The following is a 50,437-nucleotide window of genomic DNA, read 5'->3' on the forward strand; positions in this document are numbered from 1 at the left end:
GGAGATCATGGACGAAGCGAAGCTGCGCGCGCTGGATCCCTATCATATCTGGACCGAGGATTTCGCTGATGTCCGCCTTCACTGGAAGAAAAAGAAGCCGCTGCACATCTTGTTCGCCTGTGTCTACAAGCTGGAGCAGCCGTTTGAAATTCAGATTGAAGACCAGTATAAAGGCTGCAAATCCTGGCATCACCTGCTGCCGGAAGTGCCGCAAACCGGCTTTGCGCCCGTCTTGTCGGATGCCGACTACGCAGCGAAGCGCGATGAGATCATGGCGATTTTAAAATAAGGGAAAGGGTCCTGTACAGGGCCTTCTTTCGTCTTTCCCCGGCATCAATGCCTATACCGTTTCCCCTTTTCAAGCATACTTAGTAAATATATAAATGTAAAAAATACAGATATAGGAGAAGCGTTGATTTAAAATAATTCTTATTATACAATTGTGATTGAGAATGGATTGAGAATCATGCCCTTATGGTGATACTAGTTCATGGTAAGCGCAGGATTCGCACTACTATATATTGGAGGAATGCTGGATGTCTGGTGTACCACATCTCGAAATAAAAGATTTGCGGGCAAGAATTGAGGAGAAGGAGATTTTGAAAGGCTTGTCCTTGGAAATCAAGGGCGGAGAAGTACACGCCATCATGGGACCGAACGGAACCGGTAAATCTACCCTCGCCTCAACCCTGATGGGTCATCCCAAGTACGAAGTAACCGGCGGTTCGGTAACGCTTAACGGCCAGGACGTGCTGGAAATGGCGGTAGACGAGCGCGCTCGTGCCGGCTTGTTCCTGGCGATGCAGTACCCCTCGGAGATCAGCGGAGTGACAAATGCCGACTTCCTGCGTTCGGCGATCAATGCGCGCCGCGGCGAGGGCAATGAAATCTCCTTGATGAAATTCATCCGGGAAATGGATAAGAAGATGGCGACCTTGGAAATGGACGAATCCTTCCAGCATCGCTACCTGAACGAAGGCTTCTCCGGCGGGGAGAAGAAGCGGAACGAAATCCTGCAAATGATGATGCTGCAGCCGAGCATCTGCATTCTCGACGAGGTTGACTCCGGGCTGGACATCGATGCGCTGAAGATCGTCGCGAAGGGCGTCAACGAAATGCGCTCCGCCGAACGCGGATTCCTGATTATCACGCACTACCAGCGCCTGCTCAACTACATCAAGCCCGATTTCGTCCACGTGATGATGCAAGGGCGGATCGTCAAGTCCGGCGGTCCGGAACTGGCAGAGCGCCTGGAGGCAGAAGGATACGACTGGATAAAAGAAGAGCTCGGAATCGAAGACGAAACCGTCAATGCTGGCGTGTAGGCGAGGGGGTTAGCAGATTATGGGTGTAGATACACAACTCCGCTTTAGTCGAGAAGCGATCACGGATTTCTCGAAAGCCAATCAGGAGCCAGACTGGTTTCTGGAAAAGCGCCTGTCTGCCCTGAATGCCGCCGAGGGCCTGGCATTGCCGGCACTGGAGAAAACGAAGATCGACAAGTGGAATTACGACCAATACGTTCCGTTCCAAACGGCGGGAAGAGTACAATCGCTCGCTGAATTGGACGAGGCGGTCAAGGAACAGGTAGACGAGGCGAACGCAAAAAACCTGCTCGTGCAAAAGAACGCCTCGTCCGTTTACGCTGCGGTGTCTCCTGAACTGAAAGCACAAGGCGTGATCTTTACCGATCTGGCGACCGCGCTGCGGGAACACGGCGAACTGGTTCAGAAACACTTGTTTCAGGCCATTTCCGCCGATGAACACAAGCTGGCGGCACTGCACACCGCACTCGTAAACGGCGGGGTATTCCTTTACGTGCCCAAAAATGTTGAGGTAACGGAACCGCTGCAAGCCGTGTTTGAAGTGGCAGGCGAGGGAGCGCTGATTGCTCCGCACGTGCTGATCGTAGCGGAGGACAACAGCAGGGTAGCATATGTGGATACGTTTGTTTCCTCCACAGGCAAAGGCATGGTGGCAAACAGTGCAGTAGAAGTATATGTCGGGGCCGGCGCCCACGTGCAAGTCGCCTCCGTGCGCACGCTGTCCGAGGAAGTGCACGACTACGCCTTCCGCCGCGCCGTGGTCGATCGCGACGGGAAAATGGAATGGATCCTCGGCGAGATGAACGACGGCAACACAGTGGCCAACAACACGACCATCCTCAAAGGAAAAGGCTCAGTCGGGGATACCAAGTCGATCACAGTCGGAACGGGCCAGCAGCGTCAGAATTTGACCTCGCAAGTCCAGCACATCGGCACTTACTCCGAGTCGATGATGCTCAGCAAAGCGGTTATGACCGATGAAGCAGTGGCGATTTTGAACGGGATTACCAAAATTGAGCATGGCGCGACCAAGGCGAACGGTGAACAAGCGGAAAACATCCTCATGCTGAGCGAAAAAGCGCGAGGAGACGCCAACCCGATCCTGTTGATCGACGAAGACGACGTGAAGGCAGGCCACGCCGCTTCTGTCGGACGGGTTAGCGAAGAGAGCTTGTATTACCTGATGTCCCGCGGCATTCCCCGCAAACAGGCGGAAAAACTGATCATCCTCGGCTTCCTGGATCCGGTTGTAGCGGAAATTCCGTTAGAAGAAGTGAAGGGTCGGCTTCGCCAAGCATTGGAAAGGAAGTTGGAGCGATGAACGCAAAGGAGATCCGCTCGTATTTTCCCATACTTGACCAGCAGGTGAACAACCACCCGCTGGTCTATCTCGATAGTGCGGCCACGTCGCAAAAACCGATACAAGTCATCGAAGCTTTGGAGAAATACTATAAGGGGTACAACTCCAACGTCCATCGCGGCGTTCACACGCTGGGAAACCTGGCGACGGAAGCTTATGAAGGGGCACGGGAAAAGGTGCGCGCCTTCATCAACGCCAGAGAAACGGCCGAAATCATCTATACCCGGGGAACGACCACCGGGCTTAACATGGTAGCCAATGGATTTGCCCGGGCCTTCTTAAAAGAAGGGGATGAGATCGTCACGACAGTCGTAGAGCATCACAGCAATTTTATTCCGTGGCAGCAAGCGGCCAAGGCGACCGGGGCGACGTTTAAGTTTATCCCGCTGGCAGACGACGGCACTGTCACCGTGGAAGCGGTCCGGCAGACGATCACGCCGAATACGAAGCTGGTCGCCATCCACCACGTCTCCAATGTGCTGGGAGATATCGCACCGATCAAAGAAATCGCCGAGATTGCGCACCAGAACGGGGCGATTCTCGTGGTGGACGGCGCTCAGAGCACCCCGCACATGAAGGTGGACGTGCAGGATCTGGATTGCGACTTCTACGTATTCTCCGGACACAAGATGTGCGGGCCGACCGGGATTGGCGTTCTGTACGGCAAGCGCAAATGGCTGGAGATGATGGAGCCGGTCGAGTTTGGCGGGGAAATGATCGATTTTGTCGACTTGTACGATTCGACGTGGAAAGAACTTCCCTGGAAGTTTGAGGGAGGCACTCCCATCATTGCAGGAGCGATCGGGTTGGGAGCTGCCATAGACTTTTTGAGCGAGATCGGACTCGATGAGATTGCCCGGCATGAGAAAAAGGTAATCGGCTACGCGATGGAGCGGCTGCAGCAAATAGAGGACCTCACCATATTTGGCCCGCTAAAGGAGCGCAGCAGCGTCATTACGTTTAACCTGGGGAATGTCCATCCGCACGATGTGGCAACCGTGCTGGACAGCGAAGGGATTGCTGTCAGGGCCGGACACCACTGTGCCCAGCCGCTGATGAAATACTATCAGGTCACGGCGACGGCACGTGCCAGTTTCTATCTGTACAATACGGAAGAGGATGCTGATGCACTGGTCGCCGGGCTCATAAAAGCGAAGGAGTTTTTTGGAAATGTCCTCTCTTGATGATCTCTATCGCCGTGTCATAATGGACCATTACCAAAAGCCGCGCAATCGTGGTAAACTAGAAGAATGGGAAGGACTCGTGATCAATCTGAACAACCCGACATGCGGCGACAGCATCTCTCTTTCGCTCAAGGTGGAAGACGGCCGTGTGGCTGATGCAAAATTTGTCGGCGAGGGCTGTTCGATCAGCATGTCTTCTGCGTCGATGATGACGGAAGCCGTCAAGGGCAAGACCGTAGAAGAGGCGCTGGAGCTGTCTCACCTGTTTTCCGAACTGATGCAAGGAAAAGAGATCGATGAATCCATCGATCTTGGTGACATAGAAGCGCTTAGAGGCGTGGCCAAATTTCCGGCCCGGATCAAATGCGCCACGCTCGCCTGGAAGGCGCTCGAGCAGGGCATTAAGACCGGCCAATCGTAATGCCGCCATTCAACGAAAAGGAGTGAAAGAACATGGCTAAAAAAGCCCCTGAATTACAGGATTACCAGTACGGCTTTCACGATCCGGACGTCTCCGTGTTCCGGACGAAAAAGGGCTTGACTCGCGAGATTGTGGAAGAAATCTCCCGCATCAAAAACGAGCCGCAGTGGATGTTGGACTTCCGCCTGAAGGCGTTGGAGATTTTCCAAAAGATGCCGATGCCGAAGTGGGGCGCTGATCTGGACGGACTCAACTTCGACGAGATTACCTACTACGTTAAGCCGTCGGAGAAGACGGGCCGCAGTTGGGATGAAGTGCCCGACGAAATCAAGGCCACGTTCGACAAGCTGGGCATTCCGGAAGCGGAGCAGAAGTTCCTCGCCGGCGTATCGGCCCAGTACGAATCAGAGGTCGTGTACCACAACATGCAGGAGGACCTGGAAAAACTGGGCGTGCTGTTCTGCGACATGGATACGGCCGTTCGCGAGTATCCGGAGATCGTGAAGGAGTATTTCGCAACGGTGATTCCGCCTGCTGACAACAAGTTTGCCGCCTTGAACTCGGCAGTCTGGTCCGGCGGTTCCTTCATTTACGTGCCAAAAGGCGTAAAAGTGGAAACGCCGCTGCAAGCCTACTTCCGGATCAATTCCGAGAACATGGGGCAGTTTGAGCGCACGCTGATCATCGCCGACGAAGACAGCTTCGTCCACTACGTCGAAGGCTGCACGGCGCCGATCTACAGCACCGACTCGCTGCACTCCGCTGTCGTGGAAATCATCGTCAAGGAACGGGCCCGCTGCCGTTACACGACGATCCAAAACTGGTCCAGCAACGTTTATAACCTGGTCACCAAGCGCGCTGTTGCCTATGCCGACGCCAACATGGAATGGATCGACGGCAACATCGGCTCCAAAGTAACGATGAAGTACCCTGCCGTTATCATGAAAGGGCCTCGCGCCAAAGGGACGGTACTGTCGATTGCCGTCGCCGGCAAAGGGCAGCACCAGGATGCCGGGGCCAAAATGATCCACCTGGCGCCGGATTGCACCTCGACGATCGTCTCCAAGTCGATGTCCCGCCAAGGCGGCAAGGTAACCTACCGCGGCCTGTCCCAATTCGGCCGGAAAGCGGAAGGCTCCAAGTCCAACATCAAGTGCGATACCTTGATTCTGGATAACCAGTCCACATCCGACACGATCCCGTACAACGAGATCATGAACGACAACATCACCCTCGAACACGAAGCGACCGTCTCCAAGGTGTCGGAAGACCAGCTCTTCTACCTGATGAGCCGCGGCCTGACCGAAGAGGAAGCGACCCAAATGATCGTGATGGGCTTCATCGAGCCGTTTACCAAAGAACTGCCGATGGAGTACGCGGTGGAGATGAACCGCCTGATCAAGTTCGAGATGGAAGGCAGTATCGGCTAACCTTTGCCTGCCAAGGGTTTCCGGCTGTCGAAACTGGGTTTGCCCGTCTTTTGCCCGGTTTTTAAATTTGGACGCAACGCTCATAGCGTGCCAGAGCATCGTCTTCAATCTTCCTGGTAACATGTAGATACGTGTCCGCTGTGACTTTCACGCTTGCGTGCCCAAGTCGCTCGGACACGTTTTTATCTCATTTTCGCAGAAGACTCCCACCTCGAAGGCGGTGAGATGATTAATGCAATACCGAAACGCTGAGAATGAAATATGGAGTGGTCTATTTTAGGCTTACGTTAAACTGATTATTAAAATATGTAATTTTTTCCCTTATCGTGCAAAAATCCTCTCTGTCCTTTTTTCGGAAGAGAGGATTTTCTTTTTCAGTCAACCACGATGTAGGCGATCATCGGGCCGTTATGGGCGATGTCGGCATGAGTCGTACAGATCAGGCGGTACACCCCTTCCTTATTGAATTGGAGCGGAACGAGGGTTTCTGATCCTTTTTTGACGACCCCGCTGATATTCGTTCCCTCGATGACAAAAGGATGCTGGGCCCCATTTACACCGTACATGCTCAGTTTGATCTTCTCCCCGGCATGGACAAAGATCGTGCCTGGGTCCCAGCGGTACGCTTCAATCACCTTTCCGTCCGGGAGAGTCGCTTTAAACTCTCCGGTGACCAGGTGGACAACCCGCTCCGGCTTCTCCTGGCTGCCCAGGGCAGGAATGTCGCGGTTTGTGTAAGTGATGACGGTAAAAATGACGAGCATGCCGATGCCAACCAACAGCAGCAGTGAATGGCGCGATAGGAAATAAATTTTCAGTTTCTTCTACCTCCTCTAAATAGCAGACAAGTTTTCTATGTTCACAGGTTATGCGGACGTGCTGGAAAAAATGGCTCTTGGGAGATACTTAGTGATAAGTGCAAAACCAGATCGAAGGAGTGGAGGTCTCGCCATGAAACAAGCTGTGGGGATCGTTAGCAAACGTGTTTTTGTGCTGTTCTTGACTGCTGCATTGGCAATGGGGGCCATAGGGGGCACAGCTTCCGCCCAAAAAGGAGGAGGTACGGCACCGCAAATCAAGCTCAACGGCTACCAGCTGTCGCTTCCTGTCGACCAGCGACCGTTTATTGCCTCCGGGCGGATTCTCATTCCACTGCGAACGATTTTTGAACGTTTTGGCGCGCAGGTGTCTTGGGATGAGAAAACGCGGACCATCTCCAGCCGGATGGGAGATGTAACGATTCGGCTGCAGGTGAATTCCGCTACCGCTTTCGTCAACGATAAGCGAGTGGAACTGGACCAGCCGGCAGCGCTGGTCGGCTCGCGGACATTTGTGCCGCTGCGGTTTATCAGCGAAGCGTTTGGCGCAAAGGTAAGCTGGGAGGAAGCGACCAGGACAGCCAAGATTGATCCGGCAATCACTCGCGTTCCAGCGCCAAAATCCGTCGACCTGCCCCGGGAGCTGCAGAAGCTGCTGCCCAAGCGAAGTTCCTGGTACACGGCCAAGAATACTGCGATCTGGCTGTACGGAGGGGAAGTGGCTGAAGGGCCGTTTATCGCCCCGGAACTGCTCGCCAAGACTGCGGCGCTGCGCCGGGAGCTGGCTGCTTCGCCCGGGCATGTCTACGTCGAGGAATTGGAAAGCTGGGAGGAAAAGGGCGTTTCCATGTTTCGTATGCTGGTAACGGTAGAGGAGAAAAACGGCGCGCTGCGGCGGGCGGGAATGGATCTGATCGAGGTGAGGCAGACGGCACAGGGCGAAGGGAACGTCGTGACGGGATACGCCCATCTGCCTTGGCATTCAGAGCAGCAGCAAAGCCCAGTAAAAATATGGCTGGACGCAGGAGTGGGGCCGCGGGAAATTTCGCTTGCCGCTCCCGCTGTCGAGATTCTCCAAAATGGAAAGCCGACCGGCAAGTACCGCCTACCCTTGGCCGTGCTGCAGTCGCTCGGCGCCGTACACGCCGGCTCCGGCTCCGTTTACGCCGTGGAGCTGGGCAGCGGCAAGCAATCCGAACCGCTGCAGACGGTTACCGTCAACGGGATGCCGTATGTCGATCTGGAAAGTGTCATTCGCGCGCTTGACGGACAAAAAATGGTTACGGAAGGGGAATCTCTCGTCTACCGTATCGATTGGCGCCCGGATATCGGGCAGCTTGTGTTCTACGTAAAGGAATTGGAATAGCAGGGCAGCGTCAAATCCCCGTTTCTTGCGGTTGGCAGAAAACGGGGATTTTTTCTTTGAAATTAATATTGCAATATAAACAATTTGATGAAATAATAATTTCAACAAGACAACTGGAGGTGCGAAAGGTGAACCTTTCCGATTTACAAGCCCATTTTGGCAGCAGCCGTCCGAAATCCGCCGCTTTTTTTGCGCAGGCCGCATCGCTCATCGCCGGCGGGGTCAACGGCAACCTTCGATTTTACCAGCCGTTTCCGATCGTTTTTCAACAGGGCAGAGGCGCAAGGTTGACCGATGCCGACGGAAAAACATACGTAGACTACCTGCTTTCCTATGGTGCCTTGCTGTTGGGGCACGGACATCCCGTGATTCGGCAAGCCGTGGAAACGGTCTGGGAGGAGCAGGGAACCAGCAGCTTTGGCGCAACACATCCGTTGGAGCTGGATATGTGCAAAGAAATCAATCAGCTGTACCCCAGCATGGAATCCATCCGGTTTACGAATTCCGGTTTGGAGGCTACCCTGTTCGCACTCCGTTTGGCGCTCGCCTATACAGGCAAGACCCATATCGCCAAATTTGCCGGACATTATCACGGCAGTCACGACCACGTGCTGATCAGTGTGAATCAGACCAAAGAGAGCGAGAGCGGGCCCGCGATGCCAAAGGCTGTGCCTGACAGTTTGGGGCTGCCGGATTACTTTCTGGAGCATACGGTTGTCCTGCCTTTTGACGATTGGGAGGCTTGCGAAAAAATTCTGACCGAGATGCGTGGGCAGATCGGCGCAGTCATCCTTGAGCCGATGCAGGCCGGGTACATTTCTGCCGATCAACCGTTTATGGAAAATTTGCGCAGTTTGACGGAGCAGCTAGGCATGGTCTTGATCTTTGACGAAGTGAAGACAGGCTTTCGCGTCACCCTGGGAGGGGCGCAGGCGTACTACGGCGTAAAGCCGGATCTGACTGCGCTGGGAAAGGTTGCAGGGGGAGGCTTTCCGATAGGAGTGGTCGGCGGCAAGCGGGCGATCATGGAAATGTGTTCGCCGCTGCGCTCAACAAGCAAATCAGAAATCGTCTTCCACAGCGGAACGTTTAACGGAAATCCGGTTTCGCTTGCAGCCGGACTGGCCGCCATCCGCTACTTGAAGCAGCCGGGACGTTTTGACCGCATCGTTGACAGAACAATAAGCTTGCGCAAAGGCATCGAGAGGCTCGCCGGTGAGTATCGGATTCCGTTTTCGACTGTCGGCGTCGGCACCATTTTTAACCTCGTGCCGACTGAGGAAGCGGACTATGCCGGCACCAATCCGCAAGAGCTGAGGCTCGCCCTTGACTACCTGTTGATGGACGAGGGGGTATATACCAAACCGCTGAACCGCTTTTCCATGTCTGACGCTCACGGAGAGACAGAATTGCAAGCCACTTTGCAGGCGTTTGAAAAGAGCTTTCAAGCGCTTCGGCAAATCGTCGCGGTATAAGCCGAAGTTGTCCGGGAACTGCTTTGGTCGTATACTGTCAGGGAAGAGTAAGGCTCCGAGGTGATACCATTGGAAGCGGATTCTACCGTCTTGCGGCGGATCGCTCAACTGTACTCGCAGATGAGCCCGTCACAGCAAATGATTGCCGATGTCATTCTGAAAGATCCCGAAGCGTCCGCTTTTTACAACGTGGCTGAACTGGCCCGAAAGGCGAAGGTAAGCGATTCGACTGTCACCCGTTTCGCTGCTTTTGTAGGGTGTTCCGGATTCCCGGCGCTTTCCCGCGAACTGCAAGAGCTGGTGAGATCCCGGCTGACGACGAGTGAGCGCTACCAGCTGTCGAGAGCATTGGAAAACGAGGAACAGCGCACGGTCATCCAGTTTTTTGAGGATGATGCCCAAAATATCAAAATGCTCATGGAGCGAGTAGACCTGGAAGGGTTTGAGCGGACAGTGGACCGTTTGCTCAAGGCCAGGCGGATTGGCGTGATCTGCTCGCGAAGTTCGCTGTCGCTCGGCTTGTTCTTCGAGTTTTACCTGCATCTCTTGGATAAGGAAGTCGTTATCTTTAACGGAGAACCGCGAACGAGCGATCTGCTGCAGCGCTTTGGCCCCGAGGATGTGATCGTCGGGATCGGTTTTGCGCGTTATACCCGCTTTACGATCGAGGGCATGAAATACGCGAGAAAAAAAGGCGTCCCGACAATAGCGATCACTGATTATCCGTCCTCGCCGCTGGTCCGCTTCGCCGATGAGGTGCACTGCACGCCGACCGGGATCGCCTCCCATATGGATTCATTCACCGCTCCCTTGTCATTGGTGACAGCCTTGCTGCGAACGATGTTTAACCGAGTGCCTGAGCAGGTATCGAAGACGCTGAATGAGCTGGAAGATATCTGGTCAGATTTTGAGATTTACGGCGAACGGAAATGAGCGAAGCGTTATTCACTTTTCTTTTGACAGAGGACCATCCATTCATCTACTTGAAGCGATTGAACGTGTCTATCGGCAATCTGCACATGAAAATAGGCGTGAATTTCATTGCTGGCCCGCAGAATATGGTTCTCGACCTCTTCTATTTGTCCGGGGCTGTCGGCTGTGCGTTTGACCCACTGGGGAAAGCGATAGGTTTTTTTTCGGCTCTCCGATTTTATTACCGACAGGCCCGCTTGGCAAAATAATTGTCGCCAGGTTTCAATCGACAGGCATTGCACATGGCTTTCGTCTCTCAATTTTTCCATCGTGTTCATAAATTCAGCGAGGTGGCTTTTGTCCGGAACGACATTGTCGATCATCAAAAAAGAGCCATTGGGTTTTAACACCCTTGCCACCTCGCTGATGAATAGTGATGAGGCGCGATGCGGCAGGTCACAATTTCAAAGGTGTGATCGAGAAACGGCAGCGATTCGGCATCGGCGATCACGTACCAAATATTCGGGGAATCTTGATTGAAATGCTTTGCCGTATTGGCGAGCATTTCTTTTGTCAAATCCGTTGAGAAAACATGGCGAACATAAGGCGACAGCGTTTTGGCGACATGGCCGCCACCGGTTGCGACGTCCAGTGCCGTCCATTCAGAACGGGGCTGAAGCCACTCGACCAGTAAAGGAAGATCCTGGCCGTTCGCATGTGATTCACTTGTGAAGTAACTCTCCGCGTTCTTGGAAAATTGCGACTTTACCCGCTGTTTTGCATCATTCGTCATGCCAATACCTCCAATCGAAGTAAATTACCTCCTTGCAAGCAATCCGTAGAGAGACTGAACCAATCATAGTGCAAGCTGCCCGCCCGACCTGCCGGGTGGGCAGCCGAATGTCTTAAAAGTCATAGCGAATCGGCCGATTTCGCAGCGGTTTTACCCGTATTTTTGGGGTGCGCAGGCTTGGGATTCTAAGCGCGATTTTTCCCGATTTGGCATCCAGCATTCGCCCGTTTTCCATCCAACGCTTCTCCACTTCCGCTGAAGCTTCGATCCATTCCACATCCATTTTGTGCCCAATTTCGACCCAGCGGCTATCGGCGTAATTGCTCAGATCCAGCCAGCGATTGTCCATCCAGGAGAGAAGCTGTGACTTTTGCTTTTTTTCCAAAAACTCTTTATCGCGCAGATAGGTGACGGCCGCTTTCAACCGATCGTATTCGGCTGCTACCTTGGCCAGCATCTCTTTTCTGGTCTCGATCAGCTCTTTTTCTTCTTCCTCGTACTGGTTCCATACGTTATCTATCGCTTGCTGCATCCAGCTGCTGTTTTCCTTGTACAAATCGTTCAAGTATTGCTTGAATACATTTTCCAGCGCGGTTTTATCCTTGACCGTGGCGTAGGTACCGCCGCCTGCCTCGGCAACAGCTTTCAACTGGCGCTGGGCTTCATCATTCACGTCAAAACCGATCAGATTGATCACAGCTTTCATCTCGGACTGATGGAGCGCCTTGGCCGCCTCAACCGGATTGCCGCCGCACGTCTCAATTCCATCGGTTACGAGGTAAATGATATTTTCCACGCCTTCGCTGTGGGAGTTTTTCAGATCTTCCCGCGCCGCTTCCAGAGCAGTGGCAATTCCTGTCCAGCCTTTTGGGCCAAATTGCTGAAGCGAACCTTGGAAACGGTTGGGGTCGTAGCTGCTTAAGGGATAGACCAATTCTGTTTGTGCACACGAGAGCGCTTTGTCTTGATCAGATCCTGAGCCCTTATGTCCAAATACTCGAAGTCCTACATGGGAGTGCATGGGGATGCTCTCCAGGAAACCCTGAATCGATTTTTTCGCCAGATCCATCTTGACGCCGCCGTCCACCTTTTCCGCCATGCTTCCGCTCGCATCCAATATCACTTCGATATTTGCCTTAGGCGTTGTCTGCGGCACAGAAGCCGGGTCGGCAGGGTCGATGGAGAGCAGGGCTTGCCTGTAATTTACCTGCTCAAGCCGATCAAATGTATTTTTTTCCTGCTGGTAATTTTCGCCGAACAGATGCAAGAGACGGGCGTAAACCTCCTCGGCGGTCAGATCCTTCGACAGCTTATCCAGCTCGGCTTGCACGGCTGATTCTTCATAACTGCTTCCTGCATAACGCCCGGCTGCTTCTTGGTAAGCAAGGATCTCTTCTAGTGTAGTGGGAGGTTTGGGCAGTGCGGCTGCTGCGCTTTCCGCTGCTGATGATTCAAAGGAGGCTGGTGCTTTTGCTGTATCAGCGGTTGTTTCTTGCTCTGCCTGGCTTGAGGTTGCTTGGTCTTCGTTTGCTCCCGGAACGGCCTCGCTGCAGCCTGATGCCGAGAGAAGAAGCGTTGTGATCAGGAATAGGATGGGCAGCTTCCTTTTTAACATAGATTTCCTCCATTGGCATAATTCATTATAATCTAAATATAGCGATGGACCGGGAAGAAGAGTATAGTAAATTGGGGTTATTTGAAAATGTTGGAATAGGAATAATTACCCATTTTCCGAACGAACGGTCAGCTTTTCCTGGCGGTTCTTTTTTCGTCTTTACATGTAATTTACACCCCTTAACCCCAACTTAATCTCTCCTTCATACCACTGCCTTATAGTGAAGGTGTCAGACGAATCTATCATGTGGAGAGTGGGATGCGAAAATGGCAATGTGGAGAAAGATTGCGCTTACCTCGTGTGTCGGCCTGAGCCTGGTACTTGCGGGCTGCGGCGGCGGGTCTGAGACGAGCTCTTCCGGGGGGACGGCGGCGGCCGTGCCTTCCGAGCCGATTACGATTGAATACTGGCATGTCAATTCGCAAGATTTTGGCGGCGAAGGGGTTAAAGAGCTGGTCAAAAGGTTTAACGAACTCCACACGGACATCCAAGTCTTGGAAAAATACCAACCCGGCAATTACGCCGGACTGCTGCAAAAGGCACAGGCGGCGATCAGCGGCAATCATCCGCCTGATGTGGCGCAGGTCGGGTACAATTTCATCTCCTATGTGACGGAGAATGTGCCCTATACACCGGTAGAAGAAGTGGCCAAACAGGACGCCAAAGAGCCGAACTTTATTCAAGACAACTTCCTTCCCAACATCCTCGAATTGGGACAGACCAAAGACGGGAAAGTAGTCGGGCTGCCCTACTCCGTGAGCAACCCTGTGATGTACTACAATGCCGATCTGTTAAAGCAAGTCGGCTGGGACGCGGATCAACCGCCGAAAACGTGGGAGGAAGTACAGAAGCTGAGCGAGCTGGTCCGGGACAAGACGGGAAACTACGGACTGTACATCCAGGAACCGCCCGACAACTGGGCACAGTACGCCCTGGCCAAGTCAAACGGCGGAGAGTGGCTGACCAGCGAAAACGGAACGCCCAAAGCAGCATTCGACTCCCCCGAGACGGTCGAAACCTTCCAAATGATCGGGGATATGGTCAAAGACAAACGGGCGCTGCACGCGAAATGGGAAGAGGGCCTGCAAGCTTTTTCGAGCGGCAAGGTAGCGATGGTCATCACGACGATCGCCAAGCGGGAGAGCTTGCAGCAGCAGAGCAAATTTGACCTGCGCACCGCTTTGTTCCCGACGTTTGGCGAGAAAAAGCGGAGTGTCCCGGCGGGTGGAAACGCCTTGTTCATTTTCTCCAAAGATCCGAAGAAACAAGCGGCCGCCTGGGAGTTTATCAAATTTATGGAATCACCTGAATCGCTTGCCGTTTGGACAAAGGCGACCGGCTACCTGCCGCCGCGCAAGGGTGTGGCGGAAGACCCCAATGGACTGAAGCCGTTCCTGGAGACAAATCCGCTGATGAAGCCGGCGCTGGAACAGATGGCTGACGTGATTCCCTGGGTCAACTTCCCCGGCCCCAGCGGGCTGCAGGCGGAGCAGGCTCTGATCGACGCCCGCGACGAGATCCTGTCCGGCACTTCGGATGCACAGGCCGCGATCAAAAAGGCGGTAGACAAGGTAAATAAACTGATCCAATAACATGGCGAAAGAGGGGTAATGAAGATGAAGCTGTTTATCAATCTGCTGCCTTACATGCCCAATATTGACGAGGCGAACGAACTGCTGGACCAGTGGCAGGGAGGAATCGAAATCTCGATGGACGGTCCCAACTGGCGGGAGCCTGTGGAGTGGGATCGCGAATACTTCCGCTTTGAACGGCACGCGGGCCCGGTCAGTGTGCACTCGCCGATCTGGGAGTTAAATCTGGCCACCCCCCGGTTTGAAGTCATCCGCACCTATTCCTACGAGGTGTACAAACAATGCCTGGAGTGGTCCGCGCGCATCGGGGCCGAGCAGATGACGATTCATCCCAATTTGTACTGCACCCCCTCGTTCTTGCGGTACGAGTCCCAGCAGTACGCCAAGGAAAACCTGATGAGGCTGGGAGAAAAAGCGCAGAGTCTGGGTGTGGACCTGGCCGTGGAAAACGTCGGCTTCGGCAGCTTCGCCTTGTTTACCCAAGAGGAATTTGTCCAGCTGTTCCAGGAGATTCCGAATATCAAAGCATTGGTCGACGTGGGGCACGCCCACATCAACGGTTGGGATACCCCGGCCGTCATCCGCGAACTAGGCGAGAAGCTCTGTGCGGTCCACCTGCACGACAACGACGGAAAAGGTGACCTGCACCTGCCGGTAGGCAAAGGCGGGATTGACTGGCAGCCGATCTGGGAAGCGCTGCGCAGCCTTGGGCACCCGTACCGGGCCATTCTGGAATACGTGGAGGGGACGGCGACTGACGTCGTGTTGGCAGATGCAGCGGACATCGCCAATGAGCTCAAGGGGCTGCCGGCACAATGAACCGCATGTGGAGGCAGGTGAGGCCGTACGCCTACATTTTGCCGGCATTGCTCCCGCTGCTCGTCTTCGTCTATTATCCGCTGGTACAATCCGTGCAGATCAGCTTTCTGGAGTGGAACATGGTCAGCCCCAACCCAAAATGGGTGGGGTTGGCCAATTATCGCGACCTGCTTGCCAGTGATGAGTTTTGGCTCTCGGTCAAAAATACGGGATTTTACGCGGTCTTTTTTCTGGTCACGCTGTTTGCCGCTCCCTTTCTGGCGGCATTCGGCGTCACGCGGGTCAATTCGCGCTGGTCGGCTTTTTACAAAAGCGCGCTGTTCGCTCCGACCGTCCTGTCGCTTGCGGTTGCCAGCATTCTGTTTCTGTGGCTGTTAAACCCGGTGATAGGCGTTGTCAACCATCTGCTCAGCTTGGCAGGATTGCCTGGCGTCAACTGGCTGAGCGATCCGTTTTGGTCAAAATGGGCAGTGAGCATGGCCGCTTCCTGGAAGCTGTTTGGCTACAATTTCATCGTGCTTTTGGCCGGCTTGCTGGCGATCCCGCAGGAGCTCAGCGAATCGGCCCGGGTGCAGGGGCTCCGCTCCTCCTGGGGACTGATGGGCAGGATTGTCATTCCGCTGATGTCGGGGACGCTGATCTACGTCTTTGTCACGGCGATTGTCGTGGGAATTCAATCCGTATTTGTGCCGGTAGAAATGCTGACCGGCGGCGGGCCCAACCAGGCGACGACCAATCTGGTTTTTCTCGTCTACCAGTACGGGTTTCAGTTCTTTAAAAGCGGTCTGGCGTCGGCGACTGCCATCGTGACTTTCCTGGCGTTTTTGCTGTTGATCGTCGTACAGGCGCTGGTGATGGATCGGAGGGCCTACTATGAAAATTAAAGTCAGCGGCTGGAACCTGCTGCTTTTCATCTGCCTCTTGCTCAGTTTTTTTCCGCTGGTCTGGATGATCAGCACGACGTTTAAACAGGCGGATCAAATCTTCAGCGAATTTCTCAATCCCTTGCCGCGCCCGTTTACCTGGGAGAACATCAGCTACGTGCTGAACGCGGTGCCGATGGTTCGCTATTTTATCAATTCTCTGATCGTCGCTGTTCTGGTCACCGCCTTCCAGCTTGTGACCAGCATCCTTGCTGCCTACTCCTTTACACGCTTTGACTTTAAGGGTAGACAGTTCCTGTTTTACGTCGTCGTAGCCAGCATGCTCATCCCGATTCAGGTGACGATGCTGCCCAATTACCTGCTGATCAGCAAGCTGGATTGGCTCAACACGTATGCCGGTCTGGTCGCTCCCCAGCTGGCTAACGGGATGGGGGTATTTCTCTTGCGGCAGACCTTTCGGACGATCCCGCAAAGCTTGTACGAGTCGGCCCAGGTGGGCGGAGCCGCGGAATGGCAGATTCTCTGGCGCATCGCCTTCCCGGTCGTCAGGCCGACCGTGCTGGCGCTCGGCGTCATGTTCTTCATCAACGTCTGGAACGAGTACTTCTGGCCGCTGCTGGTCATCAACGACAAAGACATGCTGACGATTCCGCTCGCCCTGCAGCTGTTTATCAACTCGGAGGGGGGCAACTCCTGGGGGCCGATGATGGCCGTCGGGACGCTGGCTTCGCTGCCTCCGCTGATCGCTTTTTTTATCGTAAACCGGCAGATCGTGAGCAGCTTCATCAGTACCGGTGTCAAAGGATAGCGTGAAAACAAGGGAGGTAGAAAACGTGCAAGAGCCATGCGATATTCGCTTTTCCGCGGTCCGCAAAACTTTCGGTGCCCAGACGGTCATTCCCTCGCTTGATCTGGAGGTCAGAAGCGGGGAGAGGCTCGTGCTGCTCGGCCCGTCCGGCTGCGGCAAGTCGACGATTATGCGTTTGATCGCCGGATTGGAGCAGCCTGTGTCCGGCACGATTGCCATGGGCGGACAGATCGTCAACGGACTGGATGCCAGCGAACGGAACGTCTCGATGGTGTTCCAAAACTACGCACTGTACCCGCATATGACGGTATTTGACAACATGGCATTTTCGCTCAAGCTGCGCAAGGTGGCCAAGGCGGAGATCACAAGAAGAATCCAGGAGGCAGCAGAGAAGCTGGAGCTGGGCTCCCTGCTGCAGCGAAAACCGCGCGAGCTCTCCGGCGGGCAGCGCCAACGCGTCGCCCTGGGCCGGGCGATCGTGCAGCAGTCGTCCTACTTCTTGCTGGATGAGCCGCTGTCCAACCTGGATGCCCAACTGCGGACCAATGCCCGCAACGATTTGGTGGAACTGCACAAATCCTACCCGCGGACGATGGTGTACGTCACCCACGATCAAGTGGAGGCGATGACCATCGGCCAGCGAATCGCCGTACTGCGCCAGGGCGAGCTGCAGCAGATCGGCTCGCCGGAGGATATCTACATGCGGCCGGCCAACCGCTTCGTCGCTGCCTTCATGGGCAATCCCCCGATGAATATCGTCCCGGTGACCGTCGGGGATCAGCAGGTGATGTTCGCCGACGGGGGAGAGTTGGCCCTGCCCGAATCCGTGCTGTCGTCGCTTAAGCGCTGCGGGGAACAGCATGTGCTGCTGGGCATCCGCCCGGAAGCGCTGGAGCTTTGGGAGGGCGACCGGACAGTCGTCAAGCCGTTTCCCCCCAGTATCGCGATTCGCGGCGAATTCATCCGCAGCGAATACCTGGGCGCGGTGGTGATCCATCACATCGCCGTGGGACAGCATCGCCTGCTGGTTTCTTCCGCTGCTCCGGTTCAGTTCAAGCCGCATTCCAATGTGACGCTGACGGCGTCATGCGAGCATCTGCACTTTTTTGAAGCAGCAGGGGCGGAGCAAAGAATCCCCCTGACGGTGCAGCATCTCAAACCGAAAAATCAACCCGAGCAAGTCCTGGTGATGTCGGGGCGATAACTCTTGAAAAGCCGCGTACTGCTGCGGTCTTTTTTTTTTTTTTGTTAAAAATACATGTCGTGCATACATAACCTTTACGATTCTTTAACAGCAGGTTGATTTGGTTTTCACTTTGTTTCTTTACGATTAGTCATGTAAGGATCTTCAAATCTCACACAAACAAAAATGGTAAAGGGGAATTGTCCATGAAAATGAGCAAGTTCTTGAAACGGTCTGTCGCAGTTGCAGCCTCACTCTTTTTGCTTTCAGGCTGTTCCGAAGGATCCCAGACCAATGCCTCGCTAGATACGGCCAACTTGACTCTCGATCAGATCGTCGAGAGGGCCAAACAGGAAGGCCAGATCAATTCTGTCGGGATGCCAGATACGTGGGCCAACTGGGGAGAAACCTGGAAGAGTATTGAACAAAAATACGCTTTGAAACACTCCGACACCGACATGTCCAGTGCCGAGGAATTGGCCAAGTTTGAAGCAGAAAAGAACGATGCTACGGCTGATATTGGGGATGTGGGGATTGCCTTCGGTCCATTGGCCAAAGACAAAGGGTTGACGCTTCCCTACAAAACGTCTTACTGGAACGACATTCCTGAGTGGGCCAAGGATGATGAAGGTCACTGGGTGCTAGGTTACACAGGCACGCTTGCCTTTCTTACGGATAAGAGCAAAGTGAAAAATCCGCCAAAGTCATGGGCTGACTTGAAGAACGGAACCTACAAGGTATCCATCGGGGACGTCATGAAGGCAAATCAGGCACAGTTTTCCGTGCTTGCGGCGGCATACGCCTTCGGCGGGGACGAAAAAAATATCCAACCCGGCATAGACTTTTATGCAGAGCTGGCCAAAAACAAGCGGCTAAGTACGAGCGAGCCCAGCCTTGCCAACTTGGAAAAAGGCGAGATTGAAGTAGCTGTTTTATGGGATTTCAACGCGCTTGGCTACCGCGATAAAATTGACAAAAACCGCTTTGACGTCGTCATACCCGAAGAGTCCTCCGTCATGAGCGGCTACGCCACTGTCATCAACAAATACGCAAAGCATCCGCACGCTGCAATGCTTGCCCGTGAATACATCTTGTCCGATGAAGGTCAGTCAAATCTGGCCCGTGGATACGCTCGTCCGATTCGTGCCAATGCAAAGCTTGACGACAGCGCCAAGGCCATGCTGCTGCCGGACGAGATGTACAAAAATGCCCGCCCGGTGAATGATCAGAAGGCGTGGGAAGAGACCACAAAAAAACTGCCGCAGATGTGGCAAGAGCAGGTGTTGATCCATGTCAAATAAACTGATTTTTATCATGTTGGACGGCTTGCGTTACGATGCAGCCGTCTCGCAAATGGGGTATATGCATCATCTGGTAGAGTACGGCAAGGCGGCGCGCTTTAAAGTGCGCTCCGAACTGCCCAGCATGTCACGTCCTCTTTACGAAGTGCTGCTGACCGGCACTCCGGCGTGGAAAAACGGCATCACCACAAACGGCACAGTACGCTTGTCACACGAGCAAAGCTTATTTCATCTGACGAAACAAAACGGCCTTACGAATGCAACCGCTTCGTACTACTGGGTAAGTGAATTGTACAACCGTGCACCGTTCAATCCCGACACCGATCGCATCCAACTGCATACCGATCATCCGATTCAAAATGGCATTTTCTATTGGGAAGATCATTACCCTGATTCGCATCTGTTCGCGGATGCAGCCTTTTTACTGCGTGAAGTCAAGCCGGATTTTCTGTATGTTCACTCGATGAACATCGACGACGACGGTCATCGGTTTACCAGTGATTCTGCCCAGTACCGCAATCGGGTCATCGCTGCAGATGTATTGCTTGCCAGCGTGTTGCCCCAGTGGATGGAAGCGGGGTACCAGATTATTGTGACTGCCGACCATGGCATGAACAGTGACGGCATGCACGGCGGGACAACCTCTGCAGACCGTGACGTCCCGCTCTTCGTCTGCAGCAGCCTGGTCGCACCGGGCGTCTATGAAGAGACGGTACCGCAATTGCAGCTGGCGCCGCTGGCCTGCCGCCTGCTCGGCATTGCTCCGTCTGAGGCGATGCAGCCCCTGACGATCATGCCGCCACTGTCTGCCGATTTGTAACAGGACGTTTTCTTCTGGCAGGAAGGAGTGAGTGAATGAAAAAAGGCAATGCCCTGCTGCTGTTGGCTGTTATCCCGTTTGGCACTTTCGTCGTCCTGTTCCTCCTCGTTCCGGTGATTTCAATGATCTGGGGAAGCTTCCAAACCGATGGGGGCGGGGCTTTTACCATCGCTCAATACAAGGAAGTACTCTCGAACCCGTACTATTTCCAGGCGTTTCAAAACAGTGTGCTGATCTCGTTTTTGTCCAGTGCGATCGGCATTATCGCCGCCGTGTTTGCTGCGTATGCCATCACCCGTACTCCAAAGCATGTCCGGGAACGACTGCTTGTGATTACCAACCTGACGTCCAATTTCGCCGGTATCCCGCTCGCTTTTGCGTTTATCGTGCTGCTCGGCAACAGCGGGGTATTTACCCTGTTATGCAAACAACTCGGGATTGACCTGGGTTCGTTTCAGTTGTATTCGTGGACGGGCCTTACTCTTATTTACGTCTATTTCCAATTACCGCTTGCAGTGATGCTGCTGTACCCGATCTATTACGGGATTCAGGAACAGTGGAAGGAAGCGGCGGAGCTCTTGGGAGCCACATCCACAATATTTTGGCTGCGCATCGGACTGCCTGTGCTCTTGCCGGGGATCGCCGGCACGTTCAGCATCTTGTTTGCCAATGCGATGGGCGCGTACGCTTCTGCCTATGCGCTGACCGGCAGTACCTACAACCTCGTGCCGATCCGGATCGGTGCGCTGGTATCAGGGGATATATTTGCCCGTCCGGAGCTGGGCAGCGCACTTGCCGTTCTGCTGGGAATGACGTTGGTTGCCGCTTTGCTGCTGAATGAATGGCTGACGCGCAAGATACGGAGGAATCTGTCATGAGACGCATGAATCCGTCCCATATTTCATTTGTCCTCGTGTTGACGTATCTGTTTCTGCCTGTTGCGGCGACATTGATTTATTCGCTTGCGACAGAGTGGAACAAGACAGTCCTGCCGGAGGGACTGACGCTGAAATGGTTTGCGGAACTATTTCGTGATTTCCCGTTTTTGCAGGCATTGGGAAGGTCCTTTCTGCTGAGCGGGCTGACCACGGTCGCTGCCTTGATCGTGATGGTGCCGGCCATTTTCGTCATTGTGGTCTACGCTCCGAGGCTGGAGCGATGGGTGCAGACTCTCGTGATGATGACATACGCCGTGCCGGGTGTCATCATGGCTGTCGGGTTACTCCGCACGTACTCCGGCACAGGTATTCCGATGATTCTCGTTACGGCAGGCGCCTATGTAGTCGGGCTGCTGCCTTTCATCTATCAGGGGACAAGAAACAGCCTGAGAACGATCCACGCCGCGTCTTTGATGGAAGCAGCCGAACTGTTGGGGGCAAGCAGGGGGCGGGCGTTTGTGAAAATCATTGTCCCGAATATAATGCCCGGCATCCTGGTAGCGGGACTGCTGTCGTTCTCCATCCTGTTCGGCGAATTCGTACTCGTGAATATGCTCGTCGGCGGACGTTTTGAAACGCTGCAAATTTACTTGTATGCCAAGCTGTCCAAGAGCGGTCATATCGCCAGCGCGATTACGGTTACGTATTTCCTCTTCATGGCGATCATCAGCGGATTGGCAGTCAAATTCTCTCGTGGCAATAAAGCCACCCGCAAGGAGGCTGCATCATGAGTTACGTTCAAATCAATCACCTGTCCAAAAAGTTTGGTCAGCAAACCGTTCTGCAGCAGTTGGATTTAACTCTGGAAAAAGGTCAACTGATCACACTGCTTGGTCCGAGCGGATGTGGAAAAAGCACGTTATTGCGGATCATTTCCGGTCTGAGCGCGCCGGATTCGGGGACAATCCGCATCGATGGCAAAGACATCACGACAACCCGTCCGAAAGATCGGGAAATCGGCATGGTGTTTCAATCATACGCGCTGTTTCCAAATTTGACTGTTGCGGAGAATATCTCATTTGGCCTGGAAATGAAGAAAATGCCAATGGCGCAGATTCGGCGCAGTGTACAGGAGACGATCGAACTCGTCGGTCTGCAAGGGAAAGAAAAGGCCTTTCCTCATGAACTGTCCGGCGGGCAGCAGCAGCGTGTAGCCCTGGCCAGGTCGCTGGTTACCAGGCCGAAAGTGCTGCTGTTGGATGAACCGCTAAGCGCATTGGATGCGCAGATCCGTAAAACGCTGCAGAAACAACTTCGTTCGATTCAGCGCGAGCTCTCCATGACAACTGTCCTTGTCACTCATGATCAGGAAGAGGCCATGGCGGTCAGTGACCGCATCTGTATCATGGATGCAGGCCGAATTGTCCAGCAAGGCACTCCGCACGAGATTTACACCCGACCGCGTTGCGAATTTGTCGCTCGGTTTATCGGCAGCTACAACGTGCTGACTGCGGAGGAATTGCTCAGGCTGGCGCCGGAATTTTCCTGCTCCAGCGCCAAGCTGTACGCGATTCGTCCGGAGACGTTGCGCGATCAGGAGATGGAAGATGGCATCGCAGTGACAGGAACAGTCGATAACGTCACGATGCTCGGCAATATCACACGGTATGAGATTAGCGCTGTCGGCGTTCGGCTGTTCGCCGATTACCTGCACCATTCGTGGGAGCCCCAGGACATCGGCAGAAAAAAGACAATCTATCTCGACCCCAAGGATGTGATCCCGCTCGATGACGCTTCTGCCTGAAGAACGCAAGCAACACATCCTGGAACAGCTCCAGCGTCACGGCAAGATCCAAGTCGCGGAGTTGGCCAGATGCCTGACCGTTACACCAGAGACAATCCGCCGCGATCTCGACGACTTGGAGAAACAAAAGCTGTTGCAACGAGTGCACGGCGGCGCCATATCTTATGTTCACGCCAAGCTGGAGCCGCACTTCAAAAAAAAGCAGGGGATCAAGAGAGAGGCCAAAATCAGTGTTGGGAGAAAAGCCGCGTCGCTTGTTCAAGATGGAGACACGATAGCGCTTGACGTCGGGACGACTACGCTTGAGCTTGCCCGGGCGCTGAAGGGTGTCATCCGCCTGACTGTGGTCACGAATTCACTGCCGGCCGCAACTGTATTAAATGAGCTGCTGGAAGCGAAAGTATTCGACGGCAGAGTCATTGTACTCGGCGGTGTTACGAATCCAAGACAAAAATCGATCACCGGAGCGCTGACGTGTGAATTGCTTTCCCGCTTCCGCTTTGACAAGGCATTTATTTCCTGCGGGGGGATTACGCCAGACGGCATAAGCGATTATGATATGGAAGAGGCGTTGTGCTCGGCTCAAATGGTTCAGCGCTCCGAACGGGTATACGTACTTGCGGATGGAACGAAACTGGCAGAAACCCAGCTTTACCGTATTTGCAGACCGGAAGACGTAACCGCCATCATATGCGACCAGCAGATGCCGGATCACTGGCGTTCCACGGGTCGGTTCACAGATTGGATCACGGCTGGCAGGCAAAAAGGAGAAGAGACATGAAGGTGGATTATCATCTGCATTTGGAAGAAGGGCCGTATTCGTTTCGATGGCTCGACCGGACCAATACGGCGCTTGATTGGTTTCATCCGATTGATGCGACAAAACACACCCGTGACTGGCTACAGGCAAGTTATGCGCGTCTGCATGCCCGGCTGGAGCGCGGAGCGTACGATGCCGCATGGATCGATTTGTATCTGGAAGAAGCGCTGCGAAAGGGCCTGAAAGAAGTTGGGATTGTCGAGCATTTGTATCGGTTCCAAGAGGCTCGCTCCTATTTTGAGCGTCATATGGAGCTGGGAGATTCCGAACTAGGCCGTCTGCAAACCACCTGGCTGCAGCAGGTATGTACGGAGAACGTGGATGATTTTGTCGCCGCCATTCAAACGGCGAAGCCAAGGTGGGCCGAGAAAGGGGTTCAACTTCGGCTCGGGATCGAAGCGGATTATTTTACAGGCGGCGAGGCCGAATTAACGCAGCTGCTGAACTTGGCAAACTGGGATTACGTTATCGGGTCTGTCCACTTTATTGACGGGTGGGGGTTTGATAATCCGGATGTCAGCCACCTGTTTGAGCAATACGATCTGCCTGATCTCTACCGCTGGTTTTTCGGGGTTGTGGAAAGCATGATTCGAAGCGGTTTGTTTGACATAGCCGCCCACCTTGACAATCTTAAAGTCTTTCGTTACCGGCCGGATGAGGCCTTGCTTCTGCCGCTGTATGAGCAGATTGCTGCAGCGCTGCATGAGACCGATACGGCGACAGAAGTAAATGCGGGACTTTATTACCGCTATCCGGTTCGTGAAATGTGTCCGAGTCCGGCTTTTATTGAAGTGCTGCGAAAGCATGGAGTGGTGTTCACCCTGTCGTCGGATGCTCACTTTCCTGACGATATCGGCAAGTACGTCGCAGAAAACGCCGCCATGTTGAAACAACAAGGAGTAGGAGAAATCGCCACGTTTGCTGCCAGGCAGCGAGTGATGAAACCCTTGCAGGCATAAGTCCTTGAAGTTTGTTTAGTGAAGTTCTTCCAAAGGCACCGTCCCTTCCCCGATGAACGGGAGGGGATGCGATTCTTTTGTCTGCTCCTGCCTGGGCGAGCGATTTGCCCAGCGTGACCAACTGCTTCAGCCTGGGATCGCTCACTTCAGACATGCCGCTGAGCAATATTCCGCCCAGGGTTCGATCAGGATAGGTCAGCATGAATTCCAGCGCAATGGAGCCGCCGGTTGAATAACCGCAAAGGTATCCCCGGGAAATCCCCAATTTATCGATAGGTTTTCCTCTAGTATTGCCTCGCTTTTTGCAGATTTTGCAGGGAAATTATCGAAACCTTTATACAAAAAAAACGTACTACATAATAAGAAAACAAATTCCATTAATGGAATTGACTGCGAATGCTTGCCGCTGAAAGAAGGGGGTGAAAAGCATGGCTTGGCCGGAGATTCTGTTTCTTGTCTGTGTCGGCATCGGCCTTATCTACGCTTGTATCAACCTTTTGTTTGGCGACACGACAAGCCATCTGCCGCATTTTGAGCTTCCGCTGCTGCAGCCGCTGTCTTTGATGAGCGGACTTACCTCGTTTGGCGGATGCGGATACCTTTTGTACCGCTGGACCGCGCTTGCCCTTCCGAGCGTCTTCTTGGGGGCGGCTGCCGCCGGGATAGCCATTACGGTCATTTCTTACTTCATATGGGTCAAACCGATGAAGGATGCCGAGGTTTCGACAGGTTACTCCCTTCAACAGTTGACCGGAAAAATCGGTGAAGTTCTCACGGCCATACCGGAAACAGGTCTGGGGGAAGTCGTCATCCCGATGATTACCGGGACGACCAACCACATTGCCGCAAGCATGGACAAGGTGAGCATTCCCGCGGGAACTCGCGTCGTCGTCGTCGAGGTAAAGGATCACGTGTTGTATGTAGTGCCATTTCAATAGAAGGGGAGAGATTGTGGATGTTTGAACCTGGCGTTTCCGTCATCTTGGTTGTCGTCATCGCCATCTTGGCCATATTGGGAATCACTTTTTGGGCGCGGTATAAAACAGTCGGCGCTGACCAGGCCATGATCGTTACAGGCAGTTATCTGGGCAGCAAAAACGTGCTGACAGACGAGCAAGGGAGGAAGATGAAGATTGTCCGCGGCGGCGGAGCGTTCATTCTGCCGATATTCCAGCAGGCCAATTACATCAGTTTGCTGTCGCAAAAGCTGGAGGTATCTACGCCCGAAGTGTACACGGAGCAGGGCGTGCCCGTGATGGCGGACGGGACCGCGATTATCAAGGTAGGCGGTTCGATTGAAGAGATTGCCACCGCCGCCGAGCAGTTTATGGGAAAAACGGACGAAGCGCTGAAGGCCGAAGCGCAGGAAGTCCTGGAGGGTTACCTGCGGGCGATTCTCGGCAGCATGACGGTGGAGGAGATCTACCGGAACCGGGAGCGCTTCGCGCAGGAAGTGCAGGCTGTAGCAGCGAAAGACTTGAAAAAGATGGGCCTGACGGTTGTCAGCTTTACGATCAAAGAAGTGCGCGACAAGAACGGCTACCTGGCTGCCCTGGGGATTCCGCAGATTGCCGCCGTCAAACGGGACGCGGTCATCTCCCAGGCGGAAGCGGACAAGGAAGCGCGGATTCGCCAGGCGAGGGCGGAAGAAGAAGCGCGAAAGGCAGAACTTTTGAAAGAGACCAATATCGCCGAAGCGCAAAAGGAGAAAGAACTGAAGGTCTCCGCCTTTAAACAGGAGCAGGACCGGGCCAGGGCGATTGCCGACCAGGCATATACGCTGCAGGAAGTAATGACCAGGCAGCAAGTGACGGAAGAAGAAATGAAAATCGACATCGTCCGGAAAGAAAAGCAGATCGAACTGGAAGAAAAAGAAATCCTTCGCCGCGAAAAGCAGTACGATGCGGAAGTGAAGAAAAAGGCCGACGCCGACCGCTATGCGGTTGAGCAGGCGGCAGAAGCGGAAAAGGCGAGGAAGATGCGGGAAGCCGATGCCTTGAAGTACCGGATCGAGGCGGAGGCAAAGGCGCTGGCGGAACAAAAGCGGATCGAGGGTCTGGCTGTCGCGGAAGCGGAGAAGGCCAAAGGTACGGCGGAGGCGGAAGTTACCCGTCTGAAGCTGGAAGCGGAAGCAGAAGGGAAACAAAAGCTGGCCGAAGCGTACGAGAAGTTCGGGCAAGCGGCGGTGCTGGACATCGTGGCCAAGATGCTGCCTGAGTTGGCCGCCAAGGTGGCTGAGCCGATGAAGGCGATCGACAAGGTGACGATCATCGACTCCGCCAACGGTCAAGGGGACGGCGTCAATCGGTTGAGCATGAACGTCACCAAAATGATGACCCAGCTTCCCGAGATGCTGAAAGACGTGTCCGGGCTGGATATGAACAAAATGATCGCCGGCTTCATGCAGGCGGACAAAAACACGGCGCAAGAGGTGAAAGCGGCGGCAGGCGAAGAGAAGAGCGGCACGTCCGAAGCCTAAGTCACCTGCCGCTGCTGTTTGCGATTTCAAACTCCCTGGCAAAAAAGCGGCCGCCCGCCATTTGGTACAGTTTCAGTTCGGGCCGATCCGGCCGGGCGAGGGAGAGGATCCAGTAACTCAGCTCAGGGTAATGCCAGCCGGCATGGTCGGCGGCAGAGGGGATGGCGGGGGTCCGGGGATGGGTGTGAACGCAGCCCAGCCAGCGAAGCTCCCGTTCCCGCAGAAGCTGTAAGGTGCCGATGAGCGCCGGACCGCTCCAGGAAAAAGTGTCTGTTGCGGTCGTTTCCGATACATTTGCGAAATGGCAGGTAATGGCTGCACCTCGTCCGGCCAGCAGAGCAGAATATTCATAAGGCAGCGCCTCACGCCCTTCCGCGATGAGGCGCTTCACCACTTTTCCGTCAATCTTCAGTTTGGTATGCTTATGTGCGAAGGGTTGGCCCAAAATATCAGGGAGCATCTGTCTCGCTCCTTTCACAAGGAATGGTATGATGGAAAGCCGTATTTCGATTGGCGTGTGCGGCTGGGGAGATCACGACGATCTGTACGCGCAAGGAGTGCGCAGCCGTGACAAGCTGGCAGTCTACGCCAGCCACTTTCCGATCGTCGAGCTGGACAGTTCGTTTTACGCCATTCTACCACAGAAAAACTATCAGGCATGGGCGCGGGAGACGCCCGATACCTTTGGCTTTATCGTGAAGCCCCATCAGGCGATGACCGGCCACAGGCGCAGCGGACCGGAAGCGGAAATGGGCCGGGAAGAGCTGTTTTCCCGGTTTGAGGAGAGCATCCAGCCGCTCGTCAGCGCGGGAAAACTAAAAGCGCTCTTGTTCCAGTTTCCGCCGTGGTTTGACTGCGTGCGCGAACATGTAAACTACGTCCAGCTGTGCGTTCGGGCCTTTCCCCGCTATCTGGTCGCCGTCGAGTTTCGCAACCGCAGCTGGTTTGAGCCTCATTTTCGCGAACGCACCCTGGCTCTGTTGGAGGATCTGGGCGCGGTGCACGTCGTGTGTGACGAACCTCAAGTCGGAACCGGCTGTGTCCCGATCGTCCCTGCGGTGACCCAGCCGCAGCTGTCGCTCGTTCGCTTCCACGGGCGCAATGTATCGGGGTGGAGAGATCCCGGAGCAGGTCAAAACTGGCGGGATGTGCGCTATCTGTACAAGTACAGCGAAGAAGAACTGCGCGAGTGGGTCCCGATCATCAGGCAGTTGCAAGAAAAGGCAAAAAAGGTATACATTTTATTTAACAACAACTCAGGCGGTGACGCGGCGGGAAATGCCAAGCAATTCATGGAGCTTCTCGGCGTAAAACCTTCAGGGCTTCACCCGCGGCAGTTGGAAATGTTTTAAGGAGAATTCCATGATATTGTTGGTCGCAGTATTTACGCTGGTCGGCCTGGTCGCAGGGGCCATAGGCAGCCTGGTGGGGATCGGCGGCGGGATGTTCTTCGTGCCGGCTCTGCTCTACTTTGTCAATTGGTACGAGCCAGGCTCCATGACGGCCCAGATAGCGGCCGGGACGTCGCTGATGGTGATTGCCATTACGGCTTTGTCCTCGACGTTGGCGTATGTACAACAGAAAAAGGTGGATACACAGACGGCCTGGCTGTTTTTCATCGGAAGCGCTCCAGGAGCGATTGCCGGCGTCTACATCAACAAACTTTTGCAGCTGCAATCGTTTTACTTGCTGTTCGGCTTGTTTCAAATTGCCATGTTTGTACTGATTATGGTCAAGGATAAAATAAAGCCGCTAACGCTTCAACTGGACGTGGTGCGAACGTATACGGACGATCAGGGGAACGAGCATGAATACGGCTACAAGCGCTGGATGGCCGTCTTGATCGCGTTTTTTGTGGGAATGATTTCCTCGCTGTTTGGCGTTGGCGGCGGCATCTTGATGGTGCCGGTCATGCTTGTGCTGTTTCGCTTTCCTCCGCACGTGGCCTCTGCCACTTCCATGTTCGTCATCTTCCTTTCGGCGATTGTCGGCAGCGTTACAAACGTGCTGCATGATCACATCGACTGGCTGTACGTTTTAACGCTTGCCCCGGGCGCCTGGATTGGCGGAAAAGCAGGAGCGGTGCTGGCCAAGCGGATAAAAGGGCAGACGCTTATCGCGATTTTGCGTGTCCTCATCCTGGCGATTGCGGTCCAAATGATTGTCAAAGCCTTCATGGCTTAACGACAAAAGGGGGGGAACATCGTGATCCTGCATATTCTCCACACCAACGATTTGCACAGCCGCTTTGAGCGAATGCCGCAGATTGCCTCATGCCTGAAAGAGCATCGCCGGGCGTGGGAAGCGAAGGGAGATTATGTACTCACCGTCGATATCGGGGATCACTCTGACCGGATGAGCCTGCCGACGGAGGCCACATGGGGCCATGCCAATGTCGAAGTCGTCAATCACAGCGGATACCAGTATGTGACGATCGGAAACAACGAAGGCATTACCTTTCCCAAGGACAGACTGGATGAGCTGTTTGAGCAGGCCGAGTTTACGGTCGTCCTCAGCAATCTGTACGATGCAGCTACACATGAACACCCCCATTGGGCAGTTCCGTACGCCATCCATGAGTGGGAAGGGGTTAGCGCGGCCGTCCTTGGCGTTACGGCCGTTTTTGACGTCTACGAGCAGCTCGGCTGGGAGGCGAAAGAGCCGCTGCCCCTTATCGCCAAGCAGGTTGAACGATTGAGACCGCATGTGAACGTCGTGATCGTCCTGTCCCATCTGGGACTGCAAAAAGATCGGCAGATGGCCCGGGAGATCGAGGGAATAGACGTGATCTTGGGCGGACATACACATCATTTGCTGGAACAGGGAGAGCGGTTTGACCGCACGCTGATCGCTCAGGCGGGCCGTTGGGGCGAATACGTCGGCCACGTTCAGCTTGTCTTGGACGAAGAGTCAGGGCGGGTGGCGGCAAGCTCGGCAGAAGTTTTTGCCGCGCGGCAGTTTTCCTGCGACTCTGCTGTCCATTCGGTCATCGAGCGGCAGGAGGAAAAGGCGGAGCAGATCTTGAATGAGCCGGTCGGCACGCTGAGCGTCGACTTCGGGATAGACTGGGAGCGCGAGACGCCGTTTGCCTCCTTTTTGGCGGCAAGCTTGCGGCTCTGGGCCAATGCCGAAGTAGGCCTGGCCAACAGCGGCTTGCTGCTTGCGCCGCTATCCGAAGGGGCCGTGACCCGCAAGGATTTGCTGCTGTGCGTGCCACACCCGATCAAACCGTGTGCCGTCACGCTGACGGGAGAGCAGCTGTTTCAACTGATCGCCCATTCTGTTCAGCCGCAGATTGTGTATAAGGAATTGCGCGGCTTTGGCTTCCGCGGCAAGATGATCGGATGGATGGGGGTGGACGGCATTACCGTCCATTATGAAGCGGGAGTCTTGCCGGTCATTTGCGGGATCGAGGTGAACGGAGATCCGATCGACATGCAGCGCGAATACCGCATCGGCACCGTAGACCTGTTTGCCTTTAGCCCGCTGTTTCCGGAATTGTCGCAAGGCAAGGAGTACCGCTTTTTCTTGCCGGAGGTCCTGCGCGAGGTACTGGCGGTCACGCTCCGCGACGAAGCCTTGGTGAAATCAAGCTTCGTGCCCCGTTGGCTTGACTGCCGCGGCAAGGTATAGGATTGTTCGCAGGCGTTATCCTAAAGGGAAAAAGGAGTGCCTGACTTGCGCTTTATCGACGAGCTTTACCAGTTGTACAGGGGGCATTTTAGCCGCGATGAGGAGGATATTATCGCCATTGTCGCCGGAATCCTTCAGGAACAATCGCGGGATGACTTGTACCGTCTGATCGATGAAATGGACGATGAAGAGTTGTTCCAAATGATGGCGACATATATGATTGAGGTAGTAAAGCGGAAAGTCGCGATGGATGTCGAACTGCCTTCCGCGACTGTTCACTGAAGCTGCACCCCCGGGTGCCTTTTTACATAGGGTATAGCGGAGGAGGAGGAACAGACATGATTGAGGTACAGCCAATCTCGTTTGAAGAGGGAACAGCACTGGCGATTACGGTTCGACTGCCGAAGACTACACTGCTGGCCGTTACCACAGACAAAGGGTATATCATGTGCGGCGCTTTGGATGTCGGTCTGCTGAATCAACGGCTGGCCGAACGCGAAGTGCTTGCCGGGCGGGCGGTCGGCGTGAAAACCATCCAGGAGCTGCTGGATGCTCCGCTTGAATCGGTGACCACAACAGCAGAAAAAGCGGGGATTCGGGCGGGAATAACCGGTCGGGAAGCCATCCGCAAAATGTTTTAAGGAAAGCGAGGCTCTTACTTCACGGTAAGAGCCTTTGTTTCGTCAAGTGGACTGTCATCATTTTTTATTTTCGGGCAATGTGATATGCTAATGAAAAATGACAAATAAACAAGAGTTTTGTCGAATGTGACGATTTGGGAGAGGCGACAATTGCTATGCGACTCATTTCAGTTAATCGCTGCCAGCCAGGACAAAAAATAGCGAAATCGATTTATACGAACAACGGGACCGTACTGATCGGGGCTGGAGTCGTCCTTACGCAAAGAATGATAAACAGGCTGCAGGAATACCATATTTCTGCCGTGTACATAGACGACGAGCTTACAAGCGATATTATCGTGCAAGATGTCGTCTCCGAACAGACGCGACAGGAAGCGATGGGCATCATCAGCGAAACTTTCAAGGCGTATCAGATCGATCCAAAGCGTTGGCGGCAGCTGCCCGGCAACCAGCAGATCGGACAGAAGTTTCGCCACGCCGTGCTTTCGATTATTGACGAATTAAAAGGCAATCAAGTGGCGATGAATTTATTGGGCAGCGTCGGGGGAGTCGACAACTACGTCTTTTATCACTCCTTTCACGTCACTTTGTATGCGATCTCGCTCGGGGTCAAGATGGGATTGAATCAGAAGGAACTGACGGAACTGGGCATGGGAGCGATTCTGCACGACATCGGAAAGATGGCGATTCCCCAGGAGATTTTGACCAAGCCGGGCAAGCTGACGGACGAAGAGTACAAAATCATGCAGAAGCATACGGAATACGGTTTTGAGCTGCTGCGCAAAGAAGACGATATCCCGCTGCTGGCTGCCCACTGCGCCTATCAGCATCATGAGCGCTGCGACGGTTCAGGATATCCGCGGGGACTGGTCGAGAGTGAGATTCACCGGTACGGCAAAATTCTCGGCATCTGTGACGTGTTTGATGCCATGACCACCAGCCGCATCTACCGTAAGGCGATGCTGCCGCATGAAGCGATGGAGGAGCTGTTCCTCGGGACAGGCAGGCTGTACAACCAGCAAATGGTCGAGCACTTTCGCGATACCATTGCCCTGTATCCGATTGGTCTGACTGTGACCTTGAATACAGGGGAGGAGGGGATCGTGGTCGATTATAACCGCGGCGTTCCCAGCCGCCCGATTATCCGCGTGATCAAGGAACCGAACGGCGAACGAATTTCCTCCCCTTATGAAATCGATTTGTCAAAACACCTCAATATAATGATTGCTTCGTGCGATTACATCCTATAACAGCCAGCCCGGTTGCCGGAAATTGGCCGCCTGGGCTGGTTTATTTCCGGGAAACAGCAGAGCAGGGCAGATTTGCAACTGCTGGCGGACAATCTGCGGGAAGAGATAGAAATGATAAAAAAAAATGAAGAAAATGGATAGGTTTAAACAGGAAATCGAGACCTTACATGCAAGAGTGACAGAGATACTAGGTGAGGAAACAACATGAATCACATGGAGGAGAAAGAATGGAAGAACATTCAAAACGGCAGACCCGCGCCCGGTACATCGCCGTCTTTGCCACGTTTTTGGCGTTTATGGGGATTGGCATCGTCGACCCGATCCTGCCTGTAATCGCTGAAGACATCGGCGCGACCGAAGCGCAAGTGGAAAAGCTGTTTACTGCATATATTTTTGCTGGGGTCTGATGCTCGCATACGGCTCCGCGGTGTTGGCCCATCGGCTGGAAGAAAAACACGAACCGAAACAGATTATTCCCTACAGCTTGATCGCGATGTTCGTCATCCTCGCGCTGTTGAACTTTGTCGATGTGGTTTGGATCGATATCGTGCTGATCATCATCTCCAGACTGATCAGCGGTTTGAACAACGCGCTGTTTACCAGCTACGTGATGGATGTATCACCGTACGAGCGTGGCGTTACCTCTGGTGCGTATCACTTTGTCCGCTGGCTTGGCGCGGCGATCACTCCCGTCCTCTCCGGTTTTATCGGCCACTCCGTGTCGCTTCACACTTCCTGATGAAAGAGACCGATTCATCCCTTCTACAAATAATAGGGCGTTCTCGGTCAACGAATCGTAAATCATTTGCCCGCTGCATAGGATGTACTATGTAGGGGGTGGCGGATGTGGCGGTGTTTCGGGTTCGTCGACGTCTGCGCGGTCCACTGACCCGGCCAAAGGCGGTCTTTATCGCTTTGGTCATCTCGCTTGCGTTGATGATGCAGTCGCTATTCCTGCTGGAGCGGCGGATCGAGCCGACGTTGATGATCCTGGCTACGCAAAAAGCTGAGCAGCTTGCCAAAGAAGCGATTGCCGATGCCGTAACCAAACGAATCGTGCAGCAAGGAATCGACATAAAGGAGTTGGCCAATATTTTACAGGATCGCGACGGCCAGATCCAGGCGATCAATTGGAACGCCCAGGAGAACGCCCGGATCGTCGGCGAGACGACGCAGCGAATTCAAAATCGACTGGAAGAATTCGAATCGCAAAAAATCGATCAGTCTATTCCGCTCGGGTTGGTGACGGGAAACAGCTTCCTGGCGCAGATGGGACCCGATCTGCCGCTCAAGTTTGTGCCGGTGGGTTCAGTACGGGCACAATTGAGGCACAGCCTGTCAGAAGCGGGAATTAACATGGTGCTCATGACGATTTACATGTACGTCGAAGTCGACCTGCGGATTGTCATACCGTTTGCAACGGAGAAAAAGACGGTAACTTCGGAAATTCCAATTGCGCATTCACTGATCATTGGAAAAGTACCGTATTACCTGTACAACAATCCGGAAGGAAAACCGGAAGTGCCAAAACTGGGGGTTGGTCCCGAAGGTCAGCCGATCCTGCCGGGAGGAAATTGAGGAAAAAAGCGATGGAGCAGCTGCCATCGCTTTTTTTCGCGTTCGCGCTGGATACCTACCCCTCTTTTTTCCTGTACATCATCCGCTCCCAGCTCTTCAGCTTCGGAAACGGGTCAAACGCCCATTCGCTGTTTCCGTTGTCAATGTACATGCCATAATGGAGATGGGGAGGAAACTTGCCGGATGTCCCGGGTTTGCCGTAGCCAGAGCTGCCGACATACCCGATGATCTGTCCAGGCTCGACGATGTCTCCCGCTTTCAGCCCTTTGCGAAAGGCAGAGAGGTGGGCGTAGTAGTGATAGATGTTGTCCATGTCGCGAATGCCGATCCGCCAGCCGCCAAAGCGGTTCCAGCCGATAATCTCGATGACGCCGTAACCTGTGCTCTGGATTGGCGTGCTGTAATCGGCAAAGATATCGGTTCCCTCGTGGATGCGTTTTCCGCCCCAGTCGCGGGCCACGCCCCAGGTGCTTTTATAACTGTAATTGTACTGTTTGGGGATGGGGAAGGTGTGGCGCAGCAGGTTGAGCGTCTGGTACTTTTGGTATACTTTGGAAAACTGCTCGATTGTTTGGACCGCGCGCTCGCGTTTATAGTAGGTCCACAATCCGATGCGAAAATCTTCGCGGCTGTATCCGAATTCAGCGAGCTGCTGAACGATAGCCGCGAGCACGTCGACATCGTTGTTGCGGTCGGCCAGTCCGTCGCCTGAGCCGTCCAGGCCGATTCCGCCAAAAAAGGCAATGGACGACTCATTCATGTCGTTTTGCTCAGGATTGAGGTAGCCGCTCCAAACGGCGGGCGGTATGTCGATGGCAGTCAGCCGCATCGGTTGTTTGTCGTGTTTCTTTCGCTTGGATATGGTACGCTCGTATTGATCGATTGCTGCCAGGTATGTCCAGGGAATGCCGTAGACGGCTTCAAAGCGGTAAAATAATTGCATGCGCTGCTGAAAGACGTCCAGTTGGTTTGTCTTGTCTTTGGAAGCGGGATGAGAAGCAGCCGCGTGGGCGCAGACGCTCTGCTCTGCAAACATAAGTGCTGCGACGAACAGGATCACCATTAGGCGAAGGTGTAGAATCCGCATTCTGATTCCCCCCGGATGATCGTTTTTCCTTAGTAGTCTCTGCGTCTATCCGGGGGTTTACTCTATTATCCAAAAATTGGGTTCCTGTGAGGATGTGGGCGATATGGATACTTGGATATTGTACAGTGACAAGCCGCTTACCTTGACTGGTTTGCTTGGCGCTTGGAACGCACTCGGTGTAAAGCCGGAGGCAAAAACGGGTCATCCTGGGCCGGGATCTTTGAAATCGGCCTTGGCTCGGGCCGAAGCCTATGAAGGCACAGTGCCCGCAGCCTTTTGGGAAAGGGAGGTGTCGGCGCTTGCAGAGCTGTCTTGCTATGAGGAATTCTGGAAAAAGCTGAGGCTTGCTCCGCTTGTCGTTCCGCGGGGACTGCCGGCCGAGTGGCTCCCCCTTTTGGAGGGCTTCGCCATTGCGGAATGGAGACAGACGGCAGAGCCTTTGTCGCCGTTGGCCTTGGCCTGGCTGCGTGAGCTGGGGATCGCGTTGGGGGAACTCCCTGCGGGGAAAGTGGAAAAGACTGGTACGGCTGACGGGACCGCTTTGATTCAGGTAAGCAAAAACAGCAACCCGCCAATTCTGCGCGAGTGCCGGGAGCATACGGAAGAGCATATTGACGAGGGAATGTACCTGCTGCAGGCAAACCTGGATGACGTCAGTCCGGAATGGGTCGCTTATGCGATGGAGCGCTTGTTTGACGCCGGGGCTAATGATGTGACGGTACTGCCGATGACGATGAAAAAGAGCAGGCCGGGCATGCTGCTGCAGGTGCTGGCTTACGAGAGCCAACTGGACGCGATGAAGGCCATTATGTTCCGCGAAACATCCACGTTTGGACTGAGGTATTTCCCGGTCGCTGTTCATCGGCTGGCCCGCAGGTTAATCACGGTAGAGACAAATTGGGGAAAAGTGGTGGCGAAAATTGGTTACCATCGGGGTGAAAGGGTCCAGGTAGCGCCGGAGTATGAAGAATGCGCGAGGCTGGCGCGGGAATGGCGCATTCCGTTAAAGCAGGTGTATCAACAGGCGCTGGAGAAGGCAAAGCAGGTCTCGCCTGACCGTTTGGAATCGTTTGGGGGAGGGTGACGGGTGCTGCGGACCCGAACCATCTCCCCCTTTTCTACGGATCGGCTCATGAAAGAGTACCGATGAGCACACGCAGCACGTTTGGCTGATCGGGCAAGTCCCGCGTGCCCGCGCCGTACCCGATCGCTTCTACGGTCATGGCAGGCAGAGGGCCAAATTTTTCGGCCAGAGCAGCGGCGATGCCCGCCCCGGTTGGAGTGGTCAATTCCTTTTGAATGGCACTGAACCGCAGCGGGATGCCTTTTAAAATCTCCATGGTTGCCGGAGCAGGTACGGGATACAAGCCGTGGTCACAGCGAACAAATCCGCTGCCGGTCGGAACAGGCCCACAGTACACTTGATCAACTCCCAAGTCTTCCAATGCCAAAGCCACGCCGACGATGTCAACGATGGAATCAAGAGCTCCCACTTCGTGAAAATGGACGGTGTCGAGCGGAACATCGTGGATTTTTGCTTCTGCGACGCCGATGCGTTGAAAGATCGCCAGCGCACGTTCGGTCACTCGCGGCGCCAGGCCCGCAGATGTGATCATGTCCACGATCTCTTTGTAGCGTCGATGGTGATGATGGTGGTCGTGGTGATGATCGTGGTGATGATCGTGGTGATGGTGCTCATGGTGATGGTGCTCATGATGATGGTCGTCGTGTCGTGCCGTAGCTGCCTGCTCGTCGACGACATCCAGTTTAAGCGCGGAAACCCCTTTTTTTACTACATTCCTCCACTCGAGGCGAAAATGATCCAGGGGCAGCTTGCGAAGCTCCTGATCAAGCTTTTCTCTGTCCGCACCTGCATCCACCAGTGCGGCCAAGGTCATATCGCCGCTTAACCCGGAGAAGCAGTCCAGATAGGCTACTCTCATATTCTTCATCCCTTCTGTTGCACATACTTTTACTGGCGGCAAGCCATATTTTTTTGGTAAGATAGGGGAAAATACGTTCGATTCAGGTCTGCTTTCACTTCTACAATAGTGTACCACTGAGAGGACGGCCTGTCATGAGGGAGGTACATACATGGTTTCATTTATTCATATGGCTGATGTTCATCTGGACGCGCCGCTCATATCTCTCTCCGCAGTCTACGAACAAAGGCAGTACGACTTTCGCCAGACCATGCAGCGGGTGCGCGACCTCGTCATCGCAAAGCAAGCGGACTTTTGGTTGATTGCCGGCGATCTGCTTGAATATTACGGGGGAACGCGAACAACGGCACTGTTTTTGCAAGAGCTGTTCGCCAGTGTAGAACCGGCTGTCGTCTGCATCGCTCCCGGCAATCACGACCCGTGGATGGCGGGTTCTTTTTATCTGACGCTGGAATGGCCGGCCAACGTGATCATCTTTACGCCAGAGTGGGGCGTGTACGAATTCCCGGAAAAGTCTTGCGTGATCTACGGCTGGGGATTTCCGCACGCCCATGTTCACGATTCGCCGCTGGCTGATTTTCCAGGAAAATTGCCCGATTACCGCCATCATATCATGCTGCTGCACGGCAGTGTGCAGACAGGGGCGGAACCGGAGCACCATCCCTATGCGCCCTTGCCGCTTGCCGCCTTGGTCCAGACTGAGATGGACTATGTCGCACTGGGACACATACACAAGCCGATCCAGTACAACCACCCTGCGCGTGGAGGGGTATTTGCCGCTTACCCAGGCACCCCGGAAGGACTCACGGCGAAGGAAACGGGAGAGCGGTCGGTCCTCTACGGCCAGTTAAGCGACAGCGGTGAACTTAGGCTGGAGCCGATTCCCGTTCAGACGCGGCAGATACGCAGGCTGGAGCTGGAACTGGGCGGGGTGGAGACGACAGAGAAGCTGATTCAGCTTGTGGAGGAGCAGCTGCGGGAGCATTCCCCCGCTGACCTGCTTTACGTCCAGTTGACCGGCGAGCGTGCTGCCCACCTGAATCCGCCGCTGGAACTTCTCTATGAACGGTGCAAATCGTTTTTTTATATCCATTTTGAGGATCACACTTGGCCTGACGTCGACGAGGAACAGTTCATTGCCGAGGGCAGTCTGCTGGGCAGATGGCTGAGGCGGCTGCGTGCCTTGGAAGCGGACAGCGAAGACAGGCGAAAGCGAGAGATAGCGCAGTTGGCGCGGCGGGAAGCGCTCAAGCGGATCGGAGGGAATTTGCGGTGATTATCAGGGAATTGCATATCGGCGGGTTCGGCAAGTGGCGCGATGCCACCTTTCAGTTCGCGCCGGGACTCAACCTGTTTGTGGCTCCCAACGAAGCCGGCAAAACGACGCTGCTGCAAGCGATCATCTCATCGCTTTACGGCATGAAGCGGGATTATATCCGGGTCACCCGCTACCTGGGGGAATACGAGCAGTACTACCCGTGGGACAGGGGGGCTTACCAGACTGTCGTCCGCTATACACTGGACGGTCGCACCTTTCGTCTGCAGCGGCATTTTGAGAAAGAGCGGGAGCTGGCCAAACTCTTCAGAGAACCCGAATTGGCCGAGATTACCCGGGAGTACCAAGAGGATCGGCGCAAAGAGTACAATTTTATCGAACGCCATCTGGGATTGAATCGGAGTTTGTTTACAGATGTCACCTGGGTCAAACGCCAGCCCCTGCATGCGGCAAATCACTTGCTGCCCGTCCTTTTGCGCAGTGAGGAAAAAGATCCGATCGTGCAGCGCATATTGTCCGGGTTGGAGCAAGAGCTTGCGGCCATCGGGAAAAAGGAGTCGGCCGAGACGACGCTGCTGGGGAAAGCGGGCAGGCAGCTGGGAAAGGCGCAGGAACGGCTGCAGCAGGCGGAAGCGGCCTGGCAGGCGGTCAGCCATCTGACAGCCGAGCTGATGGAGCGGGAGCAAAGCTTGCAGCAATTGCAGAAACAGCAGTCGCGCTTATGGGTTCAGTTGGAGCAGATCGAACAGGCTGAGCAGCACTGGCAGCAGTGGTGGCAGCGCTCGTTTGAGACGAAACGCTCTGCGGACTTTATCCAGTGGGAGGAGGCGGCCTCTGACCCGTCGGAGGGGGAGATGCACCGCAAAGTGAGGGAGTCACTGGCGGAGATCGAGGCGTTTTACGCGCAGTATCAGGCAGTCATCGCTGGGCAGGAGGCTGTGTCGGCGTCCGACTCGCCGCAGCAAACCGTGCGCTATCTGTCGTTTCAAGAGATCCCGGATGCCGAGTGGCAGAGCTGGCTGAAGACGTGGTACGCCTATTGCGCCTATGAAGCGCGTCCGCAAGCCGGGGAGCAGGAAAAGGCCGTTCCGGTGGAAAAGCTGCAGGCCGACTTTCGGCGCGGCCTGCAGCTGCATAAGGAAGCCGAGGAGCTGCGGGAGGAGAGCTACCGGCTCCAGCTTGCACTGGCCGCAGCGGAACGGGACGATCGGGGCCGGGGGACAGGACAGGCTGAGCAGCCTGCAGACGCCGCCGGACAAGCAGGTGCGGGCCAGCTGCTCAGCCGCACAGCCATAGGGCGGAGGCAGCGTCAGGCCGGCACGAACCGGAGCATGCCGCTGCTGCTGGCGGGTACACTGCTGTCTGCACTGATCACCGTGGGCCTCTTGTGGTACGGGACGGCGCCGGCGATGGGCTGGATCTCTGCCCTGTTGACAATCCTGCTAGGCGGGGCTGCCGCCAGGCTGCTGTTCGCGTCTCCCGCGAAAGGCGGCCGCGATCAGACGGATCAACCCGCAAAAGCGCCGCTGGAGGAACCGGAAGCTGTGCCAAAGGCTGCCCCTGTCAGCGGGGCCGGACGGGAGGAGCTAAGCCGCAGACTGGCCCGCTGCGAGTCGGAGCAGGCAGAGCGAATGAGGCAGCTTGCCGCCCTGCTGGCCGAATGGAATGTGCCGGATTGGGAAGCGTTTCTCGTTTACCGCGAAAAACAGTTGGCACAGGCTCACCGGCAGGAGGCCAAACGGACAGACGAGCAAGAAATGCACCGCCTGCGGACGCAGTTGGAAATGACGATGATCCGCTGGGGCATTCCGCCGCATCTTCCCTTTGCGGAAGCCGCGGCACTTGTGCTGCAAGAGCGTCAAATGTGGGAGCAGATGAGCCGTGAGCAGCAGGAGCGACTGGAGAAGGAGCTCAGTCAGGAACGTCTGCGTGCGCAGCTGGCAGCAGAGTGGGACAAGCGGGAGCAGGAACGAGGGAAACTGCTGGCAGAGTGGGAAGAGTCGGTTCGCCGCATCCTGGAGGACAAGCGAACCGGCCTCAGGCAGCTTCGGCAGGAGACAGAAAGTGAATTGAGACGGACCGAAGAGCAAATGGTGGAACTTCGCGAAAAAATGGCACAGGCGCGGGGTGAGATCGGCCGGCGCGGCGAGCATTCCTGGGCAAAGGCAAAAAGCGAATACGACGAAGCCTTGCAGCAGGTAGACGACCTGTTGACCCGGCGCGAGGCCTTGCAATTGGCAAAGGAGACGCTGCAATCCGTCCTGGAGGAGTGGCACCGCGACCTCTCCCCGGATGTAAACCAGCTCGCTTCAGAGGTTGCAGCGCGCACGACCGGAGGGCGGTATCAGGACGTGCGTCTCGATCCCAATCAGGGTTTTGCCATTCACACGGCCAAGCCCGGCAGCCACGGGGTCGCAGCCCACAGCGCGCTTTCTTCCGGGACGCAGGATCAGCTTTATTTCGCACAGCGCGTCGCACTTTTACGCCGGATTAGTGCGGAGCGAGAGCCGCTGCCGCTGTTTTTGGATGACCACTTCATCCACTACGATGAAGAGCGGCTGGCCCATGCCTTGGCCTATGTAATGGAACTGGCGGAAGAACACCAGATCTTTCTGTTTAGCTGCCAGGAGCGGGAGCGCCGCCTGCTTGCCCCCTATCTGGAAAACAGCGAGCGGCACATGTTACAACTCCTTGTCTAACATCGTCAGGAACATCCCGACATCTGTAACGATGCCTACGGTTTGCGTCGATCCGCGGTCCATCAGTTTGGTGACGACAGCCGGGTTGATATCGACGCAGACGGTTTTGATCCAACTGGGCATCATGTTTCCGGTGCCGATCGCGTGCAGCATCGTGGACAGCATGACGACCATGTCAGCGTCGGCCACCTGCTCCTCGTACTTCGCCTGTGCTTCGATCAGGTCCATCAGCGTGTCAGGCAGCGGCCCGTCATCGCGGATGGAGCCGGCAAGCACAAACGGGACGTTGTTTTTGACGCATTCGTACATGATTCCGCTCTTCAGAGTGCCATCCTTGACTGCCTCGGCGATCGAGCCGGAGCGGTTAATGGTGTTAATCGCCCGCATGTGGTTTTTATGGCCGCCGCGGACAACGGAGCCGGTGTCGAGATTGACGCCCAGAGAGGTGCCGAACAGCGCCCGTTCGATGTCGTGTACAGCCAGCGCATTGCCTGACAGAAGGGCGTTGACATACCCTTTGCGAATCATGTGCTGGAATGCCTCCTGGCCGCCGGTGTGAATGACGACGGGGCCGGCTACGAAGACGATTTTTCCGCCGCGCTCCCGCAACTCCCGCATTTCCGCTGCCAGGCGCTTGACAATGACTTCTACCCGCCGCTCCGAACTGACCTCGTTATTCATAAAAGCGAATTCGGACGTCGCTTCCCCTGCGGGCGGAAGCATCAGGCGCACCCCGTTGCTGCCGCAGATGACCTGATCGCCTTGTTTGATGTCGCGCAATTTGACACAGTGGACCTCATCGCCCCGGACGACGAGGCAGGCATCCATTCGCTGGTGCTTGGCCCGGACCCACCGGCCGTTCAAATACACCTCTGTCGCGTGGTTTGTCGTTGAATAAAAATCGTCCGGTACGGTCTTGTCCTTTTCCGCTGGCTTGATGGTAGGCGAATCTTCCGTGCGCGGGATCGTACAACCCAGATTGATCAATTCGTTCAGGAGTATCTCCACTTTGTCTTCCGGCAAGTCCAAGGCGATCTTCGCCGTTGAATCGTCGTCTACCTGATCGCCAACCGCAAGCTCCAGCACGCGGTACTTTCCGTTGTACTGGACGACAGATGCATCAATTCTCTTCAGGATGTCATTGCGGATAATGTGGCCGCGAATCTCAAATACTCGTTCCATATGCGTCCTCCCTGAGATTATCCAATCGCTTCCTAACAGTATATACATTTGTCTTAGCCGTTTCCAAGGGGATGCAGCAAAATGAATAGATATGCAACAGGCCGGAAAGTGTACGCGCCGGAGGTGGACTATTGCCCCTGTCTACAGCATTCCCTATAATGAAGAAAGGTTTCCATTAGTGCCTCATTCACAAGATGGTGCTTGATTAAACGAATAAGGAGTGAGCCCGCAATGATACAGCGCAAGCCGGAGTGGCTCAAGATTAACCTTGTTTCAGGCGAAGAATTGAACAATTTTAGGGAATTAAAACAGACGATGCGGGGGAAGACCTTACATACTGTTTGCGAAGAAGCAAAATGCCCCAATATCCACGAATGTTGGGCAAACCGAACCGCCACCTTCATGATTCTGGGCGACATTTGCACCCGGGCCTGCCGTTTTTGTGCCGTAAAAACGGGTCTTCCTACAGAGCTGGATCTGGCTGAGCCGGGGCGCGTTGCGGAAGCGGCAGAACAAATGGGACTCAAACACGTAGTCGTCACTTCTGTGGCCCGTGATGATTTGGCTGACGGGGGCGCAGCTGTTTTTGCCGAAACCATCCGGGCGATTCGCAAACGACTGCCCTTTTCTACCGTGGAGGTGCTGATTCCCGATTTCATGGGAAATTGGGATGCCTTAAAAACGGTGATGGACGCCAAACCGGACGTGCTTAATCACAATATCGAGGCGGTGCGGCGGCTGTCTGACCGTGTTCGGGCGCGGGCCAAGTACGAACGCACGCTGGAACTGCTCCGGCGCTCCAAGGAACTGCAGCCGTCCATCCCGACGAAATCCAGTTTAATGATTGGGGTAGGCGAAACATTTGCCGAAATTTTGGAGACGATGGACGACCTGCGTGCCGTCGACGTCAATATCATGACAATTGGGCAGTATTTGCAGCCGACGAAAAAGCATTTACAAGTAGAAAAGTACTATCATCCCGATGAATTTAAACAGCTGAAAGAGGAAGGCATGAAGCGAGGCTTCAGCCATGTCGAAGCCGGACCGCTGGTGCGCAGTTCGTACCATGCCCACGAGCAGGCGAACGCGGCCAAACAGCAAATCGCTGGTTCCAGGTGAATCAAAAGTATCCCCTATGAGAACCATAGGGGATTTTTCTTGAGGAGTTAACGCGTGGCAGCGTGGGTTTTGGTCATTTCTGTAGAAGGGTGCCCGCCAAAGCTGCGAATCAACTTGTCAACATGCCCATCGTAACGGGCAGAGGAGGTGCTGGCTGCATGAGTTGCTACGCGATTCATCTCCTGAATCATGGACGGGTTGTCGGTCACGTATACCCTAAACCAGCGCGGTGAGACAGACAGAGCGTTCATACGCACTTTGGCGTTGGCCGCTTTTTTGTCTTTGGCCTGGTTGTTGACGCCGACAAAGATTTCCTTATCTGTTACGAGAACAGATGAACTGTTTACACCTGGTACACTGGAGGCTACATTTCCCACTGCTTGCGCCAAAGCCTGACGGTCAACGTAGACGGTATGCGGAGCTACCGTGGTGGCTTTCAGGTGATTTCGATCCACCGTGGCATACCCCAACCGCGTGTTATAACCGCCGCGATCGGTCCCGGCCACACCTGAGGTGCGAAGCCCGGAACTTTTATAGATGGAACCGTCGGTGGCCGTCCTGCCAGTCGTCCCGTAGGAGGTAGTGCCAAACGTGCTGGGAAAGGCCGTACCGGTCGTTCCGTACGTACCGCTTGTCCCGGTGCCATAGGTCCCCGTCGTGCCGTACGTACCGGTCGTACCCAGCAGTCCGGTTCTGCCGGTACCGTAGGTTGTGCCGTACTTGCCGCCAGTTCCCAGCAGACCGGTTGTGCCGGTGCCATAGGTCCCTGTCGTGCCGTACCTACCGGTAGTGCCCATCAGTCCGGTTCTGCCGGTATCGTAGGTTCCGGTTGTCCCGTACGTGCCGGTCAGGCCGGTGCCGTATGCTCCGGCAGGACCGTAAATGCCGGTGGTCCCGGTTGTGCCGTACATACCGGTTGTCGTCGTACCAGTTCCATAGGTACTGGTCCCGTATGTTCCCCTGCCGGCCATTCCGGTCGTCCTGGTGCCGTCATAAATGGCGTTTTGAACGTTGTTACGGGTCGTCATATCGTTGGGACGCGGGTAGGTTAAACCGCTGGTAGCGTAACCTCCGTACGCATTGTTCCGGTAAATGGCTCGACCATCGTAAGCCGTGTTCTTGTAGGTTGACGTACCGTAGGGCTTATTGTAGTTTGGGCCGGCTGCAGGAGAACAAGCAGTTGCAAGCAGTGCAATCGCAGCGAGTGTACCGTAAAGCCATGTTTTTTTCATTGTTGCACCTCCTGGGTGTAGGTTGCCCGTTCGGTTGAAGGTGTTTTCGTGGGAATTTTATGTCCTGCGCCTGAAAATGTGGTAAGATGATTGCAGATTGTTCTCGCCAAAGGAGGAGCCATGTTGTTTCGTTTGCAATCTGGCACATACGAGCTCGTTGAAGAGCATCGCGATGGATGGAATCCGGAAATTTTTAAAGAACGCTACAGTGACATACTGGATAAATACGATTACATCGTGGGGGATTGGGGTTACGGGCAGCTGCGGTTGAGGGGGTTTTACGACGATGCCAACCGCAAAGTTCCCTTTGAACAAAAAATTGCCGTCCTGGACGAATACCTGCAGGAATTTTGCAATTTTGGCTGTGCCTACTTCGTGCTGCGGAAAGTGAAGTCTTCCGAGCCAGGTGTTGCCGGTACGTCGTCCGTAAGCAGCAGCGAGCCGGGTGAAACCGGGGGCTCCGGCGACAAGTCAAGCAAGGGCCTTGAGCCTTCGAGTCAGACCAGGTACACGCGCCCTCACGAGCAGCGCAAAGCCAACCAATTGCGGCCCCGTGAACGACAGGAGGGCTCTGGTGAGCAGCGCTCTGCCTACACGGAAAGAAACACGCGGCAAGCCCGCACGGATACGAAAGAGCGCGGCGGGGTTCGGCAGGACAGAAACGGAAGAACGGAACGCTCTTTTCCCAACGAGCGCCGAGGCGGGCCTGCCAACGGGCGCGGTGTGCGGAATAAATAAAAAACAGACTCGTTCCAAGACGTGCAAGGAACGAGTCTGTTTTTTTAAGGGTTAGACCCAGTCTGCCCCTTCGTCACTCTGGACGGCAACCGATTGGGCGCTGGGCTGATGGCTTGGATGGGCGCCTGTTGGACGGGAGTAGCCTGGATAGGGAGAATAGGGCTGCCCGGGATAAGGAGAGACCGGATAGCCGCCAGGGAATCCTGGATAACCGGGATAGCCGGGATAGTTGTACCCTGGATAACTGGTGCCGGGGTATCCTGGATAACCGGGATACGTGCCTGGGCCGCCGGGATAGCTGGAGCCAGGCCAGCCAGGGTAGCTGGAACCCGGATAGCCGGGGTAGCTGTATCCGGGATAGCTGGAACCGGGGTAGCCAGGGTAGTTGTACGGAGAGGTATACGGCTGGGAACACCGGTCCCGTCCCCAGTAGTTGTCATTCATGCCCCTTCCTTGCCAATGGGTGGGGACAGCACCATATGAACTTTCTGGAGTTGCTGAAAATTGGGAATGCACTTGTATCGACGCTCCTCACATAGTAGTTAAGTTTTGTATGCGGTATTATACGGCGGGTATAGGCATTTAGCGATTTGTCCTGCAGGAAATAGGCGCTTCAACAGAAAAGAGCTGTTCTCCGCTTTTTCGCGGGAACAGCCCTTTCCGTATCCTTCAGTAGATCATTCGTTCCAAAAATGCCTGCAATTCTGCCGCTTCCGCCTCGGAAATGTTAAAGGCGAATGCAAGGTATCCCTCTTGGCGAAGGTCGTCCTCGCCGATGATTGCGCTTCGGCCGTTTTGGATATTGACGACGATTTTTTTACCGTAAAACCGATTGGTCGTCATAATGGCCAGGTCAAACCGGGTCGTCTCACCGATAAAGCTGACAAAGCGCGTACGGGTATCCTCCGTTTCATCGTACAAATAGTGAAAGTCATGTTCCACGTGTCCACCTACTTCCATACGAGATTGGGTTTACGTTCCAGATTGTGCAGGGCACGGATAAAACGAACGGTTTTCGTCTTCGCCCGCATCGCGATGGAATGGGTCTGCACCAGATGGTCCCCCAGATTTTCCATGTGCTCTTCCTTGGCTGAATTACCGGATGTAGTCGGTACTATTGTAGCACATGTGGACTCGCACTGATATCACGAATCGATTCGCGTTGGCGGAGGCGGAGTCTGTCGCTGCTTGCGCCGCCACAGCCAAAGGAGGATGACGCCGGGTATGCAAAGCAGGATCAGAATCGGCAGGGCTCCGGCGAAGAAGATGATCAGAGCGTTGAAGAAGGCAATGATAGCCAAAATGCTTCTGTTCAAAGCGAGCCAGGCCTTGTTCCAGGTACCTTCGTCAGCTACTTCGCTCAGTTTGGCCGTCCCCTTTTTTTCCGCGATGGACAGGGTAATGGTGGCAAAAGCGACGTGTTCGTCCAGATAGCGCATGCGTCCCTTGATCTGTTCGATCTCTTCCTGCACCTTGCCCAGATCGTTCGATATCTTCAATAGATCCTCTGTCTTCTTCGCCTCCGCAAGGAACTGGGTCAGCCGTTCCTCTACAACCTGTTTGGCTTTTAACCGGGAAGAGAGGTCGACGTATTCTTCTGTTACGTCCTGCCCGGTTATCGATCGCTCAGGCACCTTGACAGCCAATTTTTCGATTTCGCTCAAAAAGGACTGGTACCCTGTTTGCGGCACGCGCACGACGATGGTTCCGCCTTTTTCCTGATCGCTTTCGTAATCCTCCGCGGAGAGGATGTACCCTTGATGTCGGGCGATAGCCGCTTCCAATGCGGTGCGGGTATTCCGATAGTTCTCCACCTCCAGGCGCAGATTGGCCGTGTAGATCATTTTGCGGCTGACGGCGCTTGGCGGCAGCGCACCGGATGCTTCCGCTTCTGCTGATTGGTTCGGTGCCGGGGCTGCCTCCTGTGCCTGGCTGCGGGCCGCGTCAGCGACATGAGCCGCCGACTGGGACTGTGATTCGGTACTGCCGGCACTGCTGTCCTGACCGGAAGATGAACTGCAGGCGGGTAAAAGCAGTGCGGAAAAGAGGAGCAAACCAGACAGCCAAAGAATCCCTATTCGTTGCTTGCCCATGAAAAACCCCCTTAACATACTCTTTTGTTTTTCATGTTGACGACCAAAATGTGGCAACGTTTCACAAAACGGTCATGACCGTTTTGTGGACCGCAAGCGGTCACATTCATGTTTTATGAAAAACGTCGAGACGTTTTTCACAGAAAACGTTGACGGATGATTGTCGCGTCTCGGTGATTTGTTATACTATTAGGCGAGAGAAAGAGGTGACTGCCAGGATGAACAGTGCCGAGGCCTTGGGAACGGGTGGAATTGTATTGCTCGCCTTAGTGGCAACCTTCGTCGGATTGTTGATGTACGGAAAATGGGCGTCGAAAAAAAGGCGGCGGTAAACGCCAACAGGCAGGGGGATGTACAGGTGTACAATGTCGACACGAATAGAATAGAAGAAGTGCTTGCATACATGGAGCGGTCGGTTGAACTGCTTCGCGGATTGGCAGCTCGGGAGGACGCGCAGCTCATGGCCGACCCGGTCGCGATGGCAGCGGCAGAACGGGGACTCCACCTGTCGCTGGAAGCGATAGCGGACGTGGGGAACGCCCTGATTGACGGTTTTATCATGCGGGACCCGGGCAGTTATGCCGATATCGTCGAGATCTTGCGCGATGAACGAGTGATTGACGACGCTGAGGCCAAGGTCCTGACTGACGTAGTGGCTTTTCGCAAACAGCTGGTGATCGAATATACGCAGGTGCCGGCGCTTGACATGCTCCGGTTGATCCGCAGCTCTCTGGACACTCTGGCTCAGTTTCCAGTACGGGTGCGGAGCTACCTGAAAGCGGAACTGTTTTAGCCCGGACCCCATTTATAAACAAATTTCTTTGTTTAGTTTACTAAAGGGAGTGGGTAGAGTAAAATGAGTAAAAAAGGGTGGTGAACAAGATGCCAAATGAACAGACATCCACTCGCGATCAGATTCTTCACATGTTGAAAACCAAGGGGTCACTCCCTGTTAGTGATATGGCAGCCGAACTGGGGATTACGGAGATGGCGGTCCGCCGCCACTTGAATACCCTGGAGCGCGATAATTTAATCAAGTCCACGTTGGTGCGCCAGGCTATGGGGCGCCCGACCAGCGTGTACTCACTGTCACTTCAGGCGGACGAACTGTTTCCGCGAAATTATCACGACCTTACCCTGGATTTTTTGCATGATATCCGCGAGACAGAAGGGGTGGAGAAAATCGAAGCGCTTTTCCGCCGCCGGGAGGATCGACTGGAACAAAAGTATCGCCAAGAAGTGACCGGAGATCTGGAAAGCCGCGTTACCGCTCTTGCCGAGCTGCAAAATCAGCGGGGGTACATGGTGGAGTGGGAACAGGTTGACGATGAGACCTACTATATGAAAGAGTTTAACTGTCCGATTGCCCAGGTAGCCCGTGAGTATCTGCAGGCGTGCAGCTGTGAATTGTCGCTCTTCCAGCGGGTATTGGAGGCAGACGTAGAACAGACATCCTGCATGGCAAAAGGCGGAGAGAATTGTGTCTACCGGATTAAGGCTCGGACGGAAAAAGGGGCATAATCAAAAAATCGGACCCACTCTTAGCGAGTGGTTTTTTTCGTGAGGGGGAAGACAGATGAAACAGTATCAGGGCTACTTGCTCGATTTGGATGGAACCATTTACCGCGGTAAAAAGGTCATTCCCGAAGCGATTCCCTTTATTTCGCAGCTGCGGGAGGAGGGGACTCCTTTCCTCTACTTGACCAACAACTCGTCAGCGCTTCCCGAAACAGTCGCCGAGCGGCTTACTGCCATGGGACTGCCGACGGAAAAGGAGCAAGTCTACACCTCCAGCATGGCGACGGCAGCCTATCTGAGGGAGCGGGCCGATCGCGGCACCCGCATGCTTGTCATCGGTGAGACGGGACTTCGCCATGCCCTTGAAGAGTCGGGCTTCGTGCTGGACGAAGACAATCCCGCATACGTGGTGGTGGGCATCGACAGGGCGTTCACCTACGGAAAATTGTCGGCGGCGGCACGGGCCATCCGCGGCGGCGCAGTGTTTCTGGCGACGAACAGCGATCCCGCCTTGCCGATGGAAACCGGGCTGGAGCCGGGCAATGGTTCTCTGGTCGCAGCCATATCGGTCGCCTCCGGCGCAAAGCCGGTCGTGATCGGCAAACCGGAAAAGCTGATTGTCGACTATGCCCTTGCCAAGTTGGGGACGCCGCGCGAGCAGACGATCATCGTCGGGGACAACCTCCATACCGATATCGCAGCCGGTAAGAACAGCGGGATGGACAGCCTGCTCGTCCTGACCGGATACTCAACCGCGGCTGATGCAGCCGAAGCGGCAGCCAAGCCAACCTATATCGCAGAAAATGTATGGGCTTGGCGCGAGCAGATGAGGTCCGGGGTCTAGTCTTCCAGCGCAGCTGCTTCCTGGTCTTCTTCCTCCAGCCGGTGTCGGTGGGCGAGCCGGCTGGAGGCGGCGGCCGCAATCGCTCCCACGAGGTCGTCGAGGAATGTATGAACGCCGTTTTTCTTGTCATTCAGTTTTTGCAAAATCCCGTGTTTCAGCTTATCCACGTAGCCGTAGTTGGTAAAACCGATGCTTCCGTACAAATTGACAATGGCCAGGGAAAGCACTTCGTCTACCCCGAACAGGGACTCGTCTCCCTCCAGCATTTCCTGCAGCGGGGAGAGAAGTTGTTTTTGTTCAGCCAGGATATCCAGCTGAATCCCGGTTAAGAGGGCGTTTTGCACCTCGCGTTTCTTCAGGACCGCCTGTACGCTTTCCATGCACTGTTCATTGGTCAGGTTCGGAATGTACGATTCTTGTAAAAAGTGGACAATTTCCGCAATTGCCTCTATGGTGACTCCCCGCTGTTCCAGAAGTTCAACGGCTTTTTTGTAGACCACCTGGCTATGTACATGTTTTTCAGCCATAGAAATAACTCCTCTCTGTTCGCTGCACAAG

General features: G+C 54.7%; 52 protein-coding genes and 3 pseudogenes. 40 read left to right on the forward strand and 15 right to left on the reverse strand.

Annotated elements, in window-relative coordinates:
• The 6 genes from HGBM_RS27330 to sufB form a co-directional block, all read left to right on the forward strand.
• Window positions 1–289: DUF1802 family protein (locus HGBM_RS27330; RefSeq protein ID WP_035286898.1), on the forward strand; the 289-nt coding region annotated here is incomplete at its 5' end.
• A 247-nt stretch (window positions 290–536) separates the two neighbouring features.
• Entirely contained in the window at window positions 537–1,325 is a 789-nt protein-coding gene (sufC, locus tag HGBM_RS12210) for a Fe-S cluster assembly ATPase SufC (protein WP_019121388.1), read from the forward strand.
• Between the two features lie 19 nt (window positions 1,326–1,344).
• The gene (sufD, locus tag HGBM_RS12215) at window positions 1,345–2,646 is read left to right on the forward strand and encodes a Fe-S cluster assembly protein SufD (RefSeq protein ID WP_019121389.1); all 1,302 of its coding nucleotides are present in this window, start codon (window positions 1,345–1,347) and stop codon (window positions 2,644–2,646) included.
• Window positions 2,643–3,869: a cysteine desulfurase gene (locus tag HGBM_RS12220; RefSeq protein WP_019121390.1), complete on the forward strand. Its 1,227-nt coding sequence runs from the start codon at window positions 2,643–2,645 to the stop codon at window positions 3,867–3,869. The genes sufD and HGBM_RS12220 overlap by 4 nt, the downstream gene beginning before the upstream one ends.
• Complete coding sequence (gene sufU / locus HGBM_RS12225) at window positions 3,856–4,290, forward strand: Fe-S cluster assembly sulfur transfer protein SufU (RefSeq protein WP_019121391.1); 435 nt, start codon at window positions 3,856–3,858, stop codon at window positions 4,288–4,290. The genes HGBM_RS12220 and sufU overlap by 14 nt, the downstream gene beginning before the upstream one ends.
• Window positions 4,291–4,322: 32 nt before the next feature.
• Window positions 4,323–5,720 (forward strand): Fe-S cluster assembly protein SufB, encoded by a 1,398-nt coding sequence (sufB, locus tag HGBM_RS12230; protein WP_019121392.1) that lies wholly within the window; start codon window positions 4,323–4,325, stop codon window positions 5,718–5,720.
• A 61-nt stretch (window positions 5,721–5,781) separates the two neighbouring features.
• Here sufB and HGBM_RS32685 read toward each other — a convergent pair.
• Both HGBM_RS32685 and HGBM_RS12235 read right to left on the reverse strand, forming a co-directional pair.
• Window positions 5,782–5,904: pseudogene (locus tag HGBM_RS32685) on the reverse strand (site-specific integrase); the annotation flags it as partial.
• A 190-nt stretch (window positions 5,905–6,094) separates the two neighbouring features.
• Window positions 6,095–6,484: a cupredoxin domain-containing protein gene (locus tag HGBM_RS12235; protein ID WP_019121393.1), complete on the reverse strand. Its 390-nt coding sequence runs from the start codon at window positions 6,482–6,484 to the stop codon at window positions 6,095–6,097.
• Window positions 6,485–6,671: 187 nt separating this feature from the next.
• Between HGBM_RS12235 and HGBM_RS28915 the strand changes: the two genes are divergently transcribed.
• The 3 genes from HGBM_RS28915 (at window position 6,672) to HGBM_RS12250 (ending at window position 10,312) form a co-directional block, all read left to right on the forward strand.
• On the forward strand, window positions 6,672–7,904 hold the full coding sequence (locus HGBM_RS28915; protein WP_019121394.1) for a stalk domain-containing protein: 1,233 nt from the start codon (window positions 6,672–6,674) through the stop codon (window positions 7,902–7,904).
• A gap of 128 nt (window positions 7,905–8,032) precedes the next feature.
• On the forward strand, window positions 8,033–9,379 hold the full coding sequence (locus HGBM_RS12245) for an aspartate aminotransferase family protein (RefSeq protein WP_019121395.1): 1,347 nt from the start codon (window positions 8,033–8,035) through the stop codon (window positions 9,377–9,379).
• A 69-nt stretch (window positions 9,380–9,448) separates the two neighbouring features.
• On the forward strand, window positions 9,449–10,312 hold the full coding sequence (locus HGBM_RS12250) for a MurR/RpiR family transcriptional regulator (protein ID WP_019121396.1): 864 nt from the start codon (window positions 9,449–9,451) through the stop codon (window positions 10,310–10,312).
• Between the two features lie 8 nt (window positions 10,313–10,320).
• Here the strand turns inward: HGBM_RS12250 and HGBM_RS32260 are convergent, their stop codons facing one another.
• From HGBM_RS32260 to HGBM_RS27345, 3 genes are all read right to left on the reverse strand, one after another.
• Window positions 10,321–10,701 carry a hypothetical protein gene (locus tag HGBM_RS32260; RefSeq protein WP_342626541.1) on the reverse strand — a complete coding sequence of 127 codons (381 nt, stop codon included), beginning with the start codon at window positions 10,699–10,701 and terminating at the stop codon, window positions 10,321–10,323.
• A complete protein-coding gene (locus HGBM_RS32265) occupies window positions 10,695–11,084 on the reverse strand; it encodes a class I SAM-dependent methyltransferase (protein ID WP_315969951.1) in 390 nt (129 codons plus the stop codon). Before HGBM_RS32265 ends, HGBM_RS32260 begins: the two co-directional genes overlap by 7 nt.
• Before the next feature lie 112 nt (window positions 11,085–11,196).
• A complete protein-coding gene (locus tag HGBM_RS27345) occupies window positions 11,197–12,699 on the reverse strand; it encodes a VWA domain-containing protein (RefSeq protein ID WP_019121397.1) in 1,503 nt (500 codons plus the stop codon).
• 266 nt (window positions 12,700–12,965) lie between these two features.
• Between HGBM_RS27345 and HGBM_RS12265 the strand changes: the two genes are divergently transcribed.
• From HGBM_RS12265 to HGBM_RS12330, 14 genes are all read left to right on the forward strand, one after another.
• Window positions 12,966–14,291, forward strand: a complete 1,326-nt coding sequence (locus HGBM_RS12265; RefSeq protein WP_019121398.1) for an ABC transporter substrate-binding protein — start codon at window positions 12,966–12,968, stop codon at window positions 14,289–14,291.
• A gap of 24 nt (window positions 14,292–14,315) precedes the next feature.
• Window positions 14,316–15,110 carry a sugar phosphate isomerase/epimerase family protein gene (locus tag HGBM_RS12270; RefSeq protein ID WP_147512873.1) on the forward strand — a complete coding sequence of 265 codons (795 nt, stop codon included), beginning with the start codon at window positions 14,316–14,318 and terminating at the stop codon, window positions 15,108–15,110.
• On the forward strand, window positions 15,107–15,994 hold the full coding sequence (locus HGBM_RS12275; RefSeq protein WP_019121400.1) for a carbohydrate ABC transporter permease: 888 nt from the start codon (window positions 15,107–15,109) through the stop codon (window positions 15,992–15,994). The genes HGBM_RS12270 and HGBM_RS12275 overlap by 4 nt, the downstream gene beginning before the upstream one ends.
• Window positions 15,984–16,802, forward strand: coding sequence for a carbohydrate ABC transporter permease (locus tag HGBM_RS12280; protein WP_019121401.1), 819 nt, complete (start codon window positions 15,984–15,986; stop codon window positions 16,800–16,802). The genes HGBM_RS12275 and HGBM_RS12280 overlap by 11 nt, the downstream gene beginning before the upstream one ends.
• A 25-nt stretch (window positions 16,803–16,827) precedes the next feature.
• Window positions 16,828–18,006 (forward strand): ABC transporter ATP-binding protein, encoded by a 1,179-nt coding sequence (locus HGBM_RS30775; protein WP_019121402.1) that lies wholly within the window; start codon window positions 16,828–16,830, stop codon window positions 18,004–18,006.
• A 185-nt stretch (window positions 18,007–18,191) separates the two neighbouring features.
• Window positions 18,192–19,286, forward strand: coding sequence for an ABC transporter substrate-binding protein (locus tag HGBM_RS12290; RefSeq protein ID WP_019121403.1), 1,095 nt, complete (start codon window positions 18,192–18,194; stop codon window positions 19,284–19,286).
• Window positions 19,276–20,106, forward strand: coding sequence for an alkaline phosphatase family protein (locus HGBM_RS12295; protein WP_019121404.1), 831 nt, complete (start codon window positions 19,276–19,278; stop codon window positions 20,104–20,106). Before HGBM_RS12290 ends, HGBM_RS12295 begins: the two co-directional genes overlap by 11 nt.
• A 35-nt stretch (window positions 20,107–20,141) precedes the next feature.
• Entirely contained in the window at window positions 20,142–20,984 is an 843-nt protein-coding gene (locus HGBM_RS12300; protein ID WP_019121405.1) for an ABC transporter permease, read from the forward strand.
• Window positions 20,981–21,775, forward strand: coding sequence for an ABC transporter permease (locus tag HGBM_RS12305; RefSeq protein ID WP_019121406.1), 795 nt, complete (start codon window positions 20,981–20,983; stop codon window positions 21,773–21,775). Before HGBM_RS12300 ends, HGBM_RS12305 begins: the two co-directional genes overlap by 4 nt.
• Window positions 21,772–22,788, forward strand: a complete 1,017-nt coding sequence (ccmA, locus tag HGBM_RS12310; RefSeq protein ID WP_019121407.1) for a heme ABC exporter ATP-binding protein CcmA — start codon at window positions 21,772–21,774, stop codon at window positions 22,786–22,788. The genes HGBM_RS12305 and ccmA overlap by 4 nt, the downstream gene beginning before the upstream one ends.
• Entirely contained in the window at window positions 22,772–23,569 is a 798-nt protein-coding gene (locus HGBM_RS12315) for a DeoR/GlpR family DNA-binding transcription regulator (protein WP_019121408.1), read from the forward strand. The genes ccmA and HGBM_RS12315 overlap by 17 nt, the downstream gene beginning before the upstream one ends.
• Window positions 23,566–24,567, forward strand: coding sequence for a histidinol phosphate phosphatase domain-containing protein (locus HGBM_RS12320; protein WP_019121409.1), 1,002 nt, complete (start codon window positions 23,566–23,568; stop codon window positions 24,565–24,567). Before HGBM_RS12315 ends, HGBM_RS12320 begins: the two co-directional genes overlap by 4 nt.
• A gap of 428 nt (window positions 24,568–24,995) precedes the next feature.
• Window positions 24,996–25,505, forward strand: a complete 510-nt coding sequence (locus tag HGBM_RS12325) for an NfeD family membrane protein (RefSeq protein ID WP_019121410.1) — start codon at window positions 24,996–24,998, stop codon at window positions 25,503–25,505.
• Between the two features lie 17 nt (window positions 25,506–25,522).
• The gene (locus HGBM_RS12330) at window positions 25,523–27,046 is read left to right on the forward strand and encodes a flotillin lipid rafts scaffold protein FloT (protein ID WP_019121411.1); all 1,524 of its coding nucleotides are present in this window, start codon (window positions 25,523–25,525) and stop codon (window positions 27,044–27,046) included.
• Window position 27,047: 1 nt separating this feature from the next.
• Here the strand turns inward: HGBM_RS12330 and HGBM_RS12335 are convergent, their stop codons facing one another.
• Complete coding sequence (locus HGBM_RS12335) at window positions 27,048–27,506, reverse strand: M67 family metallopeptidase (protein ID WP_019121412.1); 459 nt, start codon at window positions 27,504–27,506, stop codon at window positions 27,048–27,050.
• A 31-nt stretch (window positions 27,507–27,537) separates the two neighbouring features.
• Here HGBM_RS12335 and HGBM_RS12340 point away from each other — a divergent pair, with 31 nt between their 5' ends.
• The 9 genes and pseudogenes from HGBM_RS12340 (at window position 27,538) to yunB (ending at window position 34,148) form a co-directional block, all read left to right on the forward strand.
• The gene (locus tag HGBM_RS12340; protein ID WP_019121413.1) at window positions 27,538–28,398 is read left to right on the forward strand and encodes a DUF72 domain-containing protein; all 861 of its coding nucleotides are present in this window, start codon (window positions 27,538–27,540) and stop codon (window positions 28,396–28,398) included.
• 10 nt (window positions 28,399–28,408) lie between these two features.
• Window positions 28,409–29,230, forward strand: a complete 822-nt coding sequence (locus HGBM_RS12345; RefSeq protein ID WP_019121414.1) for a sulfite exporter TauE/SafE family protein — start codon at window positions 28,409–28,411, stop codon at window positions 29,228–29,230.
• Between the two features lie 21 nt (window positions 29,231–29,251).
• Window positions 29,252–30,679 (forward strand): bifunctional metallophosphatase/5'-nucleotidase, encoded by a 1,428-nt coding sequence (locus HGBM_RS12350; protein WP_019121415.1) that lies wholly within the window; start codon window positions 29,252–29,254, stop codon window positions 30,677–30,679.
• Window positions 30,680–30,724: 45 nt separating this feature from the next.
• On the forward strand, window positions 30,725–30,961 hold the full coding sequence (locus tag HGBM_RS12355; protein ID WP_019121416.1) for a DUF6154 family protein: 237 nt from the start codon (window positions 30,725–30,727) through the stop codon (window positions 30,959–30,961).
• 56 nt (window positions 30,962–31,017) lie between these two features.
• A complete protein-coding gene (locus tag HGBM_RS12360; RefSeq protein WP_019121417.1) occupies window positions 31,018–31,320 on the forward strand; it encodes a YunC family protein in 303 nt (100 codons plus the stop codon).
• A gap of 155 nt (window positions 31,321–31,475) precedes the next feature.
• Complete coding sequence (locus HGBM_RS12365; protein WP_019121418.1) at window positions 31,476–32,570, forward strand: HD-GYP domain-containing protein; 1,095 nt, start codon at window positions 31,476–31,478, stop codon at window positions 32,568–32,570.
• Window positions 32,571–32,797: 227 nt separating this feature from the next.
• The gene (locus HGBM_RS31680) at window positions 32,798–32,977 is read left to right on the forward strand and encodes a hypothetical protein (RefSeq protein ID WP_026074368.1); all 180 of its coding nucleotides are present in this window, start codon (window positions 32,798–32,800) and stop codon (window positions 32,975–32,977) included.
• Window positions 32,962–33,294 (forward strand): annotated as a pseudogene (locus HGBM_RS29570) (MFS transporter); the annotation flags it as partial. The gene HGBM_RS31680 and the pseudogene HGBM_RS29570, both read left to right, overlap by 16 nt.
• Before the next feature lie 122 nt (window positions 33,295–33,416).
• A complete protein-coding gene (gene yunB / locus HGBM_RS12385; RefSeq protein WP_019121420.1) occupies window positions 33,417–34,148 on the forward strand; it encodes a sporulation protein YunB in 732 nt (243 codons plus the stop codon).
• 55 nt (window positions 34,149–34,203) lie between these two features.
• On the opposite strand, the gene HGBM_RS12390 is transcribed toward yunB, so the two are convergent.
• Entirely contained in the window at window positions 34,204–35,235 is a 1,032-nt protein-coding gene (locus HGBM_RS12390; RefSeq protein ID WP_026074370.1) for a M23 family metallopeptidase, read from the reverse strand.
• 103 nt (window positions 35,236–35,338) lie between these two features.
• Here HGBM_RS12390 and larC2 point away from each other — a divergent pair, with 103 nt between their 5' ends.
• A complete protein-coding gene (gene larC2 / locus HGBM_RS29575) occupies window positions 35,339–36,319 on the forward strand; it encodes a nickel pincer cofactor biosynthesis protein LarC2 (RefSeq protein WP_019121422.1) in 981 nt (326 codons plus the stop codon).
• Window positions 36,320–36,365: 46 nt separating this feature from the next.
• Here larC2 and larC read toward each other — a convergent pair whose 3' ends face one another.
• Complete coding sequence (larC, locus tag HGBM_RS12400) at window positions 36,366–37,178, reverse strand: nickel pincer cofactor biosynthesis protein LarC (RefSeq protein ID WP_026074372.1); 813 nt, start codon at window positions 37,176–37,178, stop codon at window positions 36,366–36,368.
• 151 nt (window positions 37,179–37,329) lie between these two features.
• Here larC and HGBM_RS12405 point away from each other — a divergent pair, with 151 nt between their 5' ends.
• Together HGBM_RS12405 and HGBM_RS28920 are read left to right on the forward strand one after the other, a co-directional pair.
• Window positions 37,330–38,454 (forward strand): metallophosphoesterase family protein, encoded by a 1,125-nt coding sequence (locus HGBM_RS12405; RefSeq protein WP_019121425.1) that lies wholly within the window; start codon window positions 37,330–37,332, stop codon window positions 38,452–38,454.
• On the forward strand, window positions 38,451–41,153 hold the full coding sequence (locus tag HGBM_RS28920) for an ATP-binding protein (RefSeq protein ID WP_019121426.1): 2,703 nt from the start codon (window positions 38,451–38,453) through the stop codon (window positions 41,151–41,153). Before HGBM_RS12405 ends, HGBM_RS28920 begins: the two co-directional genes overlap by 4 nt.
• Here HGBM_RS28920 and HGBM_RS12415 read toward each other — a convergent pair.
• Window positions 41,136–42,335 carry an ornithine cyclodeaminase, nickel-pincer nucleotide-dependent gene (locus tag HGBM_RS12415; RefSeq protein ID WP_019121427.1) on the reverse strand — a complete coding sequence of 400 codons (1,200 nt, stop codon included), beginning with the start codon at window positions 42,333–42,335 and terminating at the stop codon, window positions 41,136–41,138. The genes HGBM_RS28920 and HGBM_RS12415 overlap by 18 nt on opposite strands.
• A gap of 213 nt (window positions 42,336–42,548) precedes the next feature.
• Here HGBM_RS12415 and lipA point away from each other — a divergent pair, with 213 nt between their 5' ends.
• Complete coding sequence (lipA, locus tag HGBM_RS12420; RefSeq protein ID WP_261798143.1) at window positions 42,549–43,454, forward strand: lipoyl synthase; 906 nt, start codon at window positions 42,549–42,551, stop codon at window positions 43,452–43,454.
• A 47-nt stretch (window positions 43,455–43,501) separates the two neighbouring features.
• On the opposite strand, the gene HGBM_RS28925 is transcribed toward lipA, so the two are convergent.
• Window positions 43,502–44,686: a YhcN/YlaJ family sporulation lipoprotein gene (locus HGBM_RS28925; protein ID WP_019121429.1), complete on the reverse strand. Its 1,185-nt coding sequence runs from the start codon at window positions 44,684–44,686 to the stop codon at window positions 43,502–43,504.
• Between the two features lie 123 nt (window positions 44,687–44,809).
• Here HGBM_RS28925 and HGBM_RS31685 point away from each other — a divergent pair, with 123 nt between their 5' ends.
• The gene (locus HGBM_RS31685; RefSeq protein ID WP_245552958.1) at window positions 44,810–45,424 is read left to right on the forward strand and encodes a YutD family protein; all 615 of its coding nucleotides are present in this window, start codon (window positions 44,810–44,812) and stop codon (window positions 45,422–45,424) included.
• A 51-nt stretch (window positions 45,425–45,475) separates the two neighbouring features.
• Here the strand turns inward: HGBM_RS31685 and HGBM_RS31210 are convergent, their stop codons facing one another.
• The 4 genes and pseudogenes from HGBM_RS31210 to HGBM_RS12450 all read right to left on the reverse strand — a co-directional run bounded on the left by HGBM_RS31210 (window position 45,476) and on the right by HGBM_RS12450 (window position 47,517).
• Complete coding sequence (locus HGBM_RS31210; RefSeq protein ID WP_175578002.1) at window positions 45,476–45,868, reverse strand: hypothetical protein; 393 nt, start codon at window positions 45,866–45,868, stop codon at window positions 45,476–45,478.
• 225 nt (window positions 45,869–46,093) lie between these two features.
• The gene (locus tag HGBM_RS12440; RefSeq protein WP_019121432.1) at window positions 46,094–46,366 is read right to left on the reverse strand and encodes a DUF3055 domain-containing protein; all 273 of its coding nucleotides are present in this window, start codon (window positions 46,364–46,366) and stop codon (window positions 46,094–46,096) included.
• 8 nt (window positions 46,367–46,374) lie between these two features.
• Window positions 46,375–46,491 (reverse strand): annotated as a pseudogene (gene glpX, locus HGBM_RS32090) (fructose-bisphosphatase class II); the annotation flags it as partial.
• A 78-nt stretch (window positions 46,492–46,569) separates the two neighbouring features.
• Window positions 46,570–47,517: a DUF4349 domain-containing protein gene (locus HGBM_RS12450; protein ID WP_019121434.1), complete on the reverse strand. Its 948-nt coding sequence runs from the start codon at window positions 47,515–47,517 to the stop codon at window positions 46,570–46,572.
• A gap of 358 nt (window positions 47,518–47,875) precedes the next feature.
• Here HGBM_RS12450 and HGBM_RS12460 point away from each other — a divergent pair, with 358 nt between their 5' ends.
• From HGBM_RS12460 to HGBM_RS12470, 3 genes are all read left to right on the forward strand, one after another.
• Window positions 47,876–48,310, forward strand: coding sequence for a DUF86 domain-containing protein (locus HGBM_RS12460; protein WP_019121436.1), 435 nt, complete (start codon window positions 47,876–47,878; stop codon window positions 48,308–48,310).
• Window positions 48,311–48,399: 89 nt separating this feature from the next.
• Entirely contained in the window at window positions 48,400–49,038 is a 639-nt protein-coding gene (locus tag HGBM_RS12465) for a helix-turn-helix transcriptional regulator (RefSeq protein ID WP_026074374.1), read from the forward strand.
• 55 nt (window positions 49,039–49,093) lie between these two features.
• A complete protein-coding gene (locus HGBM_RS12470) occupies window positions 49,094–49,879 on the forward strand; it encodes a TIGR01457 family HAD-type hydrolase (protein ID WP_019121438.1) in 786 nt (261 codons plus the stop codon).
• On the opposite strand, the gene HGBM_RS12475 is transcribed toward HGBM_RS12470, so the two are convergent.
• Window positions 49,876–50,406, reverse strand: a complete 531-nt coding sequence (locus tag HGBM_RS12475) for a phosphatidylglycerophosphatase A family protein (RefSeq protein ID WP_019121439.1) — start codon at window positions 50,404–50,406, stop codon at window positions 49,876–49,878. The genes HGBM_RS12470 and HGBM_RS12475 overlap by 4 nt on opposite strands.
• Between the last annotated feature and the right edge of the window lie 31 nt (window positions 50,407–50,437).

Origin of the sequence: Brevibacillus massiliensis (assembly GCF_000311785.1) — a bacterium.
Classification (GTDB): domain Bacteria; phylum Bacillota; class Bacilli; order Brevibacillales; family Brevibacillaceae; genus Brevibacillus_C; species Brevibacillus_C massiliensis.

Coding starts and splice junctions, on each gene's coding strand:
- sufC (WP_019121388.1), top strand. CDS start 537: ATGTCTGGTGTACCACATCTCGAAATAAAAGATTTGCGGGCAAGAATT.
- sufD (WP_019121389.1), top strand. CDS start 1,345: ATGGGTGTAGATACACAACTCCGCTTTAGTCGAGAAGCGATCACGGAT.
- HGBM_RS12220 (WP_019121390.1), top strand. CDS start 2,643: ATGAACGCAAAGGAGATCCGCTCGTATTTTCCCATACTTGACCAGCAG.
- sufU (WP_019121391.1), top strand. CDS start 3,856: ATGTCCTCTCTTGATGATCTCTATCGCCGTGTCATAATGGACCATTAC.
- sufB (WP_019121392.1), top strand. CDS start 4,323: ATGGCTAAAAAAGCCCCTGAATTACAGGATTACCAGTACGGCTTTCAC.
- HGBM_RS12235 (WP_019121393.1), bottom strand. CDS start 6,484: ATGCTCGTCATTTTTACCGTCATCACTTACACAAACCGCGACATTCCT.
- HGBM_RS28915 (WP_019121394.1), top strand. CDS start 6,672: ATGAAACAAGCTGTGGGGATCGTTAGCAAACGTGTTTTTGTGCTGTTC.
- HGBM_RS32265 (WP_315969951.1), bottom strand. CDS start 11,084: ATGACGAATGATGCAAAACAGCGGGTAAAGTCGCAATTTTCCAAGAAC.
- HGBM_RS27345 (WP_019121397.1), bottom strand. CDS start 12,699: ATGTTAAAAAGGAAGCTGCCCATCCTATTCCTGATCACAACGCTTCTT.
- HGBM_RS12265 (WP_019121398.1), top strand. CDS start 12,966: ATGGCAATGTGGAGAAAGATTGCGCTTACCTCGTGTGTCGGCCTGAGC.
- HGBM_RS12270 (WP_147512873.1), top strand. CDS start 14,316: ATGAAGCTGTTTATCAATCTGCTGCCTTACATGCCCAATATTGACGAG.
- HGBM_RS12275 (WP_019121400.1), top strand. CDS start 15,107: ATGAACCGCATGTGGAGGCAGGTGAGGCCGTACGCCTACATTTTGCCG.
- HGBM_RS12280 (WP_019121401.1), top strand. CDS start 15,984: ATGAAAATTAAAGTCAGCGGCTGGAACCTGCTGCTTTTCATCTGCCTC.
- HGBM_RS12290 (WP_019121403.1), top strand. CDS start 18,192: ATGAAAATGAGCAAGTTCTTGAAACGGTCTGTCGCAGTTGCAGCCTCA.
- HGBM_RS12295 (WP_019121404.1), top strand. CDS start 19,276: ATGTCAAATAAACTGATTTTTATCATGTTGGACGGCTTGCGTTACGAT.
- HGBM_RS12300 (WP_019121405.1), top strand. CDS start 20,142: ATGAAAAAAGGCAATGCCCTGCTGCTGTTGGCTGTTATCCCGTTTGGC.
- HGBM_RS12305 (WP_019121406.1), top strand. CDS start 20,981: ATGAGACGCATGAATCCGTCCCATATTTCATTTGTCCTCGTGTTGACG.
- ccmA (WP_019121407.1), top strand. CDS start 21,772: ATGAGTTACGTTCAAATCAATCACCTGTCCAAAAAGTTTGGTCAGCAA.
- HGBM_RS12315 (WP_019121408.1), top strand. CDS start 22,772: ATGACGCTTCTGCCTGAAGAACGCAAGCAACACATCCTGGAACAGCTC.
- HGBM_RS12320 (WP_019121409.1), top strand. CDS start 23,566: ATGAAGGTGGATTATCATCTGCATTTGGAAGAAGGGCCGTATTCGTTT.
- HGBM_RS12325 (WP_019121410.1), top strand. CDS start 24,996: ATGGCTTGGCCGGAGATTCTGTTTCTTGTCTGTGTCGGCATCGGCCTT.
- HGBM_RS12330 (WP_019121411.1), top strand. CDS start 25,523: ATGTTTGAACCTGGCGTTTCCGTCATCTTGGTTGTCGTCATCGCCATC.
- HGBM_RS12335 (WP_019121412.1), bottom strand. CDS start 27,506: ATGCTCCCTGATATTTTGGGCCAACCCTTCGCACATAAGCATACCAAA.
- HGBM_RS12340 (WP_019121413.1), top strand. CDS start 27,538: ATGGAAAGCCGTATTTCGATTGGCGTGTGCGGCTGGGGAGATCACGAC.
- HGBM_RS12345 (WP_019121414.1), top strand. CDS start 28,409: ATGATATTGTTGGTCGCAGTATTTACGCTGGTCGGCCTGGTCGCAGGG.
- HGBM_RS12360 (WP_019121417.1), top strand. CDS start 31,018: ATGATTGAGGTACAGCCAATCTCGTTTGAAGAGGGAACAGCACTGGCG.
- HGBM_RS12365 (WP_019121418.1), top strand. CDS start 31,476: ATGCGACTCATTTCAGTTAATCGCTGCCAGCCAGGACAAAAAATAGCG.
- HGBM_RS31680 (WP_026074368.1), top strand. CDS start 32,798: ATGGAAGAACATTCAAAACGGCAGACCCGCGCCCGGTACATCGCCGTC.
- HGBM_RS12390 (WP_026074370.1), bottom strand. CDS start 35,235: ATGCGGATTCTACACCTTCGCCTAATGGTGATCCTGTTCGTCGCAGCA.
- larC2 (WP_019121422.1), top strand. CDS start 35,339: ATGGATACTTGGATATTGTACAGTGACAAGCCGCTTACCTTGACTGGT.
- larC (WP_026074372.1), bottom strand. CDS start 37,178: ATGAGAGTAGCCTATCTGGACTGCTTCTCCGGGTTAAGCGGCGATATG.
- HGBM_RS12405 (WP_019121425.1), top strand. CDS start 37,330: ATGGTTTCATTTATTCATATGGCTGATGTTCATCTGGACGCGCCGCTC.
- HGBM_RS12415 (WP_019121427.1), bottom strand. CDS start 42,335: ATGGAACGAGTATTTGAGATTCGCGGCCACATTATCCGCAATGACATC.
- HGBM_RS28925 (WP_019121429.1), bottom strand. CDS start 44,686: ATGAAAAAAACATGGCTTTACGGTACACTCGCTGCGATTGCACTGCTT.
- HGBM_RS31210 (WP_175578002.1), bottom strand. CDS start 45,868: ATGAATGACAACTACTGGGGACGGGACCGGTGTTCCCAGCCGTATACC.
- HGBM_RS12450 (WP_019121434.1), bottom strand. CDS start 47,517: ATGGGCAAGCAACGAATAGGGATTCTTTGGCTGTCTGGTTTGCTCCTC.
- HGBM_RS12465 (WP_026074374.1), top strand. CDS start 48,400: ATGCCAAATGAACAGACATCCACTCGCGATCAGATTCTTCACATGTTG.
- HGBM_RS12470 (WP_019121438.1), top strand. CDS start 49,094: ATGAAACAGTATCAGGGCTACTTGCTCGATTTGGATGGAACCATTTAC.
- HGBM_RS12475 (WP_019121439.1), bottom strand. CDS start 50,406: ATGGCTGAAAAACATGTACATAGCCAGGTGGTCTACAAAAAAGCCGTT.